Genomic DNA, 57,450 nt, shown 5'->3' on the forward strand with positions numbered 1-57,450 from the left:
GCCGAATTCGATCGCGTGCTGAAACTGTTCCAGCACGGCGCGCCGCGCCTGTTCCGCGAGCTTGCGTTGCCTGGGCGGCAGGTTGCCTTCGTTTCGCTCGACGACCCGAAACTGCAGCGGATGCGTGAGGATCAACTGCGCATGCCGCAGCACCAGATGCCTCAGCATGCCGGCGGGATGCTGCATGTGCCCGGGCACGGCTTCCGACGCCAGTTGTCCGGCCGCGCGCGTGACCGTCTCCGTGAGCACTTCGAGAATCGCTTCCTTGCTCCTGAAGTAGTAGTAGAGCGCGGGCCGACTCACGCCGATCGCGTCGGCGATGTCGTTGAAGCTCGTACCGTCGAAGCCGCGATCGATGAAAAGGCGCGTCGCCACTTCGAGGATGTTTTCGCGCAAGGCGTCGCTCTTGGTCTGGGTTCGGGTCATACGGCGTTTTCGACGGCTGTGTCAGAAAGATCACACGATAACCCAAACCGACCTCCCCGGCGGGCTTTTGCTCGGCGATGAATCGACACATCCGTAAAAACCATAACTAAAAATCTACGTATACGTAAAAAAATTCGACTAAGATGTAAAAAAAGGAGATGACCCGATGAATCGATCTGAGCAAATGCGCGCCGGCTCCGGCGGCGCGACCGCAGGATTTCTCAACACGGACTGGAACCCGCGCGACCTGCCTGCCGGCGTGGGCACTCGCAACGTCGTGCTGCGCACGCAAGACGGCGCCGCGACGAGCGGCTCGCTGTATTCGCCCGGAGCGACGGATACCGTCGTGTGCATCATGCATCCGCGCGAGTTCATGACGTGCCACTACCTGATTCCGGATATCACAGGCGCGGGCTTCGCCGCTTGGACGCAAGCGCCGCGCTCGGTCGGCAACGACATGCGCCTCGAACACGAATTCGCGCTCTACGACGTGGCCGCTGGCATGCGCTTTCTGCGCGACGCGGGTTTCAGGCGAATCGTGCTGCTCGGCAACTCGGGCGGCAGCGGGCTTTACGCGCTCTATGCGCAGCAATCGAATCTCGCGCCGCAGAAGCGTATCGAGCGCACGCCGGGCGGCCGCCCGACGAAACTCGCGTCGCTCGACATGCCGATGGTGGATGGCGTGATCTTCGTGGCGCCGCATCCGGGACAGGGCGCGCTGCTGCAGGGCTGCATCGATCCGTCGGTGACGGACGAGAACGATGCGCTGAGCGTCGACGAAGCGCTCGATCCGTTCGCGCCATCCAACGGCTTCAACGCACCGCCCCATTCGTCGCGCTATGACGCGGCTTTCGTCGCGCGCTATCGCGCGGCGCAAATCGCGCGTGTGGAACGGCTCGACGCCATCGCGCGCGATCTGATCGCCGAGCGCCTCGATGCCCGGGCGCGCGTCAAGTCAGCGGGCGATGCAGCCGATCCGCGCGTCCGCCGCGTGGCCGCGCACACGCCGCTGATGACCATCTGGCGCACCGATGCCGATCTGCGCTGCTTCGATCTTTCGCTCGATCCGTCCGATCGTCGATACGGCTCGCTGTGGGGCGCGGACCCGTTCGCGTCGAACTACGGCTCGGTCGGCTTCGCCCGATGCTGTTCGCCGGAAGCGTGGCTCTCGACGTGGTCGGGCGTGTCGTCGAACGCGCTGTTGTCGAAGACCGCGCCCGCGATCGCGCAACCGTCGCTCGTCGTCGAATACACCGGCGATCAGGCGTGCTTTCCGACCGTCATCGCGGACATCTACGCGAGTCTCGGCTCAGCGGAGAAATTGCATCGACGCGTGCGCGGCGATCACCACGGCCGCGCGCTCGCCGCGGGCGAAGAGGCAGGGCGCTATGTCGCCGGGCGCATCGTGCGCGACTGGCTGCGCGAAACCTTTCCCCAATGACATCCACCTGATCAATCACGGAGTACGGACATGAAGATAAGCGACATACCCGCCGCCGATCTGAGCTTGCGCCTGCGCGGCGTAGACCACACGGCGCGGCCGACCTGGAGGCTGAAGGAGACCGTCGAGTTTTATCGCGACGTGCTCGGCCTGCCTCTGATTCACACGATTTCCGCGCGCGGATGGGGCCCCGCCACGCATCCGGATTTCCTTCACTTCTTTTTCGATAGCGGCAACGGCAGCACGATCGCGTTCTTTCATTACCTCGGAAGCCCGGAGCCCGAGACGCTGAACGGAAGAGCGACGCATCCGCCGCGTCCCGACGACCACGTATTCGACGCGACGCACACGGCCTGGCTCGTCGACACCCAGGACGAACTGCAAGCGTGGAAGTCGCGGCTGGAGGCGCGCGGCGTGGACGTGTCGGTGGAGACGGCACACGAGGTGATCGAATCGATCTACTTTCGCGATCCCAACGGCTATTTCATCGAGATCACGCGCAAGCTGCGCTCGCTCGCGCCGCTCGATGCCCGCGACGCCGCCGCGACACTCGAAGCGGCGATCGAGCTGCAGACGCAATCGCGTGGCGCGACATGTATCGATGAAGTGTGGGCGCGCAAGGCGGCGCGCCTGGGTGAAAGTCGTGAGACGGACGGAAAGGAACTTCAGATATTCGTGCTGAACGTGCCGGAGTTTTCGACGCTGATCGATGCCGCGCGCAAGCTCGAAGCGTGTCGCGTCGAAGATCAGGGCGATTACACGGTGATCAGCGCCACGGAGCCGGTTTCGTTCGAGCGTCGCGCGCTGGGCATGAAGCCCGCGGTCTGGTACGGGCTTTTCACCGGCGGACTGAACGGACGCATCGAGTGTTACGACCGCGATGTCGTGCGCATCGCGCCGCGCGACTGAAACGGCACGTGGACATGCAGGAGACACCATACATGAGAGGCATCTTTCATCCGATCGACGGCGTGATCTATTGTCCGCCCGCGCTTGCGCAACGCTATTTCGCATCGGGCGCATGGACCGACACGACGCTCGGCGACGCGCTGCGTGCCACCGCCGCGCGCGTGCCCGAGCGGTCCGCTTACATTTCCGACGAAGCCACCATCACCTTCGCGGAACTCGACGCACGCAGCGAGCGGCTCGGCGCGGCGCTGCTCGAAACCGGCCTCGTGCCGGGCGATCGCGCGATCTTCCAGATGGGCACGACGCTCGACACTGCCGTCGCGCTGATGGGCGCCTACAAGGCTGGCATCGTGCCGGTGTGCGCGGTGCCGCAGTATCGCGAGGTCGAGATCGGCCAGCTCGCGGCGCAGTCCGAGCCGCGCGGCTACTTCGTGCAGGCGGATTTTTCCGCTTTCGATCTCGTCGGCTTCGCGCGGCAGATGTTCGGCCGGATCGCATCGCTCGAACATCTGTTCGTCGCGCGCGGCGAGGGCGGCGACGGACATCGCACGATCGACGCGCTCATCGAGTCGATGCCGCTGACGCGTGCCCGGGCCATGCTCGCCGACATCCGCATCGGCAGCGAGGACGTGTTGAGCTTCCAGCTTTCCGGCGGCACGACCGGCGTGCCGAAGATCATCCCGCGCTTTCATGCGGAGTACATCGGTCAGGCGCTCGACTGGATGCGGCATATCGGCATGAGCGAGGCGAGCCGCATGATCTGGTCACTGCCGCTGCTGCATAACGCGGGGCAACTGTATGCGCTCGTCTCGACGGTCGCGGCAGGCACGACGACGGTGCTGATGCCGCGCGTGGATATCGCGCGGATGCTGGAACTCATCGAGACGCATCGCGTGACGCACGGGCTTTCCATCGGTCCCGTCGCGCCGCAGATGATCGCGTACCAGGAGATCGCGCGTCACGATCTGTCGTCGCTGCAACTGTTCGGCACGATGAGCCGTGCCGATTCGCTCGAGGCGCATCTCGGCGTGCCGTGCTCCAACCTGTACGGCACGACCGAAGGGCTGCTGCTCGGGGCGGGACCGGCGTATGCGGCCCAGTTGCGGCATTTCACGCAAGGGCTGTCGGGCAGCGCGGCCGATGAGATCCGCGTGCTCGTGCCGGGCACCGACGAACCCGCGCCGGACGGCGAGGCGGGCGAGCTGTGCTTTCGCGGGCCGTCGAGCCTGCGCGGTTACTTTCGCGCGCCCGAGGCGAGCGCGCAGACGCTGACGCCCGATGGCTTCGTGCGCACCGGCGACATGGTGACGCAAAGGCTCATCGACGGCGTGCGCTGCTTCGCGTTCGAAGGTCGGTTGCGCGACAACATCAATCGCGGCGGCGAGAAGATCGGCTGCGAGGAAGTCGAAGCGTACGTAAGCCGTCATCCGGCGGTCGCCGATGCGAAGCTCGTCGCGATGCCCGATGCGCTGTATGGCGAGAAGGCCTGCGTCTATCTGATCCTGCGCACGGGCCATGCTGCGCCGACGGTGCGGCAGCTCGCCGATTTCCTCGTCGAGCAGGGACTGGCGAAGTTCAAGTGTCCGGAGCGCATCGAGATCGTCGACGAGTTTCCGGTGACGCGCGTCGGCAAGGTCGACAAGGCGGCTCTGCGCCAGGACGTCGCCGCGCATCTCGCGCACGAGCATGCCGCGCATGTCGATGCGCCGGGCATCGCGAAGGAGGGCGCATGATCAGCACCGAACACGTCGCGGGCACGCTGCCGTTCGTAGTGCGCCGCCGCGTGCGCTGGGGCGAATGCGATCCGGCGGGGGTGGTCTACACGGCGTCGTTTTCCGATTACGTCATCTCGTTTGCCGAACTTTTCTACGGCTTTCTCTTCGATGGCGCGCCGCAGGCGGTCAAGAACCATCACGGCTTCGGCACGCCGACACGCGCGCTCGAATTCGATTTTCGCCGCTCGCTCAAACCCGACGAAATCTTCGACGCCACCGTGCAAGTCGACGCGATCCGCACGCGCACGTTCACGCTCGTCATCACCGCGCGCATGGACGATGGCGAGGTTGCGTTCATCGCGCGTCTCACGCCGGTTTGCATTCGCCGCGACGCGCGCGAATCGATCGAAATGCCCGACGTATTGCGCGACGTGCTGGAACGGTATCAGTCGCGCTGCGCCGAACACCACCACGCAGGAGAAAAGCAATGATGCAGGCGATGTCCCGAACATATCGAATCGGCCAGATCGTGCCGAGTTCGAACACGACGATGGAAACCGAAATCCCCGCGATGCTGCGCGCGCGGGAAGCGATTCTGCCCGAGCGCTTCACGTTCCATTCGAGCCGCATGCGCATGCATCGCGTCGTCAAGGAGGAACTGGAGGCGATGAATCGCGAAGGCCTGCGCTGCGCGGCGGAACTCGCCGATGCGCGCGTCGACGTGATGAGCACCGCATGTCTCGTCGCGATCATGGCGATGGGGCCGGGCTATCACCGGCAGGTCGAGGAAGACCTGCGGCGCATCGCGCGCGAGAACCGTTGCGAGGCGCCCGTAATGACCTCGGCGGGTGCGCTCGTCGCCGGTCTGAAGGCGATGGGTGCGCGCCGGATCGCGCTCATGGCGCCGTACATGAAGCCGCTGACGGCGGCTGTGGTCACGTATATCGAGGAGGAAGGCATCGAAGTGCTGGATGCGCTCTCTTTCGAGATTCCGGACAACCTGGAAGTCGGCCGCCGCGATCCGCTGCAATTGCTCGACGACGTGAAGCGGCTCCATATCGCCAATGCGGATGCGGTCGTGTTGTCCGCGTGCGTGCAGATGCCCTCGCTCGCCGCGATCCAGATCGCACAGGACAGGCTCGGCGTACCGGTCACGTCGACGGCCGTCTGTACCACGCGGCAGATGCTCGATCATCTGCGCCTCGCGCCGATCGTGCCGGACGCCGGGACGCTGCTCGGTGAATCTGTGCAACGTACTACGTAACACTAAGGAAGACATCATGAAGATCGCGGTGATCGGCGGCGGTCCCGCCGGACTGTATTTTTCGATGCTGATGAAGCAGCGTCATCCCGGCGACGAGATCGTTGTCCACGAACGCAACGAGGCGGGCGCGACATATGGCTGGGGCGTGGTGTTCTCCGACGTCGCGCTGAGCTTTCTGAAGGAGGCGGACGAAGCGTTCTTCCGCAAGTTCACGGCGCATCACGAGCGCTGCGACTATATGGAGATCGTGCATCGCGGCGTGCCGGTGCGGCTTTCGAACAATCATTTCTCGCGCACATCGCGCATCGATTTGCTGAACGTGTTGCAGCAGGCTTGCCGCGATGCGGGTGTCGACCTGCGCTACAACAGCAGCGTGACCGATCCGGCCGCGCTGGAAGGCTATGACGTCGTCGTCGCCGCTGACGGCGTGAACAGCGAAGTGCGCGCGCGTCTGGCCGAACACTTCCAGCCGAGTTTCGACGAGCGGCGCAACAAGTTCGCGTGGTACGGCACGACGCGCCTGTTTCATCCGGTGTCGCTGATCTTCCGCGAGACGCCGCAGGGCGTATTGATCGCGCATGCGTACCAGTACAGCAAGACGCATTCGACGTTTCTCGTCGAAGTCGATCCACAGACGTGGCAGCGCTGCGGTCTGGATCACGCGACCGAAGACGAGAGCCGCGCATTCTGCGAAAACGTCTTCGCCGAAGACCTGCAAGGCGAAGCGTTACTGACCAACCGCTCGCAATGGTTCCAGGCGAAAGTCGTGAGCAATGCGCGCTGGTCGCACGGCAACGTGGTGCTGCTCGGCGATGCGCTGCGCAGCGTGCATTTCTCGCTCGGCTCGGGCACGCGCATGGCGATGCAGGACGCCATCGCGCTCGCCGAGGCGCTCTCGGTTCATCGCGATGACGTGCCCGCCGCCTTCGCCGCCTTCGAGGCAAGCCGGAAAGACGCGTCGAACCGCTTTCAGGACGCGGCGCGCAAGAGTCTCGACTGGTACGAGTCCGTCGATACGCGCATGAATCTCGATCCCGTCAGCTTCGCGTACGACTATATGCGGCGCACCGGGCGAGTCAGTCATGACGATCTCCGCGAACGCGATCCGGCATTCATCGAACAGGTCGAGGCCATTGCCGGCAACAAGGCGCAATCCGCGCACGCGTGAGCATCACTTCAGGGAGACTTCATGGACGCTTACGAATCGCGGCGCGAGCCGCTCGACGTGCGCGACATCATCGATCGCGCACGCGTGTCGCGCTATCAGGTGATGATCGGCGTGCTGTGCTTTTTCATCGTCGCGCTGGACGGGTTCGACATCGCCATCATCGGCTTTATCGCGCCGCACGTGCGCAGCGACTGGAACCTGTCGGTGATTGCGCTCGGGCCGCTCTTCAGCGCCGGTCTGCTAGGTCTCATGATGGGCGCCTTCCTGAGCGGCCCGCTCGCGGACCGGATCGGACGGCGTGGCACGCTGATTTTGTCGGTCGCGTGGTTCGGCGCGGCATGTCTCGGATCGGCGGCGGCGCCGGACATCGTGTGGCTGGTCGCGCTGCGATTCCTGACCGGGTTCGGGCTCGGCGGCGCGATGCCGAACGCCATCACGCTCACGGCCGAATTCAGTCCCGAGCGGCGGCGCGGCACCTTGCTGACCTTGATGTTCTGCGGCTTTTCGCTGGGCTCCGCGCTCGGCGGCGTGGTCACGGCGTATCTCGTCGCCGAATTCGGCTGGCGCGGCGTGCTCGCCATCGGCGGCCTGCTTCCGCTGATGCTGTTGCCGGTCCTGTGGTTCGCGTTGCCCGAATCCGTGCGCTTCCTCGCGCTGCGAAGCGGCAACGACGCGCGCATCGCCGCCATTCTGAAGCGTGTCGCGCCGGATCGCGCCGGGACCGGTCGACGCTATGTCGTGGCCGAGGACCGCGCGAGTTCGTCGCCCGTCGCGCGGCTCTTCGATCCGCACAACCGGCGCGGCACGCTGCTGCTGTGGCTCGCGTTCTTCATGAGCCTGCTGCTGCTGTACATGCTGATCAACTGGCTGCCGATTCTCGGCGCGCGAGCGGGTCTGTCGCTCAAGCAGGCGTCCGTGTTCGCGGGCTTGCTGCAGGGCGGCGGCGTGCTCGGCGCAATCGTGCTCGGTGTGATGATCGACCGGTTCGACGCGTACCGGGTCGTGAGCGCGGCTTATCTCGTCGGCGCGGCGGCGGTCGCATCGCTGGCGGTCGCCAATTCGGCCTGGTGGCTCGCCGCGGGCATCTTCGTCACCGGTTTCTGCGTGAGTGGCTCGCAGGTCTGCGCGAACGTCATCGCGTCGGGGTTTTATCCGACATCGAGCCGGGCCACGGGCGTGGCGTGGGCGCTCGGCGTCGGGCGGATCGGCGCGATCGCGGGATCGTTCGGCGGCGCCGTGATGTTGTCGGCGGGTTGGTCCAACGCCGCGCTCTATCTCGTTCTGGCGCTGCCTGCGGCGCTCTCGGCCGCAGGCATCTTCTGCGCCGGCGCATGCCGCGCGAGGACGCCGTTGATTTCGCCCGAAGCGGACGTTGCACTGTAGATGCAGGACGCCGATCCTGGATCGTAGCTTTCTCGATCATGGAGCGAGGATTGGTTACCGGACACGCATTGTCGAGCTCGTCATGGCTATCTACACCCTTGTCACTGCCCTGACGTTCCACGATAACTTCGCCGATCCGAAGCAGTTGATCAGCTTTATGAAGAACATCGCGATTTCTGGCGGTTTCCTGCAAGTCGTCGTGCTCGGCGCAGGCGCTTTCAGTCTTGATGCGGTAATCGCGTCGCGTAGACAGGCGGCAATTTCATAAGGAATCGGGGGAACTATTCGCGCCAGCAGGCGGGACGGGGAATCTTCGAACGGGCGGATTCGCCTCTTCCAGGCTGGTTTTCGCAATAAGAGACCATGAGTTTTTTTAATTCGATTTATCCAAATACACGGTACACCGAAGTCAATTGCAGACAATCAATTAAAGAAATCTGTGGCGAATTCCTGCCGGGCAGTGTCATGTGCGCGGCGAACGCACAAGTCCCGCCACGCTTTAAGGGATCGTGTATCAGGGCATCACCTATCACTGAAAAAAAGGAGACAGGCATGAAGAGAATAAATTCAGCGATCGCGTTCGCTGTTCTGGCTTTTGGATCGTGTTCCGCATTTGCGCAGTCGTCGGCGTCGAGTGTGACCTTGTACGGAAGACTGGACGAGGGCATCGTCAATCAGACCGGCCGAAATGGAGGGGCGGTTCTTGGCATGGCCGCGAACATGTGGCTTCCATCGCTGTGGGGTATCGCGGGTCAGGAAGATCTCGGCGGTGGATTGCGGACTGTCTTCAATCTCGCCTCGACCATCATCGTGAACACGGGATCACAGGCAAGCGCTCAGAAGCTTTTCGATCGCCAGGCCTACGTCGGCATTGCCAGCAACAACTGGGGATCGATTACCTTCGGTAGGCAGGTCAATACGCTGGCTGAACTTTTCTACGTTACCGATCCTCTTTACGCCAATAACTCCGCAACGAATATGAACGTGCGGCTCGGCTATCTGGGCGGGCCGGGGACAGCGATCCAGAATAACTTTGGGCCGAATCCCGGGGTCGCAGGTGCGAGTCTCGACCGTGTGGACAATGCCGTCAAATACCAGATCAAGGCACACGGTTTCACCGGCATGGCACTCTATGCATTCGGCGGAGTGGCCGGACAGTTTTCGAACAACAGCGCGGCAGGCGCAATGGTGGGTTACGACGGCGGAGCAGCAACACTGCGGGCGTCATACATGCAGTATAAGGATTCGATCGGCACACCGTTCTACGCGTTTGCCGGGGGGATTTCATACAAGCTGGGGGCCGTTACGCTGCGCGGTACATTCACGCAGAACAAAATCGACAGCTCGCTCAATACCACGGCAATGCCATACCGGAGTATGAAGACGCAAGTCATCTCTGGTGGCGGAGATTGGCTCATTACACCCGCTGTCGATCTGTTTCTTGCCTACTATCGGGGCAGCCGTACGCAAGACGGCCTCCCTGAGCAGGTTGCCAACAAGTTCTACATCGTTCCCAGCTACCTCCTGAGCAAGCGCACCACCGTGCAACTCGTTAGCGTCTACGAGCGATTCAACGAAACAGGTGCTGCACTCGATACAGGTACGCCGCTCGCGACCGGAGCCCGTTCATCGGTCTATGTCGGCTTGGGGATGACGCATAACTTCTAGTTGTAGTTCTCGACTTCTACCAACGTTTTCTTGCCATCTTCAAAGTCGAAAATGGAGGTCGCCGTTCTCTCTGAGGTCGCTTTGGCCTGCCGACCGCTTTTCGATAAGGTATGGCGGCCGGTCAGTTTCCTGAGTTCGTGAGTGCGCTGACGAGTTGTGACGGCGACTCGTTGATTTCCCGAGCGCACGAAGGAATTCGGGTAATTCGGGTTCGAGAAGGTGAGGGTACGGCCCGACTTTGGCGCCGCCCTGGCGATGGTCTTGAATTCGGAGGCTGGGTTGAATTCACAACGGCCCTCTGCGATTACCTGGCTGAAAATCTCACGCAGCCAGCCCCGGGCTTTCTTCGACACGTTCAAAGCATCCCGTTTCTCGAAGCGCGCCTGGAGGCGGGCGCAGTCTGAGCGAGTGATGTTTTGGAGCATCATCGAACCGATCTCGGGCAGGATGTCCTTGTCGAGGTAGGTGCGCATCTTGCCAGGCGTTGAGCTTGCTCGACCAGCAACCTCTTTGCGCTTGTACCATCGCTCGGCGGCCGGACGAAAGAGCTTCTCCTCCGTTTCCTTCGAGAGTTTTCTGGCGGTGCGCCGATCGCCGCATTCGGCCATTCATTCCACACTTTGTGCCCATTCGTTTGCGATTGCATCTTTTCTCGTACGCTTGTGCTCAACTGCGGAAACGAACGTCTCGCGCCAGGATAGCCTTGCGAGGCATCTTCCCGGCAATCACGGGCCCTTGCTGGAATCAGGCCACGAGCAACTTCAGCGGCGATTCAATTGCGCCCGCAATTCCGCGCGACACTGATGTCAATACGGTCACTCTGCGTGGGCCCTCTGGAATCGACATGAAAACTCAACGCCGTCAAGCAATGGGATATCTGGGCACCGTTGCCGCAGTCGGGCTATTGGCATCGGCACGGCCTGTCCAGGCTACCGCTGCGGAATCAGGATATTCAATGCAAGGCGCCGATTCGTTGAAGCAACTTGTCGCGCGACTGAATGAGGCCCCTCGACGACGGAACTTTACATCGCTCCCGCAAGATCTGACCGCGAGGTCACAATGGGACGACGAGGCGCTTGGAGAGATCATTGCCTATCGCGGCGGTGACCGGCAGATATGGGACAACGGCAGTTATCGCAGCGGATGGCTGCGGCGGATGAACAACTCGCTGAACGCGCAGGTCCATGCGCTCGGCCACCCCAATTTCCTCATTGTGTCAGCGACGCACGGTAGTGCACAACTCGCGCTGCTCGACGACAGTACCTGGGAGAAGTATGAAGTCGCGAGATTCACGGGCAGCGATATCACCAGCGTCGAACTCGCGTATGAGCTCGAGCGTCTGCTTGGCCGTGAAAAAGCGCGCAACTGGCTTGCTGGTCATCGTGCAAAAGACCTGGCGAATTGGCAAACGTCGACCGATCAAAGCGGGGACACAATCGCATCGCTCACGAAGAAGGGCGTCGTTTTTCTCGCTTGTCACTACGCCTTATGGGAATTTGCAGAAGATCTGCTGGACGCCGGCTGTAACCCGGACAAATTGAATCGCGAAGAACTGACCGCGGACCTGACAAATCACGTGCTCCGCGAAGCGATAGTGACGCCGGGCGTAGCTGGACTGCTTCCCGAGTTCCAGGCAAAAGGTTTCTATTACGCGACCTAGGTAGCGGGAGACCGAAATGAACAGCGTGCGGGCAACGCGGCAGCGATTTCCGGCTATATCACGCAGAAGCCGGGCATCTGCCTGATCGTGTCGGCGCCGGGCTTTCTCAACGGCTTGACCGCGCTCGCCAACGCGACCACGAACTGTTTCCCGATGCTCCTGATCAGCGGTTCGAGCGAACGTGAAATCGTCGATCTTCAGCAGGGCGATTACGAAGAAATGGATCAGTTGAATGCGGCCAGGCTTACGCCAAGGCCACATATCGGGTGCTGCATGCGGAGGACATCGGCATTGGCGTGGCGCGTGCGATCCGTGGCGTACTGAAGACGCGCCCGGATATCAACGTCGTCTACGAAGGTACCAATACGCTCGACTACGCGCGCCGCATTATCGACATGCTCGAGCCACGTAAGCGCGTCGATTCGGGCACGTGGGGAGTTATGGGTATCGGTATGGGTTTCGCCATCGGCGCGTCGGTAACGACAGGCAAGCCGGCATCAAGATCATCGACTTCACTCATGTTCAGGCCGGTCCTGCGTGCACCCAGTTGCTCGCCTGGTTCGGTGCTGACGTTATCAAGATCGAAAGGCCGGGTTCGGGCGATGTCACTTGCGGACAAGACCAAATTCGAAGCGGTCGACATCTTGCGTAAGTTCGACATTCCGTGTGCACCAGTGTTGACGATGAAGGAACTGGCCAACGATCCTTCATTGCGCGCGAGCGGAACGATCGTCGAGGTACCACACAAGAAACGCGGCTCGTATCTGACCGTCGGCAGCCCGATCAAATTCTCGGACATGAAGCCGGAGGTCACTGCATCGCCGCTGCTCGGGGAACATACGGACGAAGTGCTGGCGGGCCTTGGCTACAGCAATCATGAGATCTTCAATCTACGCGAAATCAACGCAGTTTAACGGCGTCACGCGGGCCAGGATCTGGCTTTGAAGTACAGATGCGGCGCCTCTGACGATGCCGCATCCGATTCAAGTCGCCGTTTTTTCTTGGAGGAGCGCCGTGCAAACTGTGATCGACTTCCAGCAGCTTGCCAACGCAATCGGCGACGTGATCATCATCTCTGATGTCGGAGGCAGCATCACCTTCCGGAACGCAAAGCGAGGCGCTCGGCAAGTCGCTGGATCTGATCATTCCAGAGCGCTTGCGCGGCCGACATTGGAACGGCTATCACAAGACCATGGCAACGGGCCAAACCCGTTACGGCAATGATGTGCTGCGTGTCCCAGATCGCTTGTCATGGTTTTGCACCACGCCCGGAAGGAAAGATGCACTGACTCGGTGCCGGAGCGCATTGTCGACGTGCACCTTCTCATGGCTGTCGCCGCACTGGGCCATACAGCATTGCCGCTGCAAAGCCCGCCCTGCTTCATCATGCGCAATTCGTCTCACACCTGGCACGCAGTTCGCTTAACCCACAGTCAGAGTAGAAGCGGCTAGCGACCGGCGGATCTTGCCGGCAACGTGGGGCATTGCTCTTGGGGCGCACCTTGCGCCCACGTCGACCTGTGGGTCGGCGTTTGAACGGAACCGTCCGGTTTCGCCAACAAGGAGCGCGCGATGTGTTGCCCCGATTTCTCACGAACGATGTACCTCACTGCCTGTGCGATTGCGCAACGGCGTGTGCGTTCGTCGTGCATCGCGCGACGCTCCCCGGCTGGCTCTCCCTCCGCGATTCTGTTCCACACCATTCAAACCATCCACATGTTGTGTGTCCTCACACGGAGTTTTGTCATGCGTGTTCTGAGCCTTTTGCATTTGCTGTCCCGCGTGTCCCGCTTTCTTGCTTCGCATCGTTCTTTCATTGCGCGGGCCGTGTCTACGGCGACGCTGACCGGTGGTCTCGCCGCCGCACCGTTTGCGCATGCGACGGATCATGTCACCTTGCTCACCAACTGGTATGCACAGGCTGAGCATGGCGGTTTCTATCAGGCAGTCGCGACCGGTATCTATCAGAAATACGGCCTTGATGTCACGATCAGGATGGGTGGACCGCAAGTGAACAGCATGCAGTTGCTTGCCGGCGGCCAAGCCGATTTCATGCTCGGTTATGACTTTCAGACGCTATCGAGCGTCGAGGCAGGCATTCCGGTCACGACCGTTGCCGCGGCGTTTCAATACGACCCACAAGGCATCCTCACGCACGCGGACGTATCGAGTCTCGCGGGACTAAAAGGTAAAACCATTCTGGTCGCCGCCTCCGGGCGGACGAGCTGGTGGCCGTGGCTGAAAGCGAAGTACGGCTACACGGATGCGCAATCGCGCCCGTACACCTTCAACCTGCAACCGTTCTTCGCGGATCCGAATGTCGCCATGCAGGCCTATCCGTCGTCGGAGACTTACCAGGTCGAGCAGGCACATGTTCCCGCGCATTTCTTCCTGTTCGCGGACGACGGCTATCCGCCGTACAACACGACCATCGTGACGATGCGCGACACGCTGAAGAACAAGCCCGATGTAGTGGCGCGCTTCGTGAAAGCGTCGATGGAAGGCTGGAAAAGCTATCTGAACGATCCGGCAGCGGGGAATGCGCTGATCAAGAAAGACAATCCCCAGATGACGGACGCGCAACTCGCGTATGGCGTCGCGCAATTGAAGAAACTGAAGCTGGTCACGGGCGGCGACGCAGCGGCATTGGGCATAGGCACGATGACCGACGCGCGCTGGAAGAAGACGTTCGATTACATGGTCGGTGCGAAGCTGATCAAGCCCGCCACGGACTATCACAGTGCGTACACCCTGCAATTCATTCAGAGCGCCAGGGTGATGCCATAAGAGCGGTTCACCCACGCATACAGACACTCAAAACGTGTAGTTGAAGGAGATTCACGATGCTCGTCACCCGTCAGAAGGTGTTGCGCCGTTTCTGGTACGCGATTATGCCCATGGCAGAACTCGATAAAGGTCCACAACCGTTCACGCTGCTCGGTGAGCCGATCGTGCTTTGGAAAGGCGCGGGCGGCAGGCCTCATGCGTTGCGGGATCGCTGCTGTCATCGCACGGCAAGATTGTCGAAGGGTTTTGTCGACGGCGATGGCAATATTGCATGCGGCTATCACGGCTGGACCTATGACTGCTCCGGTCGATGCGTGAAGATTCCGCAGAACGACGGTACGGCGATTCCGACGCGCGCAGTGGTTCCCGCCTACCGCAGTGAAGAGCGCTATGGCTATGTGTGGGTCGCGCTCGACGAACCGCTGCAGCCTATTCCCGAGTTCCCCGAGGAAACGTTGCCGGGTTACCGCCGCATTCTGCAGTTCTACGAGCGCTGGGAAACCAGCCCGCTGCGGATGATGGAAAACTCGTTCGACAATTCGCATTTCAGCTTCGTGCACAAGGCGAATTTTGGTCTCTTCGACAATCCCAAGCCGTCGAAATACGAGTTTCGTCCGAACGACTGGGGCTTCGAAGCGGAGACGCACGTGCCCGTGCGCAATCCGCCTGCCAGTTATCGCGTGACGGGCACGACGGAGGAAGTCACCGAACGGCATCTGACCAACCGCTGGTTCATGCCGTTTGCGCGGCGTTTTGGTTGCGTGTATCCGGCAAGCGGCGTGCATCACATTATCTACAACTGCGCAACGCCGATCGACGATCGCACGCTGATGCTGTCGCAGTGGCTCTATCGCAACGACAGCGAGGAGGCCTGTTCGACGCAGGAGCTGATCGACTGGGACCGTCCCATTACCGACGAAGACCGCGATATTCTCGAAGCCACGGACTACGACGCCTGCATTGATGTCCGGCGTCAGCAGGAATGCCACATGCAATCGGATCAACCCGGTCTGCTGATGCGGCGGATGCTGCTGAAGCTGCTGAACGATCACGGTGAAAGCGAAGTATTTGGTATCGAAACGGAGGCGTGATCATGGAAAGCATCGCGGAGGGTTCCGCTCAATCTGGCCAGCCTGGCCAACCAGACACCATGCAGGGGATCAAAGCGCCGTTGCTTGCCGTCCAGCGAGTCGACAAGCGCTATCCGAATGGCACCGTCGCGCTCGAAGACGTGCGGCTCACCATCGCGCCTGGCGAATTCGTCTCCCTGCTCGGACCATCGGGATGCGGCAAGAGCACGCTACTGAAGATGTTCGCCGGCATTGAGTCGCCCACGCATGGACATCTGCGCTGGTGGGGACAGCCGTTCGAAACGGTCGGCTCGCCGGGACGCCGCATGTCGATGGTTTTCCAGGAGGCCACCCTGATGCCTTGGGCAACCGTTGCGGACAACGTGCGCTTGCCGCTCGACCTCGCGCGCGTTCCGCGCCGGGAAGCGGACGCGCGCGTGGCCGATGCCCTGGCAGGCGTCGGGCTCGCCAGATTCGGCAAGGTGCTGCCGCGCGAGCTGTCGGGCGGCATGCAGATGCGCGCTTCGCTGGCACGCGCGCTCGTGACCGAGCCGGATCTGCTGCTGCTCGACGAGCCGTTTGGCGCGCTCGACGAGTTCACGCGCAACCGCCTCGACTCCGACCTGCGCGCATTGTGGCAACGGTGCGGGATGACGGTGGTGTTCGTCACGCACAGCATCTACGAGGCCGTGTATCTGTCGAGTCGCGTTGTCGTAATGCAGGCGCGACCAGGACGCATCATCGCCGAAGTGCCGATCGAGGGACCGCTCGAACGGGACGATGCGTACCGCGTGTCCACCCCCTTCATGCAAGACTGCAGGACGCTCTCCGAGCTGATCATCGATGCGCATGGCGCATCGATTTCGACCGAGGAAACAGAGGTGCAATCATGACTGGCGAAGTACTGCGGGCTCATCCGACTCAACGCGCGGCGGCTACGAATGCCGCCATACGCACGCCGATCCTGCAGCGACCGGGTGTGGCAAGGGCGATTGCGCCGTGGCTGGTCGGCATCGTATTTCTGGCGCTGTGGCAGGTCTGGTGTGTGCTGTCGAAGGTACCTGCCTATCTGGTGCCATCGCCGGTGGCCGTTGTCGGGCAACTGATCCAGGATGCCCCGTTACTGTTCGGCAGCCTGCTGATGACGTTGAAAATCACGTTGCTGGCATTCGCACTCGCCACGGTGTTGGGCGTGGTGATTGCGCTGCTGTTCGTGCAAAGCCCGTTGATAGAAGCGAGTCTGTTCCCGTATGCCATCCTGCTTCAGGTCACGCCCGTGGTGGCAATCGCACCGTTGATCATTATCTGGGTAAAGAATACGACCGTCGCCCTCGTGGTGTGCGCCACGCTGGTCGCATTGTTTCCGATCATCTCGAACACGGCGCTCGGACTGCGCAGCGTGAATCCCGGCCTCATCAACCTGTTCAGGATCAACCGCGCGACGCGTTGGCAAACGCTGGTGCGACTGCGTATACCCAGCGCGTTGCCATATTTCTTCGGCGGCCTGCGCATTTCCAGTGGCCTGTCGCTGATCGGCGCGGTGGTGGCGGAATTTGTCGCCGGCACAGGCGGCAGCGGCGCGGGGCTGGCTTATCAGATTCTGCAGGCAGGCTTTCAGCTCAACATTCCGCGGCTCTTTGCCGCTTTGCTGCTGATAACGGTAACGGGCGTCGTACTGTTCGGCATCACCGCGTGGGTCTCGCGTATCGGCTTGCGCGGGTGGCACGATAGTCAACTTTGATTCGGCTTCGCTCTTCGTTCTCTTGTCATTCAAACCTATGCAGACTGCTGGAACGCAAGGCTCCACCCTGATCCGCAATGCTGCTGCCATCATGACCGGCGGCCGCGGCGGAGCGAATGATCGCACGCGCGTGAGAGGCCCGGACATCCGCATTCGCGGCGAGACTATCGAAGCAATCGGCGCATTGTTGCCGTATCCCGGCGAGACGGTTCTCGATGCAACCGATTGCGTGATCTATCCGGCGTGGGTCAACACGCATCATCATCTCTTCCAGTCTCTGCTCAAAGGCGACAGGGTCGGTCTGGACGCCACCCTCACACCTTGGCTCGCGGCTACGCCGTACCGCTTTCGCGCGCTCTTCGACGAGCACCGCTTTCGTCTCGCGGCGCGCATCGGCCTGATCGAACTGGCGCGGTCCGGTTGCGCGACGGTCGCCGACCACAATTACGTTTATTACCCGGACATGCCGTTCGACAGCTCGGCCATCCTGTTCGAAGAAGCGGAAAAGCTCGGTCTGCGTTTTGTTCTCCTGCGTGGCGGCGCCACCCAAACGCGGCAACTCGAGGCGGATTTGCCCACCGCGCTACGTCCTGAAACGCTGGATGCGTATGTCAGCGATGTCGAACGATTGGCCGCCAGGTATCACGACGCTTCTCCGCGGGCAATGCGACGCGTGGTGATGGCGCCTACGACCGTGCTGTATTCCATTTCGCCTTCGCAGATGCGCGAGACCGCGGCGGTGGCGCGCCGTCTCGGACTGCGTCTGCATAGCCATCTTTCGGAGACGGTAGGTTACCAGGACAGCGCGCAGGACCTGTATCAGCGTTCGCCGGTTGCGTTCTGCGGCCAACACGACTGGCTCGGCAGCGACGTCTGGTACGCCCATCTGGTAAAGGTCGATGCAGACGAAATCGCCATGCTCGCGCAAACCGGTACCGGTGTCGCGCATTGTCCGCAGAGCAACGGCCGCCTCGGCAGCGGCATCTGTCCGGTTCGGGATATGGCGGATGCGGGCGTGCCGGTGTCGATCGGCGTCGATGGCGCCGCGTCCAACGAAGCCGCCGACATGATTTCCGAAGTACACATGACGTGGCTTGCGCAACGTGCCCGGCTCGGGATGGCGGCCATGCCGCGATTTCGCGGCGGCAGCTTCGAAGGCGGCGCGCATGCGGCGAGCGTCGAAGACGTCATTCATTGGGGCACGGCAGGTGGCGCGCAGATTATGGGCTTCGACGAAGTGGGCAAAATTGCGCCGGGGTATTCCGCGGATATCGCCATCTATCGTCTCGACGACCCACGTTACTTCGGTCTGCATGATCCGGCCATCGGACCGGTGGCCTCGGGCGGGCGGCCCTCTTTGGCCGCACTTTTTTCCGCGGGGCGGCAGGTGGTCAGCAATGACCAGATCGACGGTGTGGACCTCGCGCAGTTAGGGCGCGAGGCGAGGACGGCCGTAAAGGCCTTGCTCGCGGAGGTAGATGGCTAAACGCGCTGGTTCAATATCACGTTCACGGAGTGATTCGCCGAACTTCGTCATCGGTTACATCCGACGGCATACGGGCATACGCGATCAGTCGCGGCTGACCTCCGTTGACACGCCGACCAACCGATCGACTGCCGACGGCGCGAACAGCGCGTCACTGACCAGTTGTACCGCGCCGATCAGGCTGGCCTCGCGGCCAAGCGTGCTGTTGATGATCTGCACGTTGCGCGTGGCAAGCGGCAACGAGCGGCGGTAAACCGTCTCGCGAACGGCCGCCAGCATGTGACTCTGGCCGAGCGCGAGATCTCCTCCCAGAATCACGAGCGACGGATTCAGCAGGCTCACGGCCATTGCGATCGTTTCGCCGATCAGACGCCCCGCGCGGCGCATTTCTTCGAGCGCGTCGGCTTCACCCCGGTTCAGCAACGCGACGACGTCGCGCACGCTCTCCACACGATGATGGCGCTCGCCGAGCCTGCGGCAGATCGCCCAGCCCGCCGCGTAAGCCTCGAGGCATCCATAGTTGCCGCACCGGCAAAGCGGTGGTTCGCCCGGCTGCATGTTGCCGACGTAAAGGTGGCCCAGATCGCCCGCCGCGCCCTGTGCGCCGCGTTGCAGGACGCCGTCCATGATGATGCTCGAACCGATCCCGGTGCTCACTTTCACGAACAGCAGATGCTGGACCTCGGGCCACGCGGCGCGGTGTTCGCCGAGCGTCATCAGGTTCACGTCCTTGTCGACGACGACCGGGCACGCGTATCTGTCCGCAAAGAAATCGGGTACCCGGTAGTTGTCCCAGCCCGTCATGATCGGCGGGCGCACGACACGACCCTGCGCAAACTCCACCGGACCGGGCACGCCGATCCCGATACCCTTGACCTCCATCGACGTGTGTCGCGTCTCGTGCAGCAAGTCCTCGAAACGCCGCGCGACCTCGCCGAGCACCCGTTCGGGGCCCTGCGCGACCGCCATCTCGGTCTCGTCGTGCGCGAGCACGCGGCCTTGCATGTCGGCGAGCGCGATCTGCATCGACGCCGCGCCGATCGCTGCGATCAGCACGACGCCGGCGTCGGGATTGATCTGGAACGCGCCGGGCGGTCTGCCGCCCGTCGAGTTCTCGGCACCCGCAGCGGAAATCAGCTTCGCTGCCAGCAGCAGTTCGAGCCGCTGCGCGACCGTCGAACGCGACAGACCCGTGGCCTCCATGATTTGCGCGCGCGTGACGGCCTGACCTCCACGAATCAGGCCAAGGATCGCGCCGGGTCCGTAGGAACCGCCGCCTTTGGGATCGGGCATTGCAGCGCTCTCGTGATGTCTCGACACGCCATTGTAACGTAGCCATCGACATTTGCTTGAACACAATCATCTTTTGCATTATTGTTAAGCAATAGTCGAAATGAAGTCACGCAAATCGATGCAAGAGGACGGGTGCCGCGCGGCGGCGCCAACGTACCAGGAGGAGTCATGAACACGCAGGGTGCATCCCGCACGGCCGGCGCGCCGTCAGCCGCGCAACGGCCGGCGGCAAGAGAGCAGGGTGCGAGGCCGCTCCTGCAGTTGCGCAACGTGTCGAAGCGCTTTGGCGGTGTCGTCGCGGTCAATGACGTTTCTCTCGATCTGTATGCCGGCGAGGTCGTGGCGCTCGTCGGCAACAACGGCGCCGGCAAGTCGTCGATCATGCGGTTGATCTTCGGGCTGCATGCGCCGGACGACGGCACGGTGGTGCTCGACGGCGAGCCGGTCCGCTTCAGGGGGCCGCGCGACGCACGCGAGCGCGGCATCGAATCGGTGCCACAGGAACTCGCGCTGGCGGGCCACCTGAGCGTGGCCGCCAACATCTTTCTCGGTCGCGAGATCACGCGCGGTTTCGGCCCGTTCCGGATTCTCGACAAGCGTGCGATGCGGGCGCGCGCCGAAGAGCTCGTGACGAGCTTCGGCATCCATATTCCCGACATGTCGGACCGCGTGTTCAACATGTCGGGCGGCCAGCAGCAGGGGGTAGCGATTGCGCGCGCCACTGCCTGGGGGAGCCGCATCGTGGTGCTCGACGAACCGACGGCCGCGCTCGGACCGGCCGAGACCGCGCGCGTCGAGCGCACCATCCTCCGGCTGAAGGAGGCGGGTCTTGCCGTCATTCTCGTCAGCCACGATCTCGAGCAGGTGTTCCGCGTGAGCGACCGCATTGCCGTGATGCGCCGCGCGCGTTGTGTCGCGCAGATCGAAACCGCCGACAGCAGCACGGATCAGGTCGTCGCGCTGATTACCGGCAGCAGCCTGGGAGCCGCCGCATGAGTATCCGTTCTTCCTCTCCTTCCGCCCAGCCCGTCGTGTCCGGCAATCAACCCAATCCCGGCGCGCCGCGCACGGGCGGCGCGTGGCGCAATGCGCTCAATTCGCTGAGCGTGGTCGGCGCGCTGATCGCGCTCGTCGTGATTTTCAGCGTGAGTTCGCCGTACTTCCTGTCGCGCGACAATTTCTATCGCTTGCTGGAGCAGGCCGCGGTCGTCGTGGTTCTGTGCGCCGGACAGAGCCTCGTGGTGTTCGCGAAAGGTATCGACGTGTCGCAGGGTTCGATCGTCGGTCTCGCGTCGGTGTGCGGGGCGATGGTGATGCGCAGTCAGCACGGCATCGCGGCTGGCGTCGCGGTGATGCTGGCGATCGGGGTCATCGCGGGCGTCGCGAACGGCTTGCTGATCGTGCGTGCCAAGGTCGTGCCATTCATCGCGACGCTCGCGATGCTCAGCATCGTCGGCGGCTGCGCGCTGCTCATCACCGATGGCCAGCCAGTGTTCGGGATGCCCCAGGCGTTCGGCGACTTTGGTTCGAGCGGCATCGGCGTGTTTCCGTGGATCGCGTTGATCGCAGCCGCATTCGCGCTGCTGTTCGCGTTCGGCATGGGACAGACGCGCACCGGCCGCTACATCTACGCCGTCGGCAGCAACGAAAACGGCGCGCGGATCGCGGGTATCGCCGTCGGCCGCATCGTCATGATCGCGTACGGTCTGAGCGGGCTCGCGGCCGGCACGGGCGCCGTGCTGCTGACTGCCTACGTCAACACCGCTCAGCCGACCGGCAACATGGACCTGCAACTACAGGCGATTGCCGCGGTCGTGATCGGCGGCGGCAGCCTGCTCGGTGGCGAAGGCACGATCGGCTGCTCGGTGGCGGGCGCGCTGCTGCTGACGGTGCTGTCGAACGGCACGCAACTGCTCGGCCTGTCGAGCAACCTGCAGACGGTGCTGCTCGGTTTCGTCGTGCTTGCCGCCGTCGTGATCGACAACCTGCGCCGTTCGGCGCGCGTGGTTCGCTGAACAGGCGACGAACGTGCGATGCGTTGCATCGGGGACATGCGGATTCCTACAACGAAGTACACCATCAAGGAGACGATGATGAACGGTTCTACTGACGCAAGCGGCGCGGCACGCGCGCGCGGCGCTTGCCGCGGATGGATCATGACGGCGCTGTCGGCGGTGGCGCTGATGGCTGCCACGACGCTTGCCGCCACGTCGGGCGTCGCGGCGGAAACGGCGCAGCGCTTCGTGTTGATCACGAAGTCGAATGCGTCTCCATACTGGCTTGCCGTGAAGGCCGGCGCGCAAGACGCGGCGAAGAAGTACGGCGTGCAACTCGATTACCAGGCACCGGCCACCGATACCGATCTGCAAACGCAGATCGGCATGGTCAACAACGCGGTAACGAGCCACGCGAACGGCATCATCCTCGCCGCGCAGCAGCCGGACGCGCTGACGCAGCCGGTGCGCCATGCGAAGAGCGCGGGCGTGCACGTCGTCACGGTCGACTCCGGCATCGAGCCGGGCGTCGCCGACTCCAATCTGGCGACCGACAACGCCGCCGCCGCGGCCGCGCTTGCGACCTTCGTCGCGAAGGAAGCGGGCGGCAAGGGCAGCTACGGCATCATCAACTTCAATGAAACGGCCGATGTCGGCATCAGCCGCCCGAAGGGTTTCAGGCAGGGCATGGCGGCATTTCCCGACATGAAACTCGTCGGCACGCAGATCTGCGGTGACGATGTGGCGAAGGCGAAGGCGCAGACCGAGGCGATGATTCAAAGCAATCCCGGCATCAAGATGATCTACGGCGCCGATGACCGCTGCACGCTCGGCATCGCGCAGGCGGTCAGGGAAACGGGCAACAAGGGCAAGGTGCTGGTGGCCGGTTCCGATGCCGAACTGGGCGTGGTCGACCTGATCCGTCAAGGCGTGATTTCCGCGTCGGTGCTGCAAAGCCCGTATGACATGGGTTATCGCGCGGTGGAATCGCTCGTCAATCTGGGCAAGGGGCAGCCGGTGCCGAAATCGGTCGATACGAAGTTCTTCATCATCACGCCGCGGAACATCGATTCGCCGCAGGCGCAGTCGTTCCTCAAGCAATACCTGTCGGCGCAGTAGCCGCACGGTTCACACCTTTTCCGATCCGGCACGTACGAAGGTCACGTCACCATGACACAACCGGTATCCGGCGCGAAGCGCAAGATCATCATCGACACCGATCCCGCGGTGGGTATTCGCGGCACCGACGCGGACGATCCGCTCGCGATCCTGCTGGCGCTCGCGTCGCCGGAGCTCGATCTGATCGGTGTGACGACGACCTTCGGCAATTGCCCGACGCTGCTCACGGCGCGCTGCGCGCTGGCCGTACTGCAGGCCGCCGGACGCCCGGAGATTCCGGTCTGCGCGGGTCTCACCCTGCCGCTTTGCGGGCGTCACCACACCCGTTTGCTCGACGCATGGCAACGCACACGCGGCTCGCCGGGCAGCATCGCGCTTCCGGAACTGGAAGGCCATCTCGATCCGCGTCATGCGAGCGATTTCATCATCGAGCAGGCGCACCGTTATCCGGGTGAACTGGAAATCGTCGCCATCGGTCCGCAGACCAATGTCGCAACCGCGATACTCAAAGACCCGTCGATCTGCACGAAGCTGCGCGGCATCACGTTCATGGGCGGCGCGCTGGGCATCGAACCGGTCTATGGGCGCGGCAACATCACGCCGGTGGCCGAGTGCAATATCTGGTTCGATCCGCAGGCCGCCGCGATCGTGTTCGAATCGGGCATTCCGCTCACGATGGTCGGGCTGGACGTGACGAGCCCTGCAAAGCAGACGGTGCTCTACGAAGACCAGTTACAGCGCATCGACGCGACGCGCGGCAACACGTCGAAGCTGCTCGCATCGATCTGCAACACCTATCTGGACAGTCCGATGTTCGAACTGGGCGAGCGGCGCGGCTGCGTGCTGTACGACCCGCTCGCGGTCGCGGTCTGCGCGGACGCGACGCTCGTCACACTGGCGCCGATGCGTATCGCGGTCGAGCAGAAGGGCGAGTACACGGTAGGGCAGACCGTGCCGGTGCGCGACGGCGAGCCGAACATCAACGTCTGCGTGGACGTCGACGGCGAGCGCGCCGCGAATCTGATCCTCGAGCGGCTGCTCACGCTCTGATCCGCTGTATGCGGGTCATCGAATGAATTGCATACGCAGCATGGCGTCGCGCCGTGCCGCCAATCGCCGGGCGCTTTCCGGACGCGCCCCGGCTTACCTTGACGAGATAGGGAATGCGAATGAACAAGCTAGGTATCCATGCGCTGGTCTGGGCCGGCGACCTCACGCCGGACTCCGCGCGCAAAGTGATCAGCAGCACAAAAGACGCGGGCTTCGATCTCGTCGAACTGTCGCTGCATGATCCGTCGACGGTCGACGCGAAGCTGACACGCGCGCTGCTCGAAGAAAACGGCCTTCAGGTTGCCTGTTCCCGCGGCCTCGCGTTCAACGCGGACGTGTCGAGCGAAGATCCGGCGGTGGTCGCGCGAGGCGTCGGCCTGTTGCAGGAAGCGGTGTCGATCACACAGGCGCTCGGCGGTTCGTACTTCGGCGGCGTGCCGTACAGCGCGCTTGGCAAGTACAACCGGCCGGTAACGCCGGCGGGGCGCCGCAATGTCGTCGAATCGCTGCGCCAGCTCGCGGATTTCGCGAAGGAGCGCGGCGTCACGATCGGCATCGAAGTGGTGAACCGCTACGAGAGCAACGTGATCAACACCGCGCAGCAGGCGCTGAAGCTGATCGACGACGTTGGTGCGGACAATCTCGTCGTGCACCTCGATACCTATCACATGAACATCGAGGAAGTGGATTTCGTGCAGCCGGTTCTGCAATGCGCCGATCGCCTCGGCTATGTGCACATCGGCGAAAGCCATCGCGGCTATCTGGGTTCCGGCACGATCGATTTCACGAGCTTTTTCCATGCGCTCGCCAGCATCGGTTACCGCGGGCCGGTGACGTTCGAGAGCTTCTCGTCGGCGGTCGTCGCGCAGGGACTGTCGAACGATCTCGCTGTGTGGCGCAACCTGTGGGGCGACGGGATGGACCTCGCACGCCACGCGCACGGTTTCATCGCCGCGCAGATGAAGGCCGCGGCGATGGGCGCGGCGGTGGCGGCGTGATGTCTCGCCCGATAATCAACAGCGGCACGCAGGCCATCACGATCGATTCGCACGTGGCGCGAATCCGGGCAAAGATCGCGCACGGCGAGCGCATCATCGTCGGCTTGACGGGTGCACCCGGCGCGGGCAAGTCGACGCTCGCGCAAGAGCTGATGCAACGCCTTGCGGGTCAGGCGGTGGTCGTGCCGATGGACGGCTATCACCTCGCCAACCTCGTGCTGGCGCAGCTCGGCAACGCGGACCGCAAGGGCGCGGAAGACACCTTCGACAGTGCCGGTTATGTCGCGCTGCTGCGGCGTCTTCGCGCGCAGGCGCCGGACGAAATCGTCTATGCGCCGCTCTTTCGGCGTGAGATCGAGGAGCCGATTGCAAATGCGATTCCGGTGCCGCCCGACACGCCCGTCGTCATTACCGAGGGCAACTATCTGCTGCTTCAGTGCGGACACTGGCGGCATGTGCGCGGCCTGATCGACGAAATCTGGTTCGTCGACGTGGATGGCGATCTGCGCCGCCGGCGGCTGATCGCACGACACATGCAGTTCGGCCGTTCGGCGGATGCGGCGGCGGAGTGGGTCGAACGGACCGACGAGGTGAATGCGCGGTTGATCGAATCGACGCGGGAATGGGCGGATTATCGGATTGCGGTCGAATAAAGCGTTTTGTTCTATCTTCGATGCTTTGGTGATTCGCGTTCGGTAGGAGGCGGCCACAACGAGCCATTCGGCGACTTGAGCTAAATTGTTGACGATTGATCACCGCCTACCATGAGGTGTGCCCGTGCTAGAGCAGTTGCAAACCGAAGTCCGCAGGTCGGAACTGATGATATCGTGCATTTCGGAAGACCTTTGACGGCACACCTCATTGAGACTGGAAGGTGGCTTGAGAGGTGGGGCAATCAGCCCATGCTTGTTGCGGCTGGTGCCTTTCACAGCATTTACGGGACGGAGGAGTTTCGTGGGAAAGCCGTCTCCGTGGAACGACGCTCCGAGATACAGAAAATCATCGGCAAAGAAGCTGAGGATCTCGTCTATCTTTTTTGTCTGACAGACCGCCGCGCGCTCTTCTCCGGTCGGACGGATGCACCATATTCTGTTCCTCTACCGTCTGCTGGGATCTGCGTAGACCTCGATGAACCCACGTTCACAGCGCTTATCGAACTGGAAGCAGCAAACATCGTTGATGGAGCGCTGCATCAACCGGACGCTCCACCTGCCGCGGGACGGTTCTGGTTGGAGCGGTTCGAGTCGGTCCGCCTGTGGCTTTCCAAGGGTGCGTATCACACGGCACAGGAGGTCTTGGCACATTGGAACGCGGACACGGTTCGTGTACGAATGAGAGCCGAGGGGTGGCTGAACGACGACAAGCGATGAGACGCCCCATCGATGCCAGCCCTCCGTAAATTCGAACGTCTGCGCCGGGGCGTGATTATCAAACGATGCCTGCCTTGAATGTATGCGCCATGCATCAATGGAAATGGTCGGTCAACGACTGCTCTTACGTGCTCTGTTATCAACTCAATTCCGGAGCGAATCGAGCGAAATGCAGCGGCCCGGAACACCCAGGTAATATATCCAATCCGATGCGACGTGCGTTCGACCGTCGTTGTCCGTGTGAGCCTAACCAAGGATTCGATCTGTGATTCACGAAACTGCAATCATTCATCCAAGTGCTGTAGTCGAGGAAGGTGCAACGATTGGTGCCCAAGTCCGGGTCGGTCCGTTTTGTCACGTAGAAGGCAGCGTTGAGATTGGCGAAGGCACCATTCTCAAATCACATGTTGTCGTGAGCGGGCACACTCGAATCGGTCGCGACAACAAAATCTTTCCCTTTGCCACCATCGGAGAGGAAAATCAGGACCTCAAATATGCCGGTGAGGCTACGTTCGTCGAAATAGGCGACCGGAACAAAATACGTGAGAGCGTGACGATCCATAGGGGAACCGTTCAGGGCGGCGGGACCACAAAGGTTGGAAGCGATAACCTTCTAATGGTCAACGCGCATATCGCACACGACTGTGTCGTTGCTGACCATTGCGTCCTGGCGAATAACGCGACGCTCGCCGGGCATGTCACACTCGACGAATATGTCGTCGTGGGCGGATTGTGCGCAATCCACCAATTTTGTTCGGTTGGAGCACATGTCATGGTCGGCGGATGTTCGGGCATTGCACAGGATGTGCCTCCTTATGTGATCGCCCAAGGAAACCATGCCTCACCAAAAGGCGTAAACACGATCGGCCTTGAACGACGTGGTTTCAGCAAGGATGCCATTCAGGCTATCCGCGAGGCCTACAGGGTCCTATATCGGAGTGGGAAAACGTTGGAGGAAGCCAGGCCCGAGATCGCCCATATCGCGACGTTGCATTGCGAAGTCCAGCCGTTTTACGATTTCCTGGCGCGTTCAACCCGCGGCCTGATCCGCTGAACGAAAGGAACGCCCAGCTCCGGCGTATCCTGCGTCTCGACATGGAACAGCGACCAGTGCATGTTCCGTGACTTCGGGCTGTGGAAGACTCTCGCGTGAACATCGTATCTTGATCCGCAGCCTCAGACAGTTGAACAGCTGCTTTCGGGTAAGCGAAAGGACCGCTCCGGGTCAATGGCCGCCTCACGAATCCGCTAGCAGCGCCGCGCCGCCGGACAAGTCGATGCAGGAGCCGTCGCGAGCGCGGGCGGCTCGATAAATTCGCGTGTCGAGACGGGTCGCGCGTACTGAAGGGCAGAACGGGAAGATCCTTTCGCTATTTGCGGCAGCGTTCTTTCGCCGTGCCCCGTTTTCCATTTTTTTGCCATGCGACAGGCGCAGTCACGCTACTTCGCGCGTGCGGTGCTCTTTGGGGGCGAAGTCTGTTCCCCGATCTCACTCGTTGAAGAATCGTCCATGCCATGCATCAGGCTGGAGCATCATCGGCCATGGTGCGGCGTTTCGTCGGCTGCGCCGCGATGAATTCAGTGCGTGGCGGTACATTCGCCTCTTCATGCAGGTAAGTGATCAGCGCTTCGAGGAGGCGGTGCCGCTCGGCTGGATTGCGACGGAGGACGAAGCGCCACGACGCGGCTCGCGACAGGCCCGGAAACAGCGGCACGAGGCGTCCGCTGCTCAGCTCGGGTTCGATGAGCGGCACACGGCCGAGCGCGATGCCCGCGCCGCCGACAGCCGCGCCGATCACCTGGCTAAAGCTGCTGTAACGGACGATCTTCGTCTCGAAGTCGTCGGGCAGCCCGAACTGCGCTGTCCAACTGTGCCAGTCGATCTCCGGACTATTCTCGTGCGCCTCCTGCAGCAGCCGGCAGCGGCAAACCGCCCGCGACGCGAACGGATAGAGTTCGGGGCTGCAGACCGGGAACACGCTTTCCCGCAGCAGCACGTCGTCGTCGGGTGCGAGGCGCTGCTGCGGCACATGCACGATCGCCAGGTCGATGTCATGGCGTGCGAAGTCGGGCTCGTTGTCCACCACGACGGCGTTCAACGGCGTATCCGGGTGCAGTGACGAAAACTCCGCGAGGCGGCGCGCGAGCCACATCGACGAAAACGGCGCATTGGCGGACACCGTCAGCCGCTTCGCCGTGCCGCGAATGTCCGCGCACGCTTCGCCGAGGCGCGACAGCGCTTCGCTCACAGCCGGCAGCAGACGCGCGCCGGCCGGCGTGACCCGGATGCCGCCGACACCGGTGCTGCGCTCGAGCAGGCGCGCACCCAGTAGCTCCTCGAGCGCGCGAATCTGGTGGCTGACCGCGCTCGTCGAGACGTTGAGCTCCGCCGCCGCGCGCGCGAACCCGCCGAGGCGGACGGCCGCCTCGAAAGCCCGCAGTGCGTTCAGGGGAGGGAGATGGGTCATGCGGGGTATTGTAGATTGCTCAACACCCGTTGAAAAAACATCTTTTGTAGGTTGGGGACGGAGCAGGTAGCCTCTACTGCGCAAACGAAGACGACACGCGCGCGACGAACGAAGCGGAGGGCAGGCATGTATTTCGACCGACGGTTGTGGGCGATGATGGCGGGATTGCGCTGGCGGGTCGGCGCGGCCGTCGCGCTCGGACTCGTGGCGATGGGTGTCGGCATCCTGCGGTTCGTATTTCTCGGCCGCGTGCTGGCGCTGGTATTCCGGGGCGCGCCGGCACGCAGCATCGCGGCGGCCGTCGCGGCGACCGCCGTGTGCGTGGTGCTGCGCGCGTGGCTCGAGCATCGCCGCACGGTGCTCGCGCAGCGCACGGCGGGCCAGGTGCAGGCGGAGCTTCGCGCGCGCCTGTTCGACCGGATCGCCGCGCTCGGCCCCGCGTGGTTCAGCGGCGAGCGCACCGGCGGCGTGATGCTGGCGGTCATCGACGGCGTCGAGCATCTGCAGACTTTCTTCGGCGCCTATCTGCCGCAGGTCGCGATCGCCGCCTGCGCGCCGGTGATGATCTTCGCGGTGCTCGCCTGGTGGGACGTGCCGACCGCCGCCGTGCTGCTCGCCGCGGCGCTTGTCACGCTCGCGCTGCCGCAGTTGATCCATCGCGCGGACCGGCGCGCGGCGCTGGCGCGCTCCGCGGCGTTCAAGGCGTTCGGCGAGGAGTTTCTCGATGCGGTGCAGGGCCTGCCCACGCTGAAGGCGTTCGGGCAGAGCCGCGCGTTCGGCGAGAAGCTGGCCGGCAAGGCGCGCGCGCTGTCCGGCAGCACCTTCTGGGTGCTCGCGCTCGGCTTGCTGACGCGCCTCTTCACCGATCTCGGCAGCGGGCTCGGCGCGGCCGCCGCAATCGCGGTCGGCGCGTGGCGGGTGCGGCATGGCGAGATGAGCCTCGAGGCGCTGTTGATCGTGCTGATGGCGGGCAGCGAGATCTTCCGGCCGCTGCGCGATCTGCGCGCGGTGCTGCATCAGGGGATGATCGGGCAGTCCGCGGCGGCCGCGGTCCACGCGCTGCTCGAGGCGCGCAGCGATACGCCCGGCGGCGCAGCGCCGCGGGTGGCGGCGCTGCGGCCGGAGGTCGCGTTCGACGCCGTCAGCTTCGCGTATCCGGGGCGGCGCGCCGATGCGCACACGGGCTTGAGCTTCACGATCCGCGAGGGCGAGACGGTGGCGGTGGTCGGCCCGAGCGGCGCGGGGAAGTCGACGATCGTACGCCTGCTGCTGCGCCAGCACGACGTGGAGGCGGGCGCGATCCGCATCGGCGGGCATGACGTTCGCGGGCTGGACCCGGATCAGGTGCGCGAGATGATCGCGGTGGTCTCGCAGGATGCGACGCTGTTCGACGGCAGCGTGGCCGACAACCTGCGGCTCGGCCGGCCCGACGCCAGCGACACGGAGATGATCGAGGCCGCGCGCGCCGCCAATGCGCACGATTTCATCGCGGCGCTGCCCGACGGGTACGCGACGCGCATCGGCGAGCGCGGGGTCATGCTGTCGGGCGGCCAGCGCCAGCGCATCGCGATTGCCCGCGCGCTGCTGCGCGATGCGCCGATCCTGCTGCTCGACGAAGCGCTGTCGTCGGTCGACGCGGAGAACGAAGCGCTGATCCAGCAGGCGCTCGACCGCCTGACGCGCGGGCGCACGACGTTGATTCTCGCGCACCGGCTCTCCAGCGTGATCGGCGCCGACCGCATCCTCGTGCTGGATCAGGGGCGGCTCGTCGACGAGGGCACGCACGCCGGACTGATCGCGCGCGACGGCCCGTATCGGCGGCTGATGGCGCCGCAGATCGAGAGCGCGTCGGAATCCGTGGGGGCGTCGGCCGCGACCGGCGCGCCCGCGCGCGCGTCGTCGGGGCCGCCCGTGAAGCCGCTGAACGACGATGCCGCGGCGATCGGCTGGGGCGAGACGCTGCAAACGCTGCTGCGCTTCGTGCGTCCGTGGCGGGGCAAGGTGGTGCTGACGGTGCTGTGCGGGATCGGCCGCGTGCTCGGCTTTATCGGCGTCGGCGTGGTCGGGGCGCTGGTGGTGGGGGCGGTGTCGCGCGGGCATGGGTTCGCCGCGCTGCTGGTGGCGCTGCTCGGCCTCGCGCCGCTCGCCGCGGTGCTGCACTGGCTCGAATCGTGGCTCGCGCACGACATGGCGTACCGGCTGCTTGCGGAGATGCGCATTGCGCTCTATGCGACGCTCGAACGTCTCGCGCCGGCGGGCCTGTTGCGCAGGCGTTCCGGCGATCTGGTGGCGCTCGCGACGCAGGACGTCGAGACCGTCGAATATTTCTACGCGCACACCCTGGCGCCGGCTTTCGTCGCGGTGCTCGTGCCGGCCGGCGTGCTGGTGCTGCTCGCCACGGTGGCGTGGCCGCTCGCGCTGGTGCTGCTGCCGTTCCTGCTGTGGGCGGGGCTCGCGCCGGTGCTCGCGCGCCGCGGCATCGACCGGCTCGGCAGCGAGGCGCGCGAAGCGCTCGGCCAGCTCGGCGCGCATCTGACGGAGACCATCCAGGGGCTCGCGGAGCTGACCGCGTTCCAGGCGATCACGCGCCGCCGCGCGGCGTTCGTCGCCGACGTCGATGCGTACCGGCGTCGCCGCGCGTTGCTGCTCGATGACCTGGCGGGGCAGAGCGCCGGGCTCGAAGCGGCAAGCGGGCTGGGCGGCCTCGCGGTCGCGGCGCTCGGCGCGCTGCTGTGCGCGCGCGGCTGGTTCGCGCACGAGTCGTTGCCGCTGCTGGTGCTGGTCGCGGTGGCCGCGTTCATGCCGGTGGGCGAGATTGCCCAGGTGGCGCGCCAGCTCGCGGACACGATTGCTTCGACCCGGCGCTTGCGGGCGATCGAGAAGGAGCCGGTGCCGGCCGTCGACGGCGAACTCGCGGTGCCCGCGATTCCGGCGGTGCGCTTCGAGGAAGCGAGCTTCACCTATCCGGGCCGCAGCGTGCCCGCGATCGACCGCGTGAGCTTCGACGTGCCGCCTGGCAGCACGATCGCGCTGGTCGGCGCGTCGGGCGCGGGCAAGTCGACGGTGGCGAGCCTGCTGCTGCGCTTCTGGGATCCGCAGCAAGGCCGTATCACGCTCGGCGGCGTGGATCTGCGCCGTCTGCGGCTCGACGATCTGCGCCGGCATATCGCGCTGGTTGCGCAAGATACCTATCTGTTCAACGACACGCTCGAAGCCAACATCCGGCTCGCCGCGGGCGATGCATCCGAGGCGGACGTGCGGCGCGCGCTGGAACGCGCGGCGCTCGGCGAGTTCGTCGCGCGGCTACCGGAAGGGCTCGCGACGCGCGTCGGCGAGCGGGGCGTGCAGCTATCGGGCGGCCAGCGTCAGCGGGTGGCGATCGCGCGCGCGTTCCTGAAGGACGCGCCCATCCTGATTCTCGACGAGGCCACTTCCCATCTCGACACGATCAGCGAGCAGCAGATCCGCGATGCGCTGGAGGATCTGATGGTGCGACGCACGTCGATCGTCATCGCGCACCGGCTCTCGACCATTCGCAACGCCGATACGATTCTCGTCGTCGAACATGGGAGGATTGTCGAGGCGGGACGCCACACGGAACTATTGGCACGGCAGGGCGCATACGCCCGGCTCGTTGCGCATCAGGTGGCGGCGCTATCCGTGTAACGGGGTCTTGAGTGTGGCTGGCGATCCCGAATCGAATCGGGGTCAATGCTGCGGGGCGCCGTCCCATGCCGGCAACGTTGCGCCGTGATAGACCTTCAGGATCACCGAAGCCACATTGGCCTGCTGATAGCTGTCCACCAGCGTCTTCACCCATGGCGCGTTCTCATCTTTCGCATTGACCGCGATGAAGTTGCGATAAGGATTACCCGGCACGGTCTCCTGCGCGATGCGTTCCTGCGGAATCTGGATGCCGGCCTTGATTGCCCAGTCGGTATTGACCACGGCCGCATCGAGATCGCCGATCGCACGGCCGACGATACCCGCGTCGAGTTCCTTGATCTGGACATGCTTCGGATTATCGGCGATGTCGCGCGCGGTCGGCAGCAGCCCCACGCCCGGGCGTAGCCTGATCAGGCCGTTGGCTTGCAATAACAGAAGCGCGCGTCCCTCGTTGCTCGGATCGTTCGGCACGCCGATCGTCGCGTTCTGTGGCAGCGCCGCGACCGACTTCACCTTGCGTGAATAAAGGCCGATCGGCTGCACGTAGGTAAAGCCCACAGGCACGATGTCATAGTGGCGCGCGGCGATCTGCGCGTCGAGATAAGGCTTGTGCTGGAATGAATTCGCGTCGAGGTCGTGCTGCGCGAGCGCTTCGTTCGGCTGCGTGTAGTCGGAGAAGGTTGTGACCTTGACGGTGATGCCGTGTTTAGCCGCATTGGCCGCGACCGCTCGCCACACGTCTTCATCCTCGCCGGACATGATGCCCACGCGCACGGTTTGACCGGCCGCTAGCGCGGGTTGCACGCTCACGATGCCGCAGGTCAGAAGAACGGAGAACAATGCGGCCTTGAGCGTCTTTGCAGCTTTCATGTTTTTGAATTGATCGAAGTAAAGATCGTGGGATCGTAGAGAGTTGCCTGTGGCAACGCAAATAACATCGAGCGCTATCTTTATTCAAATGGTTGCGGGTGAGGGTGCGCGATGATTCGAAAGCAGATCGGCTGCATCAGCGACATTCCACTTGCCCTTCTTAGGAAATGAAATTTGATTGGTTCTGTTTTCGGGTCGAGCTGAAAGATCATCTTCCTTGATGGCTATAGACGGTTCGCCGCGCTGCCGCGGCACATTCCATCAGCAAGGAGGCGAAATGACCGCAGTACTCGAAGAACGACCGATCCACGCAGTGCTCGGGACGGCACGCGATAAGGCGGCGACGGCTGGTCTGACCTATCCCGGCGGTGTGACGCCGCAGGATGCATGGGCGCTCTGTTCCAGCGGCGAAGCGGTGCTGGTCGACGTGCGCACGTCTGAAGAGCGCAAGTTCGTCGGCTATGTACCGGACTCGGTGCATGTGCCCTGGGCGACGGGCACGAGCCTGACGCGCAATCCACGCTTCGTGCGTGAACTCGAAGCGAAGACCGGCAAGGATGCGGTGGTCCTGCTGCTGTGCCGCAGCGGCAATCGGTCGGCGCTTGCCGCCGAGGCGGCCACGAAGGCGGGTTTTACGCAGGTGTTCAACGTTCTCGAAGGTTTCGAAGGAGATCTGAACTCAGGCCGGCATCGTGGCACGTTGAATGGCTGGCGCTTTCATGACTTGCCGTGGGTACAGGACTAGCAGGCAAGCGTAGCGGGCCGCTTTTGCCGGTACGAAATAAAGGGAGCAGGGGCCATGGCGGCATTCGATATCGACGGTATCGCCGGATCGCTTCAGACGGTTCGGCAGCAGTGGCGCGATGCGCAGCGTCGCGCGCTGGAGCCCGGCGGACGGGATCTGCCATCGCGCGACGCGCTGGCCCTGGTGATCGATGCGCTGAAAGGCGCATTGTTTCCCATGCGGCTCGGGCCGCCTGATCTGCGTCAGGAAAGCGAAAACTTCTACGTCGCTCACGCGCTCGACGCCGCGCTGCATGGACTCCTTCTCCAGGCGCGGCTCGAGCTCCAGTATGCGGCGCGACGCGAACAGACGGAAAGCGAGGCGATCGAAAGCCGTGCACTGACGGCTGTACGCGCATTCTCGGAGCGCTTGCCCGCGATCCGCTCGTTGCTCGACAGCGACGTGATCGCGGCTTATCACGGCGATCCCGCCGCGGGCAGCGTGGATGAAGTGTTGCTGTGTTACCCCGGCGTGCTCGCGATGATTCACCATCGGCTCGCGCACGAACTGTATGGCCTCGGTCTGCCATTGCTCGCGCGGATCGTTGCCGAACTCGCGCATGCGCAAACGGGCATCGACATCCATCCGGGCGCGCGGATCGGCTCGGGCTTCTTCATCGACCACGGCACAGGCGTCGTGATCGGCGAGACGTCCATCATCGGTGAGCGCGTGCGCGTTTATCAGGCCGTGACACTCGGCGCAAAGCGCTTTCCACTCAACGAGCACGGCCATCCGGAAAAGGGATTGGCGCGCCACCCCATCGTCGAAGACGACGTCGTTATCTATGCGGGCGCGACGATTCTCGGCAGGGTGACGATCGGGCGCGGCGCGACCATCGGCGGAAACGTGTGGATCACGCATGATGTCGCCGCCGGCTCGAATGTGACGCAGGCGATGCTGCGCAGCGAGGCAGGACGATCGGGACCGGTCGCCGGCGCAGTATCGGTGGAAGTATCGGCGGGTGCGCTATGACGACGGGACTCGTCCATCACTTCGGGGCGGCGGTGCGCGCGCTGCGCGAAGCGCATGGATGGTCGCAGGAACAGCTCGCCGAGCACGCGGGACTGAACCGTTCGTATGTCGGGGAGATCGAGCGGGGCAGCGTGATCGCATCGATCGTCACCGCGGAAAAACTCGCGCGAGCCCTCGACGTGCCGATCTCGACCTTGCTGTGTCCGTCATCGCGAGCCGCTGTCCCACCGCAGGACCGCGATCCCGCGCCGCCGCAACATCCCGTCTGAACATTCCAGTTGTGACGTACGCCGCCGTGCCGGTAATTTCGGGATGGTGGCTATAGCATGTTGAGCGCTTTTTTTCCGTTTCTCATAATTCCGAGCCGTAATAAGCATTTCCGCTTTTCTTCTATCGACCTGGAGCCTTCGTATGTCGACGTCAGCGAGCGGCCAGACCGCGCTCGGCGATAATGCAGCACGGCAACTAGCCAATGCCACCAAGACCGTCCCGCAACTTTCGACCATCACGCCGCGCTGGCTGACCCATCTGCTTCAATGGGTGCCCGTCGAGGCGGGCATTTACCGGCTCAACCGGGTGAAGGATCCGGAGGCCGTTCAGGCCGCCTGCACCGCGCGCGAAGACGAAAGCACGCTGCCCACCACGTACGTTCCGTACGAAGAAAATCCGCGCGAGTATTTCCTCAACGCGGTCAGTACGGTGCTCGACGTGCACACGCGCATCTCCGATCTCTACAGCAGCCCGCACGACCAGATCAAGGAACAGCTTCGCCTGACGATCGAGACGATCAAGGAAGTGCAGGAGAGCCAGCTCATCAACAACCCGGACTATGGCCTGCTGGCGAATGTCGACGAAGATCAGGTTCTGTTTCCGTTGACGGGCGCGCCGACGCCCGACGATCTCGACGAACTGCTGACGAAAGTCTGGAAGGAGCCCGCGTTTTTCCTCACGCATCCGCTCGCGATCGCGGCGTTCGGCCGCGAATGCACGCGTCGCGGCGTGCCGCCGCCGACGGTCAGCCTGTTCGGCTCGCAATTCATCACGTGGCGCGGCATTCCGCTGATTCCGTCGGACAAGGTGCCGGTCGCAGACGGCAAGACGAAGATCCTGCTTCTGCGCGTCGGCGACAAGCGTCAGGGTGTGGTCGGCCTCTATCAGCCGGGCGTCGCCGGCGAGCAGGGTCCTGGGTTGTCGGTGCGCTTCATGGGCATCAACAACCAGGCGATCGCCTCGTACCTGGTCTCGCTGTATTGCTCGCTCGCGGTTCATTCGCCCGACGCGCTCGCGGTGCTCGATGACGTGGAAATCGGCAAATACCATGACTATGCAGACACCTATCGGTAGTCCGCCTGGCGCGAGCCCGCTGCCCGACGTTCAGGCGCCCGTGCTGCCCGCCGGGCTGCCCGATCCGGCGCAGCTTGCACGGCTCGCGACAGAGTTCTTCAGCGCGTTGCCGGGCGGCGCGCCCGCACCGGATGTATCGGCGGGCAGCGGCGCGGTCGGTGGAGTCGCGTCGGCGCTGCCGGCTGCCGCGCCGATCCTGTCGTCGGTCAGCAATCCCGCGCCGGCAGGCTCGCCTCTCGCCGGGCCTGGTGGCACGGGCACCGGCGTGCCGGGTCTTACCGTACCGCAAGGCAAGATGCCGGGTGCGAACCTGTTGCCGTCCGCGCCGACTCATATCCTGTCGCCCGGCAATCGCGCGCCGGCGCTCGCGCCGCACGCCGCCGCGCAGAACGGCCTGCCCGATAACGCGGTGATGATCGCGCCGGCGCTGGAACCCCGCGGAGGCAGTGCGGCGCTGGGTGTGCCGCCTATGCAGGGCGTCGAGCGCGCATCGGCTGCAAACGCGGCGCGTGCGTCTGCTACGGGGACGCAACCCGATCGCAAGGTGTCTGCGCCGGCGGATACGGCAACCGCCGGTTCGCCTTACTATTTCATGGACATACCCGGACTCGGCTGGTCGCGTCCGGTCGAGCAGGTCGCGATACCCGGGCAGGGCGCCGCCGCGCCGGCGTCGTTTGGACTGCCGGGCGAAGACGACTTGCGTGAACTGCTGACGATCCATCGCTTCGCGCCTGTTGTCGATCCTTATGGCCTGCCGCGCGGCGGCGCGCCGTATTTCGTCGACGGCGCGCACGCGGGAACCGATCCGCGCGCAATCGGCGCAGCGGTGCCGGCGGGCCACCCACCCTTCGATGTCAACGCGATTCGCCGCGATTTTCCGATTCTCCAGGAGCGCGTCAACGGCAGGCAACTGATCTGGTTCGACAACGCGGCGACGACACAGAAACCGCAGTCGGTCATCGACCGTCTCGCGTATTTCTACCAGCACGAGAATTCGAACATCCATCGCGCCGCGCATACCCTGGCGGGCCGCGCCACCGATGCTTACGAAGATGCGCGCAGCAAGGCGCAGCGTTTTATCGGCGCAGCTTCGCCCGATGAAATCATCTTCGTGCGAGGCACGACGGAAGCCATCAACCTGATTGCGAAGACGTGGGGCGCGCGCAATGTCGGCGAAGGCGACGAGATCATCGTGTCGCATCTCGAGCACCACGCCAACATCGTGCCGTGGCAACAGCTCGCTGCGCAGACGGGCGCGAAGCTGCGCGTGATTCCGGTCGACGATTCAGGCCAGGTTCTGCTCGACGAATATCGCAAGCTGCTCTCCGACCGCACGAAGATCGTGTCCGTCACCCAGGTGTCGAACGCGCTCGGCACGGTGGTGCCGGTTCATGAGATCGTCGAGCTCGCGCATCGCGCGGGCGCGAAGGCACTGATCGACGGCGCGCAGTCGGTATCGCACATGCGGGTCGACGTGCAGGCGATGGATGCCGATTTCTTCGTGTTCTCCGGCCACAAGATTTTCGGACCTACGGGAATCGGCGTCGTCTACGGCAAGCAGGTGCTGCTCGAAGACATGCCGCCGTGGCAAGGCGGCGGCAACATGATCGCCGACGTGACGTTCGAGCGTACGGTGTTTCAGCCGCCGCCCAGCCGTTTCGAGGCGGGCACGGGCAACATCGCGGATGCCGTGGGTCTCGCGGCCGCGCTCGACTATGTCGGCCGGATCGGCATCGAAAACATCGCACGCTACGAACACGACCTGCTCGAATACGCGACGAACGTGCTTGCGCCGGTGCCCGGCGTGCGGCTCATCGGCACGGCGCGTGACAAGGCGAGCGTGCTGTCTTTCGTGCTGAAGGGCTATCAGACGGAAGAAGTGGGACGTGCGCTCAGCGAAGAGGGCATCGCGGTGCGCGCGGGGCATCACTGCGCTCAACCGATCCTGCGCCGCTTCGGGCTCGAAGCGACGGTGCGGCCATCGCTCGCGTTCTACAACACGTGCGATGAAGTCGACGCGATGGTGTTGGTGATCCGGCATCTTTCCGCGCGCCGGGTCTGAGCAGGCCCTGGGACGTGGCACGACGCGCGGCACCCCGGGTGCCGCGCGTGCGGCAACGAAGCGATTGTCATATCCATTCGCTGGCCGCCGTACCGCGCAGCCGATGCGGCAGGGGCCTCGACTTGTTCCGTGCATCCGTCCGCAGGTTATACGCCGATCGCGACGGCCTGCTTTTTCCCGAAATCCCAGCGTTGCGCCAGCGCCGTATCGACGGGCGCCGGCAAAAGACCCGCACGCAGGAAGATGTCGGCAATCTTTTGCTGTTCGCCAAAGTTCGCCGCGTCGACAGCGCGAACCTCGTAGCTGCGGCGCGCGTTGGCGCGTTCGATCGTCGGGGCGTCGAGCCCCCACACCGGTGCAAGCAGATGCGCGGCATCCCGTGGAGACGACCGCACCCAGGCACCAGCGCCGCGCAACTGCTCGAACAGCACCGCCAGCACATCCGGACGTTCGGCGGCGAAGCGGCGCGAGGCCAGGTAATAGCGCTGGTAGGAAGCGAGACCGTTGCCATCTGCCAGTACTCTCACATCCGGATCCTGGTCGACCGATGCGACGTACGGATCCCACGTGACCCAGGCGTCTACGCTGCCGCGCTCGAATGCCGCGCGTCCGTCGGCGGGCGCGAGGTAGTGAATGCGTGTATCGGCAGGCGGCACCCCGGCCTGCGCGAGCGCTGCGAGCAGCAGATAGTGGCTCCCCGCGGCCTTGGTCACCGCGATGTTTTTGCCGCGCAGATCGCGAAGCGTGTGCAGTGGACCGTCGCGCTTCACGAGGATGGCCTGCGCGCCAGGGGAGGGCGCCTCCTGCGCAACGTAGACGAAGCTGGCGTTGGCTGCCTGCGCAAAAATGGGCACGGTGTCGGCGACGTCGGCACTGAAGTCGACGGCTTCGGCGTTGAGCGCCTCGGTCAACGGCAGTCCGCTGGCGAATTCGCTCCAACTGATGCGGACGCCCAAGGGCGCAAGCGCGGATTCGAGCGTCCCCCGTATTTTCAGGACCGTGATCAGCGTCGATGACTTCTGGTAGCCGATACGCAGATTTGTCCCGGTGGCCGCGGCGGGAGCGAACCGTGGCGCCGTTGCCGCGACGCCGACTAGCGCCGCGCGGATGAGCAACTGGCGGCGTGTGCGAGAGAACATGTCGAATCCGTATCCGATGAATGGCCTAATCCGCCATCGTAGGTTCGAGCGCCGACGCTTACAACGAAGCAATTCTGCTAAGGATCACCGGGTTTCGCGCATACCCGTCACCGGGGTCGTGATGCATGGCAAGCCCGCCCTGTGGCCGCGCGCCGATCCATTGCGCGCGAGAAAATCCGGTGCCGCCGCCGACACGTCACATCATCACACGCCCTACGTTAAGAATCCCGATCGGGTCCAACAGCGTCTTGAGCTTCTTCATCAATTCGATTTCCGGCTCCGAGCGGCTGTAATGCAGGAACGGCTCCTTGATCACGCCGATCCCATGTTCCGCGGAAATGCATCCTCGTGCATCGCCAACGGCCGCGTAAATGAGTTCCTCGACGCGATGCAGGTCCGCCGCATCCGCGTAGGGACCGGAAAGCAGATGCAGATTTCCGTCGCCGAGATGGCCGAAGAACAAATGCGTTTGATGTGGGAAGCGTTCGCTCAAGGCAGTTCTCACATCTTCTACAAAGCCGTCCATCCGGTCCATCGATATGCCGATGTCGAACGCCGCGTGAGGCTTGAGCTTCGACAGCAATTCACCGACCGTCTCGCGGTACGCCCACAGTTGCTTTGCGTGCTCGATGGTTTGCGCAACGATTACGTCCTGAACAATGCCCTCGTCGAGCATACGTTCAAGCGCTTGCTCGAGCACGCGCCGGTCGTCCTCATCGGATTCGCCCAGCGTTTCGATCAGCACATATACCGGATACGACTCGCCGAACGGCGCTTTCAGATGCGCAATGTCCGTGGCCGCGTTCATGAAGTCCCGCCACATCAGTTCGAACGAAGAGAGACCCGGAAGCCGGGCACGCATGGACTTCAGAAGGCGCGTCGCGTCGTCGAACGTCGCAACCGCGCACAAGGCGGTATTCACCGCCGACGGCTTCGGTTCAAGCTTGAGCACGACGCGCGTAATCACGCCCAGCGTGCCTTCGGAGCCGATAAAAAGCTGCTTGAGATCGACGCCCGTCGTGTTCTTCGTGACGCGGTTCATCATCGACAGCATCGTGCCGTCGGACAGCGCGACTTCGAGTCCGAGGATCAGCTCGCGCATCGTGCCGAAGCGGATCACCCGATTGCCTCCGGCATTCGTCGCCGCGTTGCCGCCGATCTGGCAAGTGCCGCGCGCGCCGAGATCGAGCGGAAAGAACCAGCCTTCCGCTTCGACGAACGTCTGCAACTGTTCGAGCGGTACACCGGCCTGCACGGTCAGTGTTCCGCCGATCCGGTCGAACGATTCGATCGCATTGACGCGCGCAAGCGACAACGCTACTTCTCCCACCTGCGGCGTCGCCCCGCCCGCAAGTCCCGTCAGGCCGCCCTGCACGACGACGGGCTGCCGATGCTTCCCCAGCACGCGCAACGCGCGTGCAACGTCTTCCGGCGTGCGCGGCAGCAACGTCATCCGTGGCCGCATACGCGGTGCGTCGCTCCAGTCTCCAGCGTGCGCATCGGCAACGGACGCGTCGAGCGACACACAATCCGCGCCCAGTGTTTCGACGAGCGCGAGGTGGAGCGCGTCCGTATCCTGTGAATTCATGTCTCCGGTCCCCTGTTCATTCCGTCACGCGTTCGATCTGCCCGCCAAAGCGGCCGACGAAGAGACCCGCAATCAACGCGATCAGCGCGACGCCCGTCAGGAAGATGCCAGGCGCTGTCGTCGAGCCGGTGTGATGCAGCAGTTGCGTGACGACCAGCGGCGTAATGCCGGTGAAAACGACCGTCGCGAGATTGAGCGACAGCGCAATGCCGCTGAAGCGGACGTTGGTCGGAAAGAGATCGGCGAGCAGATACGCGTATGCGCCATTCACGAACCCGCCGACAAAACCGATCATCATGAACGCGACAAACGGATCAATTCCATGCGCTGCGACGAGTCGATAGAACGGATAGCTTCCGAACAGCATGACGAGCGAGCCGATGCGATGCCAATGCCGCGGAGGCATCCGATCGCCGAGCCATGCAAAGAGCAGCAGCGAAGCCGACATCGTCGCGATACCGAGGTTCTGTCCGGCGCTGATTGCCGTGGGAGCGTAGTGCAGGACGGTCGTCAGGTACGACGGCAGCACCACGAAAAGCAGGCTGTTCGATGCATTCACAATGCCCGCCACGCCGACCCCGATCGCGACCTGCTTCGGGTAATCGGTCAGCACCTTCCTGAACGGGCGCTTGACCTTGTGACTCTTGAGCCGCTGATACTCGTTCGATTCTTCAAGCGACGTGCGCAGCCAGTACGAGACCAGTCCGATCACGCCGCCGAAGATGAACGCAATACGCCAGCCGTACGTGAGTACCTCGGCGGCGTTGAGCAGCGAGTGCAGCGCGAGGCTGATCAATGTCGCCGTCAACACGCCGGAATTCAGGCAGAAGATCACGAGTCCGCTGACGAGGCTCGCACGCGCCGGAATCTCTTCAACGACGTAAGTAATTGAACACGGTAATTCGCCCGCGAGGAAAAAACCCTGCGCGAGACGCAGCATAACGAGCAGCACAGGCGCCATCACACCAATCGACGCGTAGCCTGGAATCAGACCGATGCCGATCGTCGCCGCCGACATCGCGAGCACGGACACCAGAAAGATCACGCGTCGCCCGAAGCGGTCGCCGAGACTGCTCAGCACGATGCCGCCCAACGGCCGCGACACGTAGCCGATTGCGAACACGCTGAACGTGCTGATCAGCGACGCGAGCGGATCGGCGGCGGGGAAGAATTGCCGCGCGATTTCACGCGCAAACACGCCGTAGATGATGAAGTCGTAGATTTCCAGCGAGCCGCCGAGGCTCGCGAGTATCACCGTCTTCCACTTCTGTCTGATGGCTGGGCGGCGAGGAACTGCCGCAATGTCTGCTGAGGCCATCGAATTGTCTCCGTGATCGTTGTTGTCTTTCTGTCCCACGCAACGCGCGCTATTCGACGGGCACCGGCGTCGCGGCCGGGGTGCCCGTTCTCAGCGCCGCGTCTCTGCCGCCGAATGATTCGACCAGTCTGTCCTGATCGGCCTTGGCGGCGGCGTCGGCGGCCTCGGGGTCGACCAGCGCGCGCAGACGCTTTTCGAACCCGGCCAGCACCTCGGCGTAGTCGGCAAGTGGCGCAAGATCGTGCAATTCCTCGGGGTCGTTCCGCACGTCGAACAGCTCCGGCTTCATGCCGAGGTAATGGTGATACTTGTAGTGGCCATCCGCGAGCATATATGCGGCACTCTCCGAACCGACCGCGTGATATTCGCTGAATGCAAGCCGCTCACGCGCATCGTTTTCGCATGCAAGGCGTGCCAGCGACTCGCCCGGACCTTCGATCAGCGATTCATCGCAACCCGTGCGTTCGAGCAGCGTGTTCTGGATATCGACCAGCGACACGGGCGTTTCGCTCACCTTGCCTGCCGGAATGCCGGGGCCGGAGACGAGCATCGGCACGCCCGTCGATTCGCGGTACATCAAACACTTGTTCCACATGCCGCGCTTGCCGAGATTGTCGCCGTGGTCGCTGCTGTAGATGACCGTCGTCGAGTCGTCGAGTCCGCTCTCGCGCAGTGCCGCGAGCACCTTTCCCACCTGGGCGTCGAGGAACGACACCAGCGCGTAATAGCATGCAACGGCAAGACGCCGGCGTTCATCGCTGCCGATCGCGGCGTCGTGATCCATATGCCGCGCCTGACGCTCGACCCACGGGTGCCGTACATAGCCGGTCGACGGATGCAGCATCGGCAGGTCGAGCTCGCGTGGGTCATAGAGGTCGAGAAATTCCCGCGGCACGACCAGCGGAAAATGAGGCGCGACGAGTCCGACGAACAGCACCCACGGCTCGACGTCGCCAGCGTGCTCGCGTAGCCAGTCGCATGCCGTATCGGCGACGCGCATGTCGAAGCGGTTGTAGTCGGACGTGCCGGGTCCGATCTTGTCGTAGAGCGGCGAGCGGCCCATCGTTTCGGGCATCGGATTGCGCACCGAGCCCCACACCTGGCCGATGCCGTCGAGAATATGCACCGCGTGATGCTGCTGCCGAAAGCCGACTGGCGACGCTGCCGACTTGTAGTGCAGCTTGCCGATCGATTCCGTGAGTACGCCGCTCGCCGACAGATGCTGCGCCCAGCCCGGAGAACTGCCGTCGTAGGCGATCGCGTTGTCCCAGCAGCGGATGTCGTGGACATACCGGCCGGTCGCGAGACTCGCGCGTGCCGGCACGCAGATCGGCGATGGCGTATAGGCGTTGCTGAAGCGCGTGCCGCGTTGCGCGAGCGTGTCGAGCGCGGGAGTCTTGATGATCGGGTGTCCGGCGCAGCCCATCAGGTTGTGCTGATGCTCGTCGGACAGGATGAAGAGGACGTTGGTGGGTTTCATCGGCGTTGTCTGTGCGGCTCATGCCTGATTGCCGCGTCTCCTGCGAACCATAGTGGTGGAAGCGCGCATGACTTACAATTGACTTTTTTTGAGAAGCGCATAACGATTGGTTATTCGCTATCCACCAGTTCGACACGCTTATGGATCCGATCGAGCGATTTTTTCAGGCTGGGCTGAAGCTCAGTCATCTGCGCCTGCTCACGATGTTCGACAGCCTCGGGCAAATCCGGCTCGTCGCCGAGAAGCTCAATGTCACGCAGCCCGCCGTGTCGAAGCAGCTGGCGGAGCTGGAAGCGGGACTCGGCGTGCCCGTGCTGACGCGCGTCGGTAACCGCCTGTTCTTCACGCCCGTCGGCGAGACGCTGATGAAGCGGGCCCGCGAGGTGTTTCATCAGCTTGAACAGGCGCGTTTCGAAGTCGACGCGTTGACGAGCGGTATCTCGGGAAAGATTGCTGTCGGCGCAGTCGCGACCGTGATGCCCGTCTTCGCGCCCGAACTCGTGGTCGAACTGAAAAAACGCGCGCCGCATGTGAACCTGAGTTTCTACGAGGCCACCAGCGACCGCCTGTTTCCGATGCTCGCCGCGGGCGCGCTCGATTTCGTTCTCAGCCGCACGGGGCCGCCGCGCGCCGAAGCGGCGGCATTTGCCTCGCATGCTGTTCTGGATGATCCGATCGTCGTGGTCTGCGGGCGCGAGCATCCGCTCGCAGCGCGCCGCACGATCGGCGCTCCTGATCTCGCGGGCCTGCCGTGGATACTGCCGCCGCGCGAAGCACCGACGTTTCTCGCGCTGCAAGCCTGGATGCAGGAACGCGAACTCGAGTTTCCCGATGGCTGCGTGCAATCCATCTCCTTGCAGGCGAACGAAGCGATGATCGCGTCGTATCCGTTTCTCGCGCTGATGCCGCTCGCAGTCGCGCGGCGAGGCGTGAATCGCGAAAAGCTCGCCATCCTTCCGTTAGAAGGAACACGTTTTCTGGAGACGGTGCAACTCTTCTATAACCATGCGTCGGCGAATCCCGTCTTGCCCGTTGCGCTGGGTTGTATCGAGATAGCTGAAAAGCGGATCTCAACGGTGCTGCTCACGTAGGTGTCGCCATTCCGCTGAGCCCGCGTGCTTCGTAAAGGGGGAACCGGCTCAGGTCTGGTTGCCCCACAGATCGTCGATGGCGCGGATCGCCAGCAGGTATCCGTTTGCGCCAGCCCCGCAAATTACCGCGGTAGCCGCCACCGAAATCGTCGAATGACGATATTCCTCCGAGCGCCGATGGATGTTGGTGATATGCAATTCCACCACCGGCCGGCGGATGAGCTTGACCGCGTCGAGCACCGGAATCCGGCCGAATGAAAAGCCGGCCGGATTGATGATCAGCGCGGCGTCCTGCAGGAACGCTTCCTGGATCCAGTCGATCAGCTGGCTTTCGCTGTTCGTTTGACGAAATACGCAGTCGAACTCGAGGGCGTCGGCCAGCGTGAGGCAGTTCTGTTCGATGTCCTTTAGCGTGGTATTGCCATAAAGATGAGGCTCCCTCGCGCCCAGCATGTTCAGGTTGGAGCCATTGAGGATGTAGAGTTTGCGAGTCATGGTGTCAATGTGCGGAAGAGTGTTCCAGGGGCGTGTCTCGGGTTTCCCGGGATATTGCGATCATCAGGAAGGAGATCAGGTTCAGCGATCCGCAAACCGCGACGATGGCCCACGGCGAACCGTTAAAGGCAGTGAGCAGCGCCACGGCGACGATCGGCATCGGGCCGCCGGTGAGCAGGTTGGCTGCCGAGTACGACAGTGCGGACCCCGTGTAGCGCGCCTCGGTCGGAAATGACTCGGCGAACCAGACCGGCTGGATGCCGCTCTGGAACTGTGTGAAGCCGAGGAAGGCGCCCATCACGGCCATCGTCATGACGATCGAGTTCTGGTTGAGGATCGGAAAGTAGATCAGGCAGCAGATCAGCGTGCAGAACGAGCCGATCATCAGCGCGCGTTTGCGTCCGATCCTGTCGCTCAGATAACCGCCCGCCAGCGCGCCCACGATGGCACAGACATTCGCAACCATCAACAGCATGAAACCGGTCTGCTTCGGTACGCCGAGATGTTTCGTCAGATAGCTGAGTGAGAAAACCACGATCAGATAAAACAGCGCGGCCGGGCCACAGAAGAACAGCGTCAGGCGAAGCGCGGTACGCCAGTGATATTTGAAGACGGTGCCTAGCGGATTGGCGGCGCGCGTGGGAGCGCCAGTCTTTCTGAGCGCCTCGAAGGCGGGTGTCTCGCTCACCTTCCTGCGGATGTAGATGCCCAGCAGCACCAGGACAAAGCTTGCGAGGAACGGGACTCTCCATCCCCAGGAATCGAAGTCGTCCGATGAAAGCAACGCGGCCAGCGTAAAGAGCGAGAAGTTGGCGAGAATCTGGCTCAGTGGCGAGCAGATGCCAAGCAGGCCCGAATACCAACCACGTCGGTTGGCGGACGCATGCTCGACCGCCATCAGTTGCGCGCCCGTCGACTCGCCACCAAGCGCGAAACCCTGGATGATGCGCAGCGTCACCAGCAACATCGGCGCGAGGATTCCGACCTGGTGGTAAGTGGGCAGCAACCCCATCAGGAACGATGAAGCTCCCATCACCGACACGGTGACAAGCATCAGCTTGCGGCGTCCCCAACGGTCGCCGAGCATCCCGCAGATCACCGCGCCTAGCGGGCGTGCGGCCAGCCCTGCCCAGAAACTGGCCAGCGACGCGAGCAGCGACGCGGTCGGGTCCAGCGACGGGAAAAACAGCTTCGGAAAGATCGTGGCCGCGACCACGCCATACAGCGCGAAGTCGAACCACTCGAGCGCCGTTCCGACGGTGGCGCCCGCCACCGCCCGACGCGCCATCAAGTGAGCCTGCGCGGACTGTTCTTCGGCGGCAAGGTCTGAATCAGCAAAAAATGACATGTTGTCTCCTGAATGCTCCGTATGTTGAAACGTTCGTTTCTGGCGACGAACAGGTGCTATTGTTTGCGCTCGGAAAGCGACGCGTTCCGAGCCGGAACTGGATTTCACATAATGGAGATAGAGCGAAATGTCGCTCAAAAACGGCCTGAGAATTCTTGACTTCCTGGCGTCGCAAGCCGAAGGCGCGGGCCTTCTGGCCATTGCCGACGCTTTGTCGCTGCCCCGCAGCACGTGCCACCGTTTGCTTGCCGATCTCATCGAAGGCGGCTATGTCAGGCAACTGGTCGATCACAGCCGCTACATCCTGACGATGCGCATGACGTCGAACGGGCTGGAATTCCTGAGCCTGACGGGCATCGCGGATATCGCCCAGCCGATCATCGAACGCGTCGCCGCGCAGACAGGTGAGCTGGCGCGACTGTCGCTGGTGGACGGCGAAGCAATCATCTGGGTGGGGAAGGCGGACGGACAGCGCATCGGCTTTCGCTACGATCCCGACATGGGCCACGCAGCACGACTTTCATGCACGTCGACCGGACACGCATGGCTGATGACCATGACTGACGAACAGGCGGCCGCGCTGGTTTTGAAGCAGGGTTTTGGACAGCCGAATGAGTTTGGACCCAATGCGCCGACGACGCTCAAAGCGCTGCTGGGTTTCTTGCACGCAGCACGCGTGCGTGGCTATGCAATGATCGACGAAGTGTTTGCCCCGCGCATGTCGGCGGTGGCGGCCCCCGTCGTGAGCGGCTCGCGCTGCGTCGGCGTCATCAGTTTGGCCGGTCCGCGAGTCCGACTGACGGCCGGGAAGATTCACGAGTACTCGATACTGCTGCGTGAGGCGGCGAATGAACTGGCCCAACTGAGCAATATGGCGGGATTTCCGAGTCGGCCGCCGCTCGGCAAGGGATGACGAGATTCCGCCACCGTCAGCAATCCGCTACGTTGCTGACGTAGAGTGCAGCATGCGTCACTGTCGGCATTGGCCGATAACCGGTCGAACATGATTCGAGGCCGAAGACCCGTTACCCGAACACCCACCGCACGCAATTCCGTTGTACGGAACTCGTCACTCTCCAGAATTGACCGCTCAATGACACAGGGGCACGCTTCAACTGAACGTGACGGCACAGGTTCGAGTGCGAACAGGCAGACCGAGCGCACACATGAAGCGAACCAATCGCCAATAGGGAGAGAGACAGGTGATACCCCGTTTCAATACCGCAATATCGAATCGTCATGACGATTTCCGCGCTCATGCCGGGTATCGCGCCAGACCGAATCCCGCAACGACTCGACGTGCCGCGCAATAGTGTCCATGCCGCTCGATCCGGAAATTGCCGCGGTTCTGAAAGACCTTGAATACGCGCCCCCAATGGAGACTCTATCAGTCGACGCGCTCAGGAAGGCCCTGGCGTACCCGCCCCTCGACCGGCGCACGGCTGTCGGCGAGATCGTCGATTTCGATCTGCCGCTTGAGGGACGTGTGCTCGCGGCCCGCCTGTACCGGCCGCAAGTCACGCAGAGCGACGGCGTAACCGTGTTCTTTCACGGCGGCGGCTTCGTGATCGGAAATCTCGACACGCACGATCACGTCTGTCGCGATCTGTGCGCCGGAAGCGGCGCCGCCGTAATCGCCGTCGATTATCGGCTTGCGCCCGAGCATCGGTTTCCCGCCGCGGTCGACGATTGTTTCGATGCGGTGCACTGGATTGCGCGGCATGCCCGATCGCTGTCGCTCGATCCCTCGCGCATCGTCGTGGCCGGTGACAGCACGGGTGGCAACCTGGCCGCCGTGACCGCGCTGAGAATCCGCGAAGAAGGCGGCCCATCATTGCGAGCGCAGGTACTGGTTTATCCGGTGACCAACTATCATACGCCGCCGACCCGTTCATACATCGAGAACCAGTCGGGATATCCGCTCACACGTGCGGCGATGATCCGGTTCTGGAACGACTATGTCGCGAACGAGCGGGATGCGATTCATCCGCATGCCTGTCCTCTGCGCGCCAGGTCACTGGCGGGCCTGCCCCGCGCGTTGGTCGTCACCGCGGGATTCGACCCGCTGCGCGACGAAGGAGAAGCCTATGCGAATCGCCTGTTCGATGCCGGCGTGCCCGTCACGCTATGGCACTACGACCACATGGTTCATGGCTTCTTCCGGATGGGGCCGGCATGCACGGCGGTAAATGAAGCGTTGATACGATGCGCTGCCTGGATACGCCGCGCAATGGAACGATGAAGCATCTGTCCGCGGATGCATGATGATCTGATTGATAAACGGATTCGGGACTCGAATGGAAACAGTGAAACATATCGGTTTTCTTGGCCTCGGCCAGATGGGCGGCCCGATGGCCGAGCGGTTGCTGGGACAAGCGTTCCGCGTGCACGTATACGACCCGTCGGCGGCGGCACTGCAACCGCTCGTCGAAGGCGGCGCTGTCGTGCACGAGTCACCGCGAGCGGTTGCGGATGTGGCGAGCATCGTTTTCGCGTGCCTGCCAAATCGCGAAGTGTCGCTTGCGGTCGGTCTGGGGCCGGACGGCGTCGTGCATGGATCGGCGATTCGCGTGTACGTGGAGATGTCGACGATCGGCCAGGACATGATCGCGCGGATCGGCGACGGGCTCGCGGCGAAGGGGATCGGCATCGTCGATGCGCCGATTTCGGGCGGCGCGCCCGCCGCGCGCGCCGGGACGCTCGCAATGCTTGCAGCCGGTGAGCCGGCGCTCGTCGATCAGGTTGCGCCGCTGCTGTCGCTGATCGGCAAGGAGGTGTTCGTGATGGGCGAGCGCGCCGGCATGGCGCAAATCATGAAGATCGTGAACAACATCATCATGGCGACCAATCTCGTGGTGTGCTCGGAAGGGCTCGCGATGGGCGCGAAGGCGGGTCTCGATCCCGACATGATGATGCGCCTGCTCGATGCGGGAACGGGGCAGAGCTTCGCGTGCTCGAAGATACTCAGCCGGGCCGTGGCGGGACGATTCGACTACGGCGCGGCGCTGGCGATCATCGACAAGGACATGGCGCTTGGATTTGACGAAGCACGCCTGCTGGATGTCGCGGCGCCGACGATCCAGCGCGCGCGTGACGTCTGGCACGCGGCTTACGAGGCGGGGCGCGGCAGGGACGATTTCACGTCGATCCTGACGTTCATCGCGGAGCAGAACGGCACCCGTGTGCGAAGCGGGACCGCATGAAGCACACGCAACGCGCGACGGGTTACGGACAACGCCCGTAACCCGTCGCGCCGAGGCGACGCTTGCCGGCGGTATCGCCGGTGAGCGCGACCGGCGCATTGCGCGCGAGGAACTGAATGGCCGCCTGGCCGAACACATCATTGCGGTCGCCCGCCACCATATGTCCGGCGTCGGCGACGTTCACGTATTCCGAATGCGGGCAGAGTTCGAGAAATTCGCGGACACCCGCTTCGCTGACGACGTCGGAACTCCCGCCGCGCACCAGCAGCGTGGGCCGGTCCAGATTGCGTGCGCACGCCGAGAATCGTGCGTGAGACGTGCGCAGATCGGGGGGCGTGGCGAGGAATTGCGGGTCCCAATGCCAACGATAGCGTCCGTCCTCGCGCAAGCGCACGTTCTTGGCGAGGCCGTGAAGATTGCGCGGGCGAGGTTGCGTCGGACGGTATTGGCTGATCGCGTCGGCGACTTCCGCGAGCGAGCCGAAGCCGTTGGAGTATTGCTGCATGAACGTATGAATGCGCGCGACACCAGCGGGCTCGGCATACGGCACGATGTCCACGAGGATCAATGCGCGCGCGTCGAGGTGCCGTTCGCCGGTCGCAACGAGGCTCGTGCCGCCGCCCAGTGAGGCGCCGACGAGCACCGGTTGCGATGCGCCGAGCGAGTCGACGACACACTTGAGATCCCGCACCAGTGCGTCCTGGCTATAGTCGCCGTCGGGACTCCAGTCGGAATCGCCGTGTCCGCGCGCGTCATAGGCGACGGCAAAATATCCCGTTTTGCCGAGCAGTTCGCCCGTTGCGCCCCACGCGTGGCGTGTCTGGCCACCGCCGTGCAGCAGCACGACGAGCGGTCCGCTGGGCGGGCCCCATGTATCGCCTGCAAGCCGGACTCCGTCCGCGACTTGCCATGTGCGCATGGGTTCCGGTGTGCCCGGAAGGCGGCTTGCTGATTTCATGGGGGCCTCATGACTGGATCGACATGGGATGCTTGGCTCGTGGCGGCAATCGTGTCAACGCTATCGGTCGGAATGTTCCGTAGATTGAACGACGGGCGAAGTTCGTTGATCGAGGTTCGGATCGCGTCATGTGTCCCTGCAACCAGAAAAAACAGGCATCATCCGGACTACGTTGCCAGCAGGTTGCGACGGACAAGAAAATTCATCGCCGGGAAGGTTCAATGGATACGCTACAAATGATGCGGATATTCGTTCGCATCGCAGAGGAAGGAAGTTTTACGGCCGCGGCTCGACGGTTGGACATCACCAACGGCAATGCGTCGCGGGCGATCACGCAACTGGAGACGCATCTGCGTACGCGACTGCTCAACCGCAGCACGCGGCATGTCGCGCTGACCGAAGCAGGCAAACGCTATCTGGTGCGTTGCGAGCGGGTTCTCGCGTATATCGACGAGGCCGAAGCGGAAGCGGCGGATGCGCAGGCACGGCCGTCCGGAAAATTGCAGGTGCATGCCACGTCCAGTTTCGGTCAAACGTACGTGCTGCCGGCCGTCCTGCGCTATCGGGAACGCAATCCCTCGGTTGCCGTCGAGCTGACGTTGTCGCAGCACGTGCCGGACATCCTCGACGAAGGCTATGACGTGTCGCTTCAATTGAGCATGTCGGATCTGCCCGATTCGGGGCTCGTGTCGCACCGGCTCGGCGATGTGCATAGCGTGCTCTGCGCGGCGCCCGCCTATCTGCGTCAGCGTGGAACGCCGCGCGCGGTGCAGGAACTGCGCGGACACGCGTGTCTGCAGATTGTCTCGTCCATCTTCGCGCGCGATCGCTGGCATCTGGATGGACCCGACGGCCGGGAGATGTTCGAATTTGCGCCGGCGGACTTTCAGGTGAATACGATAGATGCGCTTGCGGTCGCGTTGCGCGAGGGGGTCGGAATCGGCGCGCTGCCGATGGCGACCGCGCTGTCCGCGCTGCGCAGCGGAGAACTGGTTCGCGTGCTGCCCGACTATCAGTTACAGAAACTGACTGCCTACGTACTGTATGCGTCGCGCCAATATCTCGATGCGAAGATCAGGACGTTCGTTGATTTTCTGCGGGAATTCGTACCGCAGGCGCTCATGGCCGACAAGGCCGCGTTACGCATACCCGACCGGCCTTGATCGAGGCGGCCGGTAGGGGGCGAATACGTTCGATGAACGGCGCGACGACTCCTTCAAAGTACGGAACACGCTTGCCAGTGCCGTTGACGCCCGATTGCACGGGTCGGACGATGAACGCATGGCGCGGTACGAATATCGGGCGGGAGGCGAAAATGAATGTGACACGACAGTCATTGCGCGATGCGATGGAGCGCTGGCTGATACCGAACGGAGCGATTCCGTTTCGTGTCCGCCCGCTGCGTCGCGCGAAGTACAGACGATGCGTGAGGATCGACGCCAAAGTGCCGACCGGCGACGTCGCGATCTGCTTCTTCCAGCACGACGACGGCGCGTGGCACGTGTTCCCGCCGCTGCCGCGCCATGTGACGATGCGCGTGGCTTAGTCCACGCGCATCGCGCGCTTCTTCTTCCGGCATCGAATCACTGACTGCGTCGCATCGGCCGCAGGTCGACGACGGCACAACCAGCCGAACCCACACCAACGGCGATGTAATCGCAACTCGCCTTTATCCCCGTCTCCTCCAGTCCCGCCGCCGGCTTCCATTCCCGCCCGTGGCGTACGCCCTTTTCCTACGTGTATTCACCTGGCGTTTACACAGGCGAATCCCTGTTTACGCGCATGATTTTCAACGTACGGAAATGGCCCGTCGCCGCCGTTGCCGTGCCTGTGCGAGGTTCATAAGCTGCATCGAAACAGATCGACGCGTCATCAAGGCAGCTTCCCTGAATCTTCACGCGCGCAAATCGCGTAGCCGGCGGCCCGAAATGGAGATTGCCGGCGAACGCTGGGCGCACGTGATCCAGTCCTCTAACGAAGGAGTAACCAAATGGCTGAACTCACCGGATCGGAGATCCTGGCGAAAGCACTGCGTGCGGAAGGAACGGAACACTTTTTCTATCTGATGGGCGGTCCGATGCTGAAGGCCGAGAACTCATGCATGCGGGAGGGCATTCGCGGGATCGACGTACGGCACGAGCAGGCCGCCGCGATGATGGCCAATGCCTACGCGCGCCTGCGGCAGAAACCGGGCGTCTGCATGGCCGCGAGCGGCCCGGGTGTCATCAATCTGACGACCGGGATTGCGCATGCGCTGATCGACTGCGCGCCGGTCGTCGCGATCGGCGGCTCGAGCCCGTCCAATCTGGTCGGCCGCCAGGCGTTCCAGGAAATCGATCAGGTCGCGATCATGAAGCCGATCACGAAGTGGGCCGAGCGCATCGAGCACCTCGATCGCATTCCGGAGAAGATCAACGTCGCGTTCCAGCGCGCGATGAGCGGCAAACCCGGCCCCGTCTATCTGGACTTCCCGGCGGATCTGCTGTTCGAAACGATGGACGAGGATGCAATCGACTGGAGCTTCGCGCGACGCCCGTTGCTGGAAGCCCGTCCGATGGGCGATCCGGCGAAAATCGGCAGCCTCGTCGAGGCACTGCGCGCGGCGCGTCGTCCGATCGTCGTGTCCGGCAGCGGTGTGATCTGGTCGAAGGCATGGTCGCAGCTTCAGGCCTTCGTCGAGCGCACCGGCATGCCGTTCTTTCCGACCCCGCAGGGGCGCGGCGTGATCCCGGACGATCACGAATACGCGTATGCGGGCGCGCGTTCGCAGGCATTCGCCGAGGCCGATTTCGTGCTGATCGTCGGCACGCGGATGAACTACGTGATCGGACACGGGTTGTCGCCGCGCTTCTCGAAGAATGCGGTGATCGCGCGCATCGACATCGACGCGGATGAAATCGCGACGTCGGCGCGCGAAGTGGAAATCGGCATCGTCGGCGATTGCCGCTCGGTGCTCGAACAGTTGACATCCGCGATCGACGCAAGCGTCGATGCGGCCCGCTATGCGGAGTGGCGAAAGACCCTGGAATCACAGGATCGCGCGCGCAAGGCAACCAACGCGGAAGAGAAATACGACGCGGAGCCGATCCATCCGATCCGGTTGCTGCAGGAGATCAACGCAATCGCGCGGCGCGACGCCATCCTCGCGGTCGACGGCCAGGAGATTCTCAACTATGGACGCCAGATCATGCCGACCTTCATGCCGGGTCACCGGCTGAATTCCGGCGTGTTCGGAACGATGGGCGTGGGGCTGCCGTTCGGGCTCGGCGCGAAGATCGCGAAACCGGATACGCAGGTGATCGTCGTCCACGGCGACGGCGCCTTCGGGATGAACGGGCTGGAACTCGATACCGCGGTGCGACTGAATATTCCGGTGCTCGTCGTGATCAGCCTCAACGGCGGCTGGTCGGCCGACGAGCCGCGCGGCAAGCCGGGGCGCGATCTGGGTTATACGCGCTTCGACAAGCTCGCGGAGTCGCTCGGTTGTTACGGTGAGTTTGTCGAGCGCGTCGAGGATATCGGGCCGGCATTGCGACGCGCGCAGGCGAAAGTCGATGCGGGCATCACCGCAGTGGTCAACGTGAGAACGGACTCGCATGCGCGTTGCGCGACGCAGAAATTCACGCTGTCGATGACGTGAACGTGCCGCGCGCCTGAAGCCGCTGGCGCGGATCGATGGAATCTGGCTGACAGGTCGCGCGGCGCCGCAATCGGCGCGGTCGGCGCGATCTCGGACGAGGACGATTAAATGCGAGTGCAATGCGAAATCGAACAGTTGATTCGTGAGCGGGTGCGAGTGCATCCCGACACGGTCTGGCTGAAGTTCAAGGACGACCGGTATGCGTGGCGGCAGGCGCTGTCGCTGATGCAGCGGGCGGCCAACGGACTGTTGAAGGCCGGTGTGCGGCCGGGCGATCGCGTGGCGATCATGGCACGCAACCGGCCGGAGTTCCTGTGGGCCTATTTCGGCAGCCTGTTCATCGGCGCGGGGTTCGTGCCGATGAACCGGTGGCAGCGCGGTGCGGCGCTCACGCACATGGTCAACGACTCCGGCGTCAAGGTGATCGTCTATGACGAGGATTTGCGTGAAACCGTCGCCGGGCTCGCCGGCGCATGTCCGAAGTTGACGACCGCGATCGTGTTCGGCGAAGCGGTCGACGGCGAGATCGGCTTCGACGATCTGATGCGCGCGCCTGACGTCGAACCCGACGTCGAGGTCGTCACGCCGAGCGCGCCGGTCGACCTGCTTTATACGTCCGGCACGACCGGCGCGCCGAAGGGCGTCGCGTCGACCGACTATGAACAGCACCTGGCGCCTTTGCGGGACGCGATCGGTTTGCGGGCCGGCGAGACGTTCTATTCGTGCATGCCGCTGTTTCATGGCAGCGGGCTGTTCCTCGGCGCGGTCGCCACGATTCGCACGGATGGCGTGTTTGCGATGGGCGACGCATTCAGCGCGAGCCAGTTCTGGGACGAGATCCGACGACACGGTGCGGTCGCCACGCAACTGTTCAGTTCGATGTTTTCGATTCTGCTCAAGCAGCCGTTGAAATCGGCGGATGCGGATAACCCGATACGCACCGTGCTGTCGGTCGGCTGCCCGACGTCGATCTGGCGCGAGTTCGAGAAGCGCTTCGACGTGCATATCGCGGAGTTCTACGGGATGTCGGATGCGGTCGGCTGGTCGGTCAATACCGACGGCCGGGTCGGCTCGGCCGGGCGCCCGGCGGCCGGCGCGGAGTTCCGCATCGTCGATGCGGACGACAACGTGCTGCCGCCCGACGAGTTCGGAGAAATCGTGTTCCGTCATCCCGCCGGCCAACTCACGCACTACAACAACTTGCCGGAGGTGACGGCCCACGCGTATCGCGGCGGCTGGTTCCACACCGGGGATCTCGGCAAGATCGATGCCGAAGGCTACCTGTATTTTGCCGGCCGGCTGAAGGAGGCGATCCGGCGGCGCGGCGAGAACATCACCGCATGGGAGGTCGCGAGCGTGATCGACCAGCATCCGAAAGTTCAGGAGAGCGCGGTGTTCGGCGTGCCGTCCGAGTATGGCGAGGAAGAGGTGATGGCGGCGATCGTGCCGCAGTCCGGCGAGATGCCGACTCCCGAGGAAATCATGGATTTCTGCCAGGGACGGGTGGCGTACTACGCGATGCCGCGCTTCATCGACATCGTCGACGCGCTTCCGAAAACGAGCACGCAGAAAGTTCAGATCGCGGTGCTCAAACAACGCGGCCCGACGGCCGGCACCTGGGATCGCGAGCGCGTCGGTTTCGTCGTGAAGCGCTGAGGTTCGACGGTGACATCCAATCGACCAGGAGAGCAGGACGATGGAATTGAAAGAAATTGCGAGTGACCTGAAGTTTCCCGAAGGGCCGCTGGCGATGGAGAACGGCGATTTCCTGATCTGCGAGGTGGCGGGCGGCACGATCCGCCGTGTCGGCCGGGACGGCAAGGTGTCGCTGCTCGCGGAACCGGGCGGCGCGCCGAGCGGGCTCGCATTCGGCCCGGACGGCTACTGCTACGTCTGCAACGGCGGCATCGGCGATTTCCAGCAGCAGAACGGCCGCCTGCTGCCGCACTTCGCACCGGCGGTGCCGCCGAGAGGCAGTATCCAGCGACTCGACGTGGAAACCGGAAAGATCGAGCCGCTCTATACGGAATGCGACGGGCGGCCGCTGATTGCGCCGAACGATCTCGTGATCGACGCGCACGGCGGGATCTGGTTCACCGATCACGGCAAGGTTCGCCGCGACGATCGCGATCACGGCGCACTGTATTACGCGAAGACGGACGGTTCGCTGATCAGGCGCATGATCGCGCCGCTGCTCGGCCCGAACGGTGTTGCGTTGTCGCCCGACGGAGCGCGCGTCTACGTCGCCGAGACGCCGACCGCGCGGGTGTGGCGCTTCGATCTGGCGGGTCCCGGCGAGATCGCGCGCTCACCCGAGGCCGTGCTCGGCAGTCGCGGCCATCTGCTGGCCGGGCTCGGCGGCTGGCAATGGCTCGACTCGATGAAAGTCGACGCCGAAGGCTGGGTCTGCGTCGCCACGCTGTTCAATGGCGGCATCACCGCGATCTCGCCCGACGGCAGGCAGATCGAGCACCATGCGATG

51 protein-coding genes and 3 pseudogenes (2 of these 54 only partly in view) are annotated in these 57,450 nt (G+C 63.4%); 42 read left to right on the forward strand and 12 right to left on the reverse strand.

Annotated elements, in window-relative coordinates; genetic code table 11:
• Nucleotides 1-426: the 5' portion of a TetR/AcrR family transcriptional regulator gene (locus QM685_RS23805; protein WP_415119969.1), read on the reverse strand. It extends 264 nt beyond the left edge of the window; 426 of the gene's 690 nt are visible here — the first part of the coding sequence; its start codon is at nucleotides 424-426; the stop codon falls past the left edge of the window.
• 166 nt (nucleotides 427-592) lie between these two features.
• Between QM685_RS23805 and QM685_RS23810 the strand changes: the two genes are divergently transcribed.
• From QM685_RS23810 to QM685_RS23850, 9 genes are all read left to right on the forward strand, one after another.
• A complete protein-coding gene (locus QM685_RS23810) occupies nucleotides 593-1,867 on the forward strand; it encodes an alpha/beta hydrolase (protein ID WP_415119971.1) in 1,275 nt (424 codons plus the stop codon).
• A 30-nt stretch (nucleotides 1,868-1,897) separates the two neighbouring features.
• A complete protein-coding gene (locus tag QM685_RS23815) occupies nucleotides 1,898-2,776 on the forward strand; it encodes a VOC family protein (protein WP_415119973.1) in 879 nt (292 codons plus the stop codon).
• Between the two features lie 32 nt (nucleotides 2,777-2,808).
• A complete protein-coding gene (locus QM685_RS23820; RefSeq protein ID WP_415119975.1) occupies nucleotides 2,809-4,509 on the forward strand; it encodes an AMP-binding protein in 1,701 nt (566 codons plus the stop codon).
• A complete protein-coding gene (locus QM685_RS23825) occupies nucleotides 4,506-4,982 on the forward strand; it encodes an acyl-CoA thioesterase (RefSeq protein ID WP_415119977.1) in 477 nt (158 codons plus the stop codon). Before QM685_RS23820 ends, QM685_RS23825 begins: the two co-directional genes overlap by 4 nt.
• Nucleotides 4,983-4,990: 8 nt before the next feature.
• Nucleotides 4,991-5,755: an Asp/Glu racemase gene (locus tag QM685_RS23830; RefSeq protein WP_415120111.1), complete on the forward strand. Its 765-nt coding sequence runs from the start codon at nucleotides 4,991-4,993 to the stop codon at nucleotides 5,753-5,755.
• Between the two features lie 16 nt (nucleotides 5,756-5,771).
• Nucleotides 5,772-6,923 (forward strand): FAD-dependent monooxygenase, encoded by a 1,152-nt coding sequence (locus QM685_RS23835; protein ID WP_415119979.1) that lies wholly within the window; start codon nucleotides 5,772-5,774, stop codon nucleotides 6,921-6,923.
• Nucleotides 6,924-6,944: 21 nt separating this feature from the next.
• Nucleotides 6,945-8,306 carry an MFS transporter gene (locus tag QM685_RS23840; RefSeq protein ID WP_415119981.1) on the forward strand — a complete coding sequence of 454 codons (1,362 nt, stop codon included), beginning with the start codon at nucleotides 6,945-6,947 and terminating at the stop codon, nucleotides 8,304-8,306.
• Between the two features lie 82 nt (nucleotides 8,307-8,388).
• Nucleotides 8,389-8,574: a hypothetical protein gene (locus tag QM685_RS23845; protein ID WP_415119983.1), complete on the forward strand. Its 186-nt coding sequence runs from the start codon at nucleotides 8,389-8,391 to the stop codon at nucleotides 8,572-8,574.
• 284 nt (nucleotides 8,575-8,858) lie between these two features.
• Nucleotides 8,859-9,974, forward strand: coding sequence for a porin (locus QM685_RS23850; protein ID WP_415119985.1), 1,116 nt, complete (start codon nucleotides 8,859-8,861; stop codon nucleotides 9,972-9,974).
• On the opposite strand, the gene QM685_RS23855 is transcribed toward QM685_RS23850, so the two are convergent.
• The gene (locus QM685_RS23855) at nucleotides 9,971-10,582 is read right to left on the reverse strand and encodes a phage integrase central domain-containing protein (protein WP_415119987.1); all 612 of its coding nucleotides are present in this window, start codon (nucleotides 10,580-10,582) and stop codon (nucleotides 9,971-9,973) included. The genes QM685_RS23850 and QM685_RS23855 overlap by 4 nt on opposite strands.
• Nucleotides 10,583-10,818: 236 nt before the next feature.
• On the opposite strand from QM685_RS23855, the gene QM685_RS23860 reads away from it, so the two are divergent.
• The 10 genes and pseudogenes from QM685_RS23860 to QM685_RS23905 all read left to right on the forward strand — a co-directional run bounded on the left by QM685_RS23860 (nucleotide 10,819) and on the right by QM685_RS23905 (nucleotide 18,718).
• Nucleotides 10,819-11,634: a transcriptional initiation protein Tat gene (locus tag QM685_RS23860; RefSeq protein WP_415119989.1), complete on the forward strand. Its 816-nt coding sequence runs from the start codon at nucleotides 10,819-10,821 to the stop codon at nucleotides 11,632-11,634.
• 6 nt (nucleotides 11,635-11,640) lie between these two features.
• Nucleotides 11,641-12,128: pseudogene (locus QM685_RS23865) on the forward strand (thiamine pyrophosphate-binding protein); the annotation flags it as partial.
• Entirely contained in the window at nucleotides 12,065-12,286 is a 222-nt protein-coding gene (locus tag QM685_RS23870) for a CoA transferase (RefSeq protein ID WP_415119991.1), read from the forward strand. The pseudogene QM685_RS23865 and the gene QM685_RS23870, both read left to right, overlap by 64 nt.
• Nucleotides 12,243-12,548, forward strand: a pseudogene (locus QM685_RS23875) (CoA transferase); the annotation flags it as partial. The gene QM685_RS23870 and the pseudogene QM685_RS23875, both read left to right, overlap by 44 nt.
• A gap of 100 nt (nucleotides 12,549-12,648) precedes the next feature.
• A pseudogene (locus QM685_RS23880) lies at nucleotides 12,649-12,874 on the forward strand (histidine kinase); the annotation flags it as partial.
• A gap of 506 nt (nucleotides 12,875-13,380) precedes the next feature.
• Nucleotides 13,381-14,421, forward strand: a complete 1,041-nt coding sequence (locus QM685_RS23885) for an ABC transporter substrate-binding protein (protein WP_415119993.1) — start codon at nucleotides 13,381-13,383, stop codon at nucleotides 14,419-14,421.
• A gap of 56 nt (nucleotides 14,422-14,477) precedes the next feature.
• A complete protein-coding gene (locus QM685_RS23890) occupies nucleotides 14,478-15,512 on the forward strand; it encodes a Rieske 2Fe-2S domain-containing protein (RefSeq protein ID WP_415119995.1) in 1,035 nt (344 codons plus the stop codon).
• Between the two features lie 59 nt (nucleotides 15,513-15,571).
• The gene (locus QM685_RS23895) at nucleotides 15,572-16,384 is read left to right on the forward strand and encodes an ABC transporter ATP-binding protein (RefSeq protein WP_415119997.1); all 813 of its coding nucleotides are present in this window, start codon (nucleotides 15,572-15,574) and stop codon (nucleotides 16,382-16,384) included.
• Nucleotides 16,381-17,232: an ABC transporter permease gene (locus tag QM685_RS23900; RefSeq protein ID WP_415119999.1), complete on the forward strand. Its 852-nt coding sequence runs from the start codon at nucleotides 16,381-16,383 to the stop codon at nucleotides 17,230-17,232. Before QM685_RS23895 ends, QM685_RS23900 begins: the two co-directional genes overlap by 4 nt.
• Before the next feature lie 37 nt (nucleotides 17,233-17,269).
• Nucleotides 17,270-18,718, forward strand: a complete 1,449-nt coding sequence (locus QM685_RS23905) for an amidohydrolase family protein (RefSeq protein WP_415120001.1) — start codon at nucleotides 17,270-17,272, stop codon at nucleotides 18,716-18,718.
• A gap of 84 nt (nucleotides 18,719-18,802) precedes the next feature.
• Here QM685_RS23905 and QM685_RS23910 read toward each other — a convergent pair whose 3' ends face one another.
• On the reverse strand, nucleotides 18,803-20,011 hold the full coding sequence (locus tag QM685_RS23910) for an ROK family protein (protein ID WP_415120003.1): 1,209 nt from the start codon (nucleotides 20,009-20,011) through the stop codon (nucleotides 18,803-18,805).
• A gap of 168 nt (nucleotides 20,012-20,179) precedes the next feature.
• Here QM685_RS23910 and QM685_RS23915 point away from each other — a divergent pair, with 168 nt between their 5' ends.
• The 8 genes from QM685_RS23915 to lpxA all read left to right on the forward strand — a co-directional run bounded on the left by QM685_RS23915 (nucleotide 20,180) and on the right by lpxA (nucleotide 27,596).
• Entirely contained in the window at nucleotides 20,180-21,007 is an 828-nt protein-coding gene (locus QM685_RS23915) for an ATP-binding cassette domain-containing protein (RefSeq protein WP_415120005.1), read from the forward strand.
• Complete coding sequence (locus tag QM685_RS23920; protein ID WP_415120007.1) at nucleotides 21,004-22,026, forward strand: ABC transporter permease; 1,023 nt, start codon at nucleotides 21,004-21,006, stop codon at nucleotides 22,024-22,026. Before QM685_RS23915 ends, QM685_RS23920 begins: the two co-directional genes overlap by 4 nt.
• A gap of 36 nt (nucleotides 22,027-22,062) precedes the next feature.
• Nucleotides 22,063-23,124, forward strand: a complete 1,062-nt coding sequence (locus QM685_RS23925) for a sugar ABC transporter substrate-binding protein (protein ID WP_415120009.1) — start codon at nucleotides 22,063-22,065, stop codon at nucleotides 23,122-23,124.
• A gap of 51 nt (nucleotides 23,125-23,175) precedes the next feature.
• Complete coding sequence (locus QM685_RS23930) at nucleotides 23,176-24,174, forward strand: nucleoside hydrolase (RefSeq protein WP_415120011.1); 999 nt, start codon at nucleotides 23,176-23,178, stop codon at nucleotides 24,172-24,174.
• Nucleotides 24,175-24,293: 119 nt separating this feature from the next.
• Nucleotides 24,294-25,172: a sugar phosphate isomerase/epimerase family protein gene (locus tag QM685_RS23935; RefSeq protein ID WP_415120013.1), complete on the forward strand. Its 879-nt coding sequence runs from the start codon at nucleotides 24,294-24,296 to the stop codon at nucleotides 25,170-25,172.
• Complete coding sequence (locus QM685_RS23940; protein ID WP_415120015.1) at nucleotides 25,172-25,825, forward strand: nucleoside/nucleotide kinase family protein; 654 nt, start codon at nucleotides 25,172-25,174, stop codon at nucleotides 25,823-25,825. The genes QM685_RS23935 and QM685_RS23940 overlap by 1 nt, the downstream gene beginning before the upstream one ends.
• A 111-nt stretch (nucleotides 25,826-25,936) precedes the next feature.
• A complete protein-coding gene (locus QM685_RS23945; protein ID WP_415120017.1) occupies nucleotides 25,937-26,542 on the forward strand; it encodes a DUF6817 domain-containing protein in 606 nt (201 codons plus the stop codon).
• A gap of 265 nt (nucleotides 26,543-26,807) precedes the next feature.
• Complete coding sequence (gene lpxA / locus QM685_RS23950; protein WP_415120019.1) at nucleotides 26,808-27,596, forward strand: acyl-ACP--UDP-N-acetylglucosamine O-acyltransferase; 789 nt, start codon at nucleotides 26,808-26,810, stop codon at nucleotides 27,594-27,596.
• 466 nt (nucleotides 27,597-28,062) lie between these two features.
• On the opposite strand, the gene QM685_RS23955 is transcribed toward lpxA, so the two are convergent.
• Nucleotides 28,063-29,010: a LysR family transcriptional regulator gene (locus tag QM685_RS23955; RefSeq protein ID WP_415120021.1), complete on the reverse strand. Its 948-nt coding sequence runs from the start codon at nucleotides 29,008-29,010 to the stop codon at nucleotides 28,063-28,065.
• 126 nt (nucleotides 29,011-29,136) lie between these two features.
• Here QM685_RS23955 and QM685_RS23960 point away from each other — a divergent pair, with 126 nt between their 5' ends.
• A complete protein-coding gene (locus QM685_RS23960) occupies nucleotides 29,137-32,676 on the forward strand; it encodes an ABC transporter ATP-binding protein (RefSeq protein WP_415120023.1) in 3,540 nt (1,179 codons plus the stop codon).
• Nucleotides 32,677-32,718: 42 nt separating this feature from the next.
• Here the strand turns inward: QM685_RS23960 and QM685_RS23965 are convergent, their stop codons facing one another.
• Entirely contained in the window at nucleotides 32,719-33,546 is an 828-nt protein-coding gene (locus tag QM685_RS23965; RefSeq protein WP_415120025.1) for a MetQ/NlpA family lipoprotein, read from the reverse strand.
• Between the two features lie 277 nt (nucleotides 33,547-33,823).
• On the opposite strand from QM685_RS23965, the gene QM685_RS23970 reads away from it, so the two are divergent.
• From QM685_RS23970 to QM685_RS23990, 5 genes are all read left to right on the forward strand, one after another.
• Nucleotides 33,824-34,291, forward strand: a complete 468-nt coding sequence (locus tag QM685_RS23970) for a rhodanese-like domain-containing protein (RefSeq protein WP_415120027.1) — start codon at nucleotides 33,824-33,826, stop codon at nucleotides 34,289-34,291.
• Nucleotides 34,292-34,345: 54 nt separating this feature from the next.
• Nucleotides 34,346-35,302, forward strand: a complete 957-nt coding sequence (epsC, locus tag QM685_RS23975; protein WP_415120029.1) for a serine O-acetyltransferase EpsC — start codon at nucleotides 34,346-34,348, stop codon at nucleotides 35,300-35,302.
• Nucleotides 35,299-35,571, forward strand: coding sequence for a helix-turn-helix domain-containing protein (locus tag QM685_RS23980; protein WP_415120031.1), 273 nt, complete (start codon nucleotides 35,299-35,301; stop codon nucleotides 35,569-35,571). Before epsC ends, QM685_RS23980 begins: the two co-directional genes overlap by 4 nt.
• 142 nt (nucleotides 35,572-35,713) lie before the next feature.
• Nucleotides 35,714-36,646, forward strand: a complete 933-nt coding sequence (locus QM685_RS23985) for a family 2A encapsulin nanocompartment shell protein (RefSeq protein ID WP_415120033.1) — start codon at nucleotides 35,714-35,716, stop codon at nucleotides 36,644-36,646.
• A complete protein-coding gene (locus QM685_RS23990; RefSeq protein ID WP_415120035.1) occupies nucleotides 36,621-38,708 on the forward strand; it encodes a family 2A encapsulin nanocompartment cargo protein cysteine desulfurase in 2,088 nt (695 codons plus the stop codon). Before QM685_RS23985 ends, QM685_RS23990 begins: the two co-directional genes overlap by 26 nt.
• A gap of 146 nt (nucleotides 38,709-38,854) precedes the next feature.
• On the opposite strand, the gene QM685_RS23995 is transcribed toward QM685_RS23990, so the two are convergent.
• From QM685_RS23995 to QM685_RS24010, 4 genes are all read right to left on the reverse strand, one after another.
• Complete coding sequence (locus QM685_RS23995) at nucleotides 38,855-39,847, reverse strand: aliphatic sulfonate ABC transporter substrate-binding protein (RefSeq protein ID WP_415120113.1); 993 nt, start codon at nucleotides 39,845-39,847, stop codon at nucleotides 38,855-38,857.
• Nucleotides 39,848-40,043: 196 nt separating this feature from the next.
• Nucleotides 40,044-41,435: an FAD-binding oxidoreductase gene (locus QM685_RS24000; RefSeq protein ID WP_415120037.1), complete on the reverse strand. Its 1,392-nt coding sequence runs from the start codon at nucleotides 41,433-41,435 to the stop codon at nucleotides 40,044-40,046.
• Nucleotides 41,436-41,451: 16 nt separating this feature from the next.
• The gene (locus QM685_RS24005; RefSeq protein ID WP_415120039.1) at nucleotides 41,452-42,753 is read right to left on the reverse strand and encodes an MFS transporter; all 1,302 of its coding nucleotides are present in this window, start codon (nucleotides 42,751-42,753) and stop codon (nucleotides 41,452-41,454) included.
• Nucleotides 42,754-42,802: 49 nt separating this feature from the next.
• The gene (locus QM685_RS24010; RefSeq protein WP_415120041.1) at nucleotides 42,803-44,233 is read right to left on the reverse strand and encodes a sulfatase-like hydrolase/transferase; all 1,431 of its coding nucleotides are present in this window, start codon (nucleotides 44,231-44,233) and stop codon (nucleotides 42,803-42,805) included.
• A gap of 140 nt (nucleotides 44,234-44,373) precedes the next feature.
• Between QM685_RS24010 and QM685_RS24015 the strand changes: the two genes are divergently transcribed.
• Nucleotides 44,374-45,324, forward strand: coding sequence for a LysR family transcriptional regulator (locus QM685_RS24015; protein WP_415120043.1), 951 nt, complete (start codon nucleotides 44,374-44,376; stop codon nucleotides 45,322-45,324).
• A 48-nt stretch (nucleotides 45,325-45,372) separates the two neighbouring features.
• On the opposite strand, the gene QM685_RS24020 is transcribed toward QM685_RS24015, so the two are convergent.
• Complete coding sequence (locus tag QM685_RS24020; protein ID WP_415120045.1) at nucleotides 45,373-45,819, reverse strand: type II 3-dehydroquinate dehydratase; 447 nt, start codon at nucleotides 45,817-45,819, stop codon at nucleotides 45,373-45,375.
• Nucleotides 45,820-45,823: 4 nt separating this feature from the next.
• On the reverse strand, nucleotides 45,824-47,107 hold the full coding sequence (locus QM685_RS24025; RefSeq protein ID WP_415120115.1) for an MFS transporter: 1,284 nt from the start codon (nucleotides 47,105-47,107) through the stop codon (nucleotides 45,824-45,826).
• 187 nt (nucleotides 47,108-47,294) lie between these two features.
• Here QM685_RS24025 and QM685_RS24030 point away from each other — a divergent pair, with 187 nt between their 5' ends.
• From QM685_RS24030 to QM685_RS24040, 3 genes are all read left to right on the forward strand, one after another.
• Entirely contained in the window at nucleotides 47,295-48,080 is a 786-nt protein-coding gene (locus QM685_RS24030) for an IclR family transcriptional regulator (protein ID WP_415120047.1), read from the forward strand.
• Nucleotides 48,081-48,485: 405 nt separating this feature from the next.
• Complete coding sequence (locus tag QM685_RS24035) at nucleotides 48,486-49,409, forward strand: alpha/beta hydrolase (protein ID WP_415120049.1); 924 nt, start codon at nucleotides 48,486-48,488, stop codon at nucleotides 49,407-49,409.
• 55 nt (nucleotides 49,410-49,464) lie between these two features.
• A complete protein-coding gene (locus tag QM685_RS24040) occupies nucleotides 49,465-50,370 on the forward strand; it encodes an NAD(P)-dependent oxidoreductase (protein WP_415120051.1) in 906 nt (301 codons plus the stop codon).
• A 22-nt stretch (nucleotides 50,371-50,392) separates the two neighbouring features.
• On the opposite strand, the gene QM685_RS24045 is transcribed toward QM685_RS24040, so the two are convergent.
• A complete protein-coding gene (locus tag QM685_RS24045) occupies nucleotides 50,393-51,289 on the reverse strand; it encodes an alpha/beta fold hydrolase (RefSeq protein WP_415120053.1) in 897 nt (298 codons plus the stop codon).
• Nucleotides 51,290-51,549: 260 nt separating this feature from the next.
• Between QM685_RS24045 and QM685_RS24050 the strand changes: the two genes are divergently transcribed.
• From QM685_RS24050 to QM685_RS24070, 5 genes are all read left to right on the forward strand, one after another.
• Entirely contained in the window at nucleotides 51,550-52,491 is a 942-nt protein-coding gene (locus QM685_RS24050) for a LysR family transcriptional regulator (RefSeq protein WP_415120055.1), read from the forward strand.
• A gap of 152 nt (nucleotides 52,492-52,643) precedes the next feature.
• On the forward strand, nucleotides 52,644-52,874 hold the full coding sequence (locus QM685_RS24055) for a hypothetical protein (protein WP_415120057.1): 231 nt from the start codon (nucleotides 52,644-52,646) through the stop codon (nucleotides 52,872-52,874).
• A gap of 444 nt (nucleotides 52,875-53,318) precedes the next feature.
• A complete protein-coding gene (locus QM685_RS24060) occupies nucleotides 53,319-54,968 on the forward strand; it encodes a thiamine pyrophosphate-binding protein (RefSeq protein ID WP_415120059.1) in 1,650 nt (549 codons plus the stop codon).
• A gap of 108 nt (nucleotides 54,969-55,076) precedes the next feature.
• Nucleotides 55,077-56,624 carry an AMP-binding protein gene (locus QM685_RS24065; protein ID WP_415120061.1) on the forward strand — a complete coding sequence of 516 codons (1,548 nt, stop codon included), beginning with the start codon at nucleotides 55,077-55,079 and terminating at the stop codon, nucleotides 56,622-56,624.
• Between the two features lie 40 nt (nucleotides 56,625-56,664).
• Nucleotides 56,665-57,450, forward strand: partial view of an SMP-30/gluconolactonase/LRE family protein gene (locus tag QM685_RS24070; RefSeq protein ID WP_415120063.1) — the 5' portion only. Its footprint extends 135 nt past the window's final position; the window shows 786 of its 921 coding nt (coding positions 1-786); it begins with the start codon at nucleotides 56,665-56,667; its stop codon lies off the right edge, out of view.

This window comes from Paraburkholderia sp., from assembly GCF_047605525.1.
GTDB lineage: Bacteria > Pseudomonadota > Gammaproteobacteria > Burkholderiales > Burkholderiaceae > Paraburkholderia.

Bases quoted from the DNA above. Each gene is read 5' to 3' on its own strand.
- QM685_RS23810 (WP_415119971.1), top strand. From the start codon at position 593: ATGAATCGATCTGAGCAAATGCGCGCCGGCTCCGGCGGCGCGACCGCA.
- QM685_RS23815 (WP_415119973.1), top strand. From the start codon at position 1,898: ATGAAGATAAGCGACATACCCGCCGCCGATCTGAGCTTGCGCCTGCGC.
- QM685_RS23820 (WP_415119975.1), top strand. From the start codon at position 2,809: ATGAGAGGCATCTTTCATCCGATCGACGGCGTGATCTATTGTCCGCCC.
- QM685_RS23825 (WP_415119977.1), top strand. From the start codon at position 4,506: ATGATCAGCACCGAACACGTCGCGGGCACGCTGCCGTTCGTAGTGCGC.
- QM685_RS23830 (WP_415120111.1), top strand. From the start codon at position 4,991: ATGTCCCGAACATATCGAATCGGCCAGATCGTGCCGAGTTCGAACACG.
- QM685_RS23835 (WP_415119979.1), top strand. From the start codon at position 5,772: ATGAAGATCGCGGTGATCGGCGGCGGTCCCGCCGGACTGTATTTTTCG.
- QM685_RS23840 (WP_415119981.1), top strand. From the start codon at position 6,945: ATGGACGCTTACGAATCGCGGCGCGAGCCGCTCGACGTGCGCGACATC.
- QM685_RS23845 (WP_415119983.1), top strand. From the start codon at position 8,389: ATGGCTATCTACACCCTTGTCACTGCCCTGACGTTCCACGATAACTTC.
- QM685_RS23850 (WP_415119985.1), top strand. From the start codon at position 8,859: ATGAAGAGAATAAATTCAGCGATCGCGTTCGCTGTTCTGGCTTTTGGA.
- QM685_RS23855 (WP_415119987.1), bottom strand. From the start codon at position 10,582: ATGGCCGAATGCGGCGATCGGCGCACCGCCAGAAAACTCTCGAAGGAA.
- QM685_RS23860 (WP_415119989.1), top strand. From the start codon at position 10,819: ATGAAAACTCAACGCCGTCAAGCAATGGGATATCTGGGCACCGTTGCC.
- QM685_RS23885 (WP_415119993.1), top strand. From the start codon at position 13,381: ATGCGTGTTCTGAGCCTTTTGCATTTGCTGTCCCGCGTGTCCCGCTTT.
- QM685_RS23890 (WP_415119995.1), top strand. From the start codon at position 14,478: ATGCTCGTCACCCGTCAGAAGGTGTTGCGCCGTTTCTGGTACGCGATT.
- QM685_RS23895 (WP_415119997.1), top strand. From the start codon at position 15,572: ATGCAGGGGATCAAAGCGCCGTTGCTTGCCGTCCAGCGAGTCGACAAG.
- QM685_RS23900 (WP_415119999.1), top strand. From the start codon at position 16,381: ATGACTGGCGAAGTACTGCGGGCTCATCCGACTCAACGCGCGGCGGCT.
- QM685_RS23905 (WP_415120001.1), top strand. From the start codon at position 17,270: ATGCAGACTGCTGGAACGCAAGGCTCCACCCTGATCCGCAATGCTGCT.
- QM685_RS23910 (WP_415120003.1), bottom strand. From the start codon at position 20,011: ATGCCCGATCCCAAAGGCGGCGGTTCCTACGGACCCGGCGCGATCCTT.
- QM685_RS23915 (WP_415120005.1), top strand. From the start codon at position 20,180: ATGAACACGCAGGGTGCATCCCGCACGGCCGGCGCGCCGTCAGCCGCG.
- QM685_RS23920 (WP_415120007.1), top strand. From the start codon at position 21,004: ATGAGTATCCGTTCTTCCTCTCCTTCCGCCCAGCCCGTCGTGTCCGGC.
- QM685_RS23925 (WP_415120009.1), top strand. From the start codon at position 22,063: ATGCGGATTCCTACAACGAAGTACACCATCAAGGAGACGATGATGAAC.
- QM685_RS23930 (WP_415120011.1), top strand. From the start codon at position 23,176: ATGACACAACCGGTATCCGGCGCGAAGCGCAAGATCATCATCGACACC.
- QM685_RS23935 (WP_415120013.1), top strand. From the start codon at position 24,294: ATGAACAAGCTAGGTATCCATGCGCTGGTCTGGGCCGGCGACCTCACG.
- QM685_RS23940 (WP_415120015.1), top strand. From the start codon at position 25,172: ATGTCTCGCCCGATAATCAACAGCGGCACGCAGGCCATCACGATCGAT.
- QM685_RS23945 (WP_415120017.1), top strand. From the start codon at position 25,937: ATGAGGTGTGCCCGTGCTAGAGCAGTTGCAAACCGAAGTCCGCAGGTC.
- QM685_RS23955 (WP_415120021.1), bottom strand. From the start codon at position 29,010: ATGACCCATCTCCCTCCCCTGAACGCACTGCGGGCTTTCGAGGCGGCC.
- QM685_RS23960 (WP_415120023.1), top strand. From the start codon at position 29,137: ATGTATTTCGACCGACGGTTGTGGGCGATGATGGCGGGATTGCGCTGG.
- QM685_RS23965 (WP_415120025.1), bottom strand. From the start codon at position 33,546: ATGAAAGCTGCAAAGACGCTCAAGGCCGCATTGTTCTCCGTTCTTCTG.
- QM685_RS23970 (WP_415120027.1), top strand. From the start codon at position 33,824: ATGACCGCAGTACTCGAAGAACGACCGATCCACGCAGTGCTCGGGACG.
- epsC (WP_415120029.1), top strand. From the start codon at position 34,346: ATGGCGGCATTCGATATCGACGGTATCGCCGGATCGCTTCAGACGGTT.
- QM685_RS23980 (WP_415120031.1), top strand. From the start codon at position 35,299: ATGACGACGGGACTCGTCCATCACTTCGGGGCGGCGGTGCGCGCGCTG.
- QM685_RS23985 (WP_415120033.1), top strand. From the start codon at position 35,714: ATGTCGACGTCAGCGAGCGGCCAGACCGCGCTCGGCGATAATGCAGCA.
- QM685_RS23990 (WP_415120035.1), top strand. From the start codon at position 36,621: ATGACTATGCAGACACCTATCGGTAGTCCGCCTGGCGCGAGCCCGCTG.
- QM685_RS23995 (WP_415120113.1), bottom strand. From the start codon at position 39,847: ATGTTCTCTCGCACACGCCGCCAGTTGCTCATCCGCGCGGCGCTAGTC.
- QM685_RS24000 (WP_415120037.1), bottom strand. From the start codon at position 41,435: ATGAATTCACAGGATACGGACGCGCTCCACCTCGCGCTCGTCGAAACA.
- QM685_RS24005 (WP_415120039.1), bottom strand. From the start codon at position 42,753: ATGGCCTCAGCAGACATTGCGGCAGTTCCTCGCCGCCCAGCCATCAGA.
- QM685_RS24010 (WP_415120041.1), bottom strand. From the start codon at position 44,233: ATGAAACCCACCAACGTCCTCTTCATCCTGTCCGACGAGCATCAGCAC.
- QM685_RS24015 (WP_415120043.1), top strand. From the start codon at position 44,374: ATGGATCCGATCGAGCGATTTTTTCAGGCTGGGCTGAAGCTCAGTCAT.
- QM685_RS24020 (WP_415120045.1), bottom strand. From the start codon at position 45,819: ATGACTCGCAAACTCTACATCCTCAATGGCTCCAACCTGAACATGCTG.
- QM685_RS24025 (WP_415120115.1), bottom strand. From the start codon at position 47,107: ATGGCGCGTCGGGCGGTGGCGGGCGCCACCGTCGGAACGGCGCTCGAG.
- QM685_RS24030 (WP_415120047.1), top strand. From the start codon at position 47,295: ATGTCGCTCAAAAACGGCCTGAGAATTCTTGACTTCCTGGCGTCGCAA.
- QM685_RS24035 (WP_415120049.1), top strand. From the start codon at position 48,486: ATGCCGCTCGATCCGGAAATTGCCGCGGTTCTGAAAGACCTTGAATAC.
- QM685_RS24040 (WP_415120051.1), top strand. From the start codon at position 49,465: ATGGAAACAGTGAAACATATCGGTTTTCTTGGCCTCGGCCAGATGGGC.
- QM685_RS24045 (WP_415120053.1), bottom strand. From the start codon at position 51,289: ATGCGCACATGGCAAGTCGCGGACGGAGTCCGGCTTGCAGGCGATACA.
- QM685_RS24050 (WP_415120055.1), top strand. From the start codon at position 51,550: ATGGATACGCTACAAATGATGCGGATATTCGTTCGCATCGCAGAGGAA.
- QM685_RS24055 (WP_415120057.1), top strand. From the start codon at position 52,644: ATGAATGTGACACGACAGTCATTGCGCGATGCGATGGAGCGCTGGCTG.
- QM685_RS24060 (WP_415120059.1), top strand. From the start codon at position 53,319: ATGGCTGAACTCACCGGATCGGAGATCCTGGCGAAAGCACTGCGTGCG.
- QM685_RS24065 (WP_415120061.1), top strand. From the start codon at position 55,077: ATGCGAGTGCAATGCGAAATCGAACAGTTGATTCGTGAGCGGGTGCGA.